59 protein-coding genes (1 of these 59 only partly in view) are annotated in these 55,563 nt (G+C 71.5%); 33 read left to right on the top strand and 26 right to left on the bottom strand.

Features of this window, described 5'->3' with window-relative positions:
- Positions 1-985 carry the 3' portion of a bifunctional proline dehydrogenase/L-glutamate gamma-semialdehyde dehydrogenase gene (locus B2W79_RS01835; protein ID WP_292786375.1) on the top strand. Its footprint begins 2,471 nt before the window's first position, so only the last 985 of its 3,456 coding nucleotides appear in the window; its start codon lies off the left edge, out of view; it ends in the stop codon at positions 983-985.
- Positions 986-1,069: 84 nt separating this feature from the next.
- On the opposite strand, the gene B2W79_RS01830 is transcribed toward B2W79_RS01835, so the two are convergent.
- The 5 genes from B2W79_RS01830 to B2W79_RS01810 form a co-directional block, all read right to left on the bottom strand.
- Positions 1,070-2,152, bottom strand: a complete 1,083-nt coding sequence (locus tag B2W79_RS01830) for an ABC transporter permease (protein ID WP_292786372.1) — start codon at positions 2,150-2,152, stop codon at positions 1,070-1,072.
- Positions 2,149-3,033 carry an ABC transporter ATP-binding protein gene (locus B2W79_RS01825; RefSeq protein WP_292786502.1) on the bottom strand — a complete coding sequence of 295 codons (885 nt, stop codon included), beginning with the start codon at positions 3,031-3,033 and terminating at the stop codon, positions 2,149-2,151. The genes B2W79_RS01830 and B2W79_RS01825 overlap by 4 nt, the downstream gene beginning before the upstream one ends.
- Before the next feature lie 106 nt (positions 3,034-3,139).
- Positions 3,140-4,318 carry a benzoate/H(+) symporter BenE family transporter gene (locus tag B2W79_RS01820; RefSeq protein ID WP_292786369.1) on the bottom strand — a complete coding sequence of 393 codons (1,179 nt, stop codon included), beginning with the start codon at positions 4,316-4,318 and terminating at the stop codon, positions 3,140-3,142.
- 38 nt (positions 4,319-4,356) lie between these two features.
- A complete protein-coding gene (locus tag B2W79_RS01815; protein ID WP_292786366.1) occupies positions 4,357-5,046 on the bottom strand; it encodes a response regulator in 690 nt (229 codons plus the stop codon).
- Positions 5,043-6,296, bottom strand: coding sequence for a sensor histidine kinase (locus tag B2W79_RS01810; protein WP_071329256.1), 1,254 nt, complete (start codon positions 6,294-6,296; stop codon positions 5,043-5,045). Before B2W79_RS01810 ends, B2W79_RS01815 begins: the two co-directional genes overlap by 4 nt.
- Before the next feature lie 79 nt (positions 6,297-6,375).
- On the opposite strand from B2W79_RS01810, the gene B2W79_RS01805 reads away from it, so the two are divergent.
- The gene (locus tag B2W79_RS01805; RefSeq protein ID WP_071329255.1) at positions 6,376-7,563 is read left to right on the top strand and encodes an MFS transporter; all 1,188 of its coding nucleotides are present in this window, start codon (positions 6,376-6,378) and stop codon (positions 7,561-7,563) included.
- Between the two features lie 15 nt (positions 7,564-7,578).
- Here B2W79_RS01805 and B2W79_RS01800 read toward each other — a convergent pair whose 3' ends face one another.
- Together B2W79_RS01800 and B2W79_RS01795 are read right to left on the bottom strand one after the other, a co-directional pair.
- Positions 7,579-8,385 (bottom strand): Cof-type HAD-IIB family hydrolase, encoded by an 807-nt coding sequence (locus B2W79_RS01800; RefSeq protein WP_292786361.1) that lies wholly within the window; start codon positions 8,383-8,385, stop codon positions 7,579-7,581.
- Positions 8,386-8,413: 28 nt separating this feature from the next.
- Positions 8,414-9,259, bottom strand: coding sequence for an exodeoxyribonuclease III (locus tag B2W79_RS01795; RefSeq protein WP_292786359.1), 846 nt, complete (start codon positions 9,257-9,259; stop codon positions 8,414-8,416).
- A gap of 37 nt (positions 9,260-9,296) precedes the next feature.
- Between B2W79_RS01795 and pyrE the strand changes: the two genes are divergently transcribed.
- Positions 9,297-9,857 (top strand): orotate phosphoribosyltransferase, encoded by a 561-nt coding sequence (pyrE, locus tag B2W79_RS01790; protein WP_292786356.1) that lies wholly within the window; start codon positions 9,297-9,299, stop codon positions 9,855-9,857.
- Complete coding sequence (locus B2W79_RS01785) at positions 9,854-10,756, top strand: ROK family protein (protein ID WP_292786353.1); 903 nt, start codon at positions 9,854-9,856, stop codon at positions 10,754-10,756. The genes pyrE and B2W79_RS01785 overlap by 4 nt, the downstream gene beginning before the upstream one ends.
- An 8-nt stretch (positions 10,757-10,764) precedes the next feature.
- Here B2W79_RS01785 and B2W79_RS01780 read toward each other — a convergent pair whose 3' ends face one another.
- The 3 genes from B2W79_RS01780 to B2W79_RS01770 all read right to left on the bottom strand — a co-directional run bounded on the left by B2W79_RS01780 (position 10,765) and on the right by B2W79_RS01770 (position 13,335).
- Positions 10,765-11,166, bottom strand: coding sequence for a hypothetical protein (locus B2W79_RS01780; protein WP_292786350.1), 402 nt, complete (start codon positions 11,164-11,166; stop codon positions 10,765-10,767).
- 122 nt (positions 11,167-11,288) lie between these two features.
- Positions 11,289-12,431, bottom strand: coding sequence for an MFS transporter (locus B2W79_RS01775; RefSeq protein ID WP_292786347.1), 1,143 nt, complete (start codon positions 12,429-12,431; stop codon positions 11,289-11,291).
- 1 nt (position 12,432) lies between these two features.
- A complete protein-coding gene (locus B2W79_RS01770; protein WP_292786343.1) occupies positions 12,433-13,335 on the bottom strand; it encodes a MurR/RpiR family transcriptional regulator in 903 nt (300 codons plus the stop codon).
- Between the two features lie 165 nt (positions 13,336-13,500).
- Between B2W79_RS01770 and B2W79_RS01765 the strand changes: the two genes are divergently transcribed.
- The 8 genes from B2W79_RS01765 (at position 13,501) to B2W79_RS01730 (ending at position 22,897) form a co-directional block, all read left to right on the top strand.
- Entirely contained in the window at positions 13,501-15,051 is a 1,551-nt protein-coding gene (locus B2W79_RS01765; protein WP_071329248.1) for an ABC transporter substrate-binding protein, read from the top strand.
- Between the two features lie 67 nt (positions 15,052-15,118).
- Positions 15,119-16,090 (top strand): ABC transporter permease, encoded by a 972-nt coding sequence (locus tag B2W79_RS01760; protein WP_071329247.1) that lies wholly within the window; start codon positions 15,119-15,121, stop codon positions 16,088-16,090.
- Positions 16,087-16,974: an ABC transporter permease gene (locus tag B2W79_RS01755; RefSeq protein WP_071329246.1), complete on the top strand. Its 888-nt coding sequence runs from the start codon at positions 16,087-16,089 to the stop codon at positions 16,972-16,974. The genes B2W79_RS01760 and B2W79_RS01755 overlap by 4 nt, the downstream gene beginning before the upstream one ends.
- Entirely contained in the window at positions 16,971-17,876 is a 906-nt protein-coding gene (gene murQ, locus B2W79_RS01750) for an N-acetylmuramic acid 6-phosphate etherase (RefSeq protein ID WP_292786335.1), read from the top strand. The genes B2W79_RS01755 and murQ overlap by 4 nt, the downstream gene beginning before the upstream one ends.
- Positions 17,876-19,066, top strand: a complete 1,191-nt coding sequence (locus tag B2W79_RS01745; RefSeq protein ID WP_292786332.1) for an anhydro-N-acetylmuramic acid kinase — start codon at positions 17,876-17,878, stop codon at positions 19,064-19,066. Before murQ ends, B2W79_RS01745 begins: the two co-directional genes overlap by 1 nt.
- Entirely contained in the window at positions 19,063-20,190 is a 1,128-nt protein-coding gene (locus B2W79_RS01740) for an enolase C-terminal domain-like protein (RefSeq protein WP_292786329.1), read from the top strand. Before B2W79_RS01745 ends, B2W79_RS01740 begins: the two co-directional genes overlap by 4 nt.
- The gene (locus tag B2W79_RS01735; protein WP_071329243.1) at positions 20,187-21,269 is read left to right on the top strand and encodes a serine hydrolase domain-containing protein; all 1,083 of its coding nucleotides are present in this window, start codon (positions 20,187-20,189) and stop codon (positions 21,267-21,269) included. Before B2W79_RS01740 ends, B2W79_RS01735 begins: the two co-directional genes overlap by 4 nt.
- Positions 21,266-22,897 carry an ABC transporter ATP-binding protein gene (locus B2W79_RS01730; protein ID WP_292786324.1) on the top strand — a complete coding sequence of 544 codons (1,632 nt, stop codon included), beginning with the start codon at positions 21,266-21,268 and terminating at the stop codon, positions 22,895-22,897. The genes B2W79_RS01735 and B2W79_RS01730 overlap by 4 nt, the downstream gene beginning before the upstream one ends.
- Positions 22,898-22,921: 24 nt before the next feature.
- Here the strand turns inward: B2W79_RS01730 and B2W79_RS01725 are convergent, their stop codons facing one another.
- From B2W79_RS01725 to B2W79_RS01700, 6 genes are all read right to left on the bottom strand, one after another.
- On the bottom strand, positions 22,922-23,086 hold the full coding sequence (locus B2W79_RS01725; protein ID WP_292786321.1) for a hypothetical protein: 165 nt from the start codon (positions 23,084-23,086) through the stop codon (positions 22,922-22,924).
- A complete protein-coding gene (locus B2W79_RS01720; protein ID WP_071329241.1) occupies positions 23,083-23,652 on the bottom strand; it encodes a YdeI/OmpD-associated family protein in 570 nt (189 codons plus the stop codon). Before B2W79_RS01720 ends, B2W79_RS01725 begins: the two co-directional genes overlap by 4 nt.
- Before the next feature lies 1 nt (position 23,653).
- On the bottom strand, positions 23,654-24,463 hold the full coding sequence (locus tag B2W79_RS01715; protein ID WP_025104898.1) for an HAD-IIA family hydrolase: 810 nt from the start codon (positions 24,461-24,463) through the stop codon (positions 23,654-23,656).
- A gap of 96 nt (positions 24,464-24,559) precedes the next feature.
- Positions 24,560-25,192 (bottom strand): metal-dependent transcriptional regulator, encoded by a 633-nt coding sequence (locus tag B2W79_RS01710; RefSeq protein ID WP_292786312.1) that lies wholly within the window; start codon positions 25,190-25,192, stop codon positions 24,560-24,562.
- Positions 25,193-25,236: 44 nt separating this feature from the next.
- Positions 25,237-25,536 carry a hypothetical protein gene (locus B2W79_RS01705; RefSeq protein WP_292786309.1) on the bottom strand — a complete coding sequence of 100 codons (300 nt, stop codon included), beginning with the start codon at positions 25,534-25,536 and terminating at the stop codon, positions 25,237-25,239.
- Between the two features lie 20 nt (positions 25,537-25,556).
- Positions 25,557-26,843: an Nramp family divalent metal transporter gene (locus B2W79_RS01700; RefSeq protein ID WP_396654754.1), complete on the bottom strand. Its 1,287-nt coding sequence runs from the start codon at positions 26,841-26,843 to the stop codon at positions 25,557-25,559.
- Between the two features lie 103 nt (positions 26,844-26,946).
- Between B2W79_RS01700 and B2W79_RS01695 the strand changes: the two genes are divergently transcribed.
- The gene (locus B2W79_RS01695; RefSeq protein WP_071329238.1) at positions 26,947-27,612 is read left to right on the top strand and encodes a TrmH family RNA methyltransferase; all 666 of its coding nucleotides are present in this window, start codon (positions 26,947-26,949) and stop codon (positions 27,610-27,612) included.
- A 27-nt stretch (positions 27,613-27,639) separates the two neighbouring features.
- On the opposite strand, the gene B2W79_RS01690 is transcribed toward B2W79_RS01695, so the two are convergent.
- On the bottom strand, positions 27,640-27,978 hold the full coding sequence (locus B2W79_RS01690; protein ID WP_071329417.1) for a hypothetical protein: 339 nt from the start codon (positions 27,976-27,978) through the stop codon (positions 27,640-27,642).
- 119 nt (positions 27,979-28,097) lie between these two features.
- Positions 28,098-29,420 carry an MATE family efflux transporter gene (locus tag B2W79_RS01685; protein ID WP_071329237.1) on the bottom strand — a complete coding sequence of 441 codons (1,323 nt, stop codon included), beginning with the start codon at positions 29,418-29,420 and terminating at the stop codon, positions 28,098-28,100.
- Between the two features lie 95 nt (positions 29,421-29,515).
- On the opposite strand from B2W79_RS01685, the gene B2W79_RS01680 reads away from it, so the two are divergent.
- Positions 29,516-30,064 (top strand): DUF1992 domain-containing protein, encoded by a 549-nt coding sequence (locus B2W79_RS01680; RefSeq protein WP_292786301.1) that lies wholly within the window; start codon positions 29,516-29,518, stop codon positions 30,062-30,064.
- 1 nt (position 30,065) lies between these two features.
- Here B2W79_RS01680 and B2W79_RS01675 read toward each other — a convergent pair whose 3' ends face one another.
- Together B2W79_RS01675 and B2W79_RS01670 are read right to left on the bottom strand one after the other, a co-directional pair.
- The gene (locus B2W79_RS01675; RefSeq protein ID WP_292786298.1) at positions 30,066-30,542 is read right to left on the bottom strand and encodes a DoxX family membrane protein; all 477 of its coding nucleotides are present in this window, start codon (positions 30,540-30,542) and stop codon (positions 30,066-30,068) included.
- On the bottom strand, positions 30,539-30,991 hold the full coding sequence (locus B2W79_RS01670) for a DM13 domain-containing protein (RefSeq protein ID WP_292786295.1): 453 nt from the start codon (positions 30,989-30,991) through the stop codon (positions 30,539-30,541). The genes B2W79_RS01675 and B2W79_RS01670 overlap by 4 nt, the downstream gene beginning before the upstream one ends.
- 154 nt (positions 30,992-31,145) lie before the next feature.
- Here B2W79_RS01670 and B2W79_RS01665 point away from each other — a divergent pair, with 154 nt between their 5' ends.
- The 5 genes from B2W79_RS01665 (at position 31,146) to B2W79_RS01645 (ending at position 36,771) form a co-directional block, all read left to right on the top strand.
- Positions 31,146-31,841 (top strand): response regulator transcription factor, encoded by a 696-nt coding sequence (locus tag B2W79_RS01665; RefSeq protein ID WP_071329416.1) that lies wholly within the window; start codon positions 31,146-31,148, stop codon positions 31,839-31,841.
- The gene (locus B2W79_RS01660) at positions 31,841-33,001 is read left to right on the top strand and encodes a sensor histidine kinase (protein ID WP_292786291.1); all 1,161 of its coding nucleotides are present in this window, start codon (positions 31,841-31,843) and stop codon (positions 32,999-33,001) included. The genes B2W79_RS01665 and B2W79_RS01660 overlap by 1 nt, the downstream gene beginning before the upstream one ends.
- Before the next feature lie 45 nt (positions 33,002-33,046).
- On the top strand, positions 33,047-35,032 hold the full coding sequence (locus tag B2W79_RS01655; protein ID WP_292786288.1) for a M13 family metallopeptidase: 1,986 nt from the start codon (positions 33,047-33,049) through the stop codon (positions 35,030-35,032).
- Positions 35,033-35,143: 111 nt separating this feature from the next.
- Positions 35,144-36,109, top strand: coding sequence for a serine hydrolase (locus B2W79_RS01650; RefSeq protein ID WP_025104889.1), 966 nt, complete (start codon positions 35,144-35,146; stop codon positions 36,107-36,109).
- Between the two features lie 263 nt (positions 36,110-36,372).
- Positions 36,373-36,771: a hypothetical protein gene (locus B2W79_RS01645; RefSeq protein WP_071329232.1), complete on the top strand. Its 399-nt coding sequence runs from the start codon at positions 36,373-36,375 to the stop codon at positions 36,769-36,771.
- 121 nt (positions 36,772-36,892) lie between these two features.
- On the opposite strand, the gene B2W79_RS01640 is transcribed toward B2W79_RS01645, so the two are convergent.
- Positions 36,893-38,335, bottom strand: coding sequence for an MFS transporter (locus B2W79_RS01640; protein WP_292786277.1), 1,443 nt, complete (start codon positions 38,333-38,335; stop codon positions 36,893-36,895).
- Between the two features lie 56 nt (positions 38,336-38,391).
- Between B2W79_RS01640 and B2W79_RS01635 the strand changes: the two genes are divergently transcribed.
- Both B2W79_RS01635 and B2W79_RS01630 read left to right on the top strand, forming a co-directional pair.
- Positions 38,392-39,012, top strand: a complete 621-nt coding sequence (locus tag B2W79_RS01635; RefSeq protein ID WP_292786274.1) for a hypothetical protein — start codon at positions 38,392-38,394, stop codon at positions 39,010-39,012.
- A 48-nt stretch (positions 39,013-39,060) separates the two neighbouring features.
- Positions 39,061-39,750, top strand: coding sequence for a GNAT family N-acetyltransferase (locus B2W79_RS01630; RefSeq protein ID WP_292786271.1), 690 nt, complete (start codon positions 39,061-39,063; stop codon positions 39,748-39,750).
- 12 nt (positions 39,751-39,762) lie between these two features.
- Here the strand turns inward: B2W79_RS01630 and B2W79_RS01625 are convergent, their stop codons facing one another.
- On the bottom strand, positions 39,763-41,232 hold the full coding sequence (locus B2W79_RS01625) for a peptide MFS transporter (RefSeq protein ID WP_292786268.1): 1,470 nt from the start codon (positions 41,230-41,232) through the stop codon (positions 39,763-39,765).
- 116 nt (positions 41,233-41,348) lie between these two features.
- Here B2W79_RS01625 and B2W79_RS01620 point away from each other — a divergent pair, with 116 nt between their 5' ends.
- From B2W79_RS01620 to B2W79_RS01610, 3 genes are all read left to right on the top strand, one after another.
- A complete protein-coding gene (locus B2W79_RS01620; RefSeq protein WP_292786266.1) occupies positions 41,349-42,734 on the top strand; it encodes a glycine--tRNA ligase in 1,386 nt (461 codons plus the stop codon).
- Between the two features lies 1 nt (position 42,735).
- Positions 42,736-43,461, top strand: coding sequence for a hypothetical protein (locus B2W79_RS01615; protein WP_292786263.1), 726 nt, complete (start codon positions 42,736-42,738; stop codon positions 43,459-43,461).
- A 278-nt stretch (positions 43,462-43,739) separates the two neighbouring features.
- The gene (locus B2W79_RS01610) at positions 43,740-45,419 is read left to right on the top strand and encodes an ABC-F family ATP-binding cassette domain-containing protein (RefSeq protein WP_292786260.1); all 1,680 of its coding nucleotides are present in this window, start codon (positions 43,740-43,742) and stop codon (positions 45,417-45,419) included.
- A 76-nt stretch (positions 45,420-45,495) separates the two neighbouring features.
- Here B2W79_RS01610 and B2W79_RS01605 read toward each other — a convergent pair whose 3' ends face one another.
- Genes B2W79_RS01605 through B2W79_RS01595 form a run of 3 tightly spaced genes read right to left on the bottom strand, consistent with a single transcriptional unit; the run spans position 45,496 to position 47,853 of the window.
- Positions 45,496-45,921, bottom strand: a complete 426-nt coding sequence (locus B2W79_RS01605) for a DUF1801 domain-containing protein (protein ID WP_071329225.1) — start codon at positions 45,919-45,921, stop codon at positions 45,496-45,498.
- Positions 45,921-46,511, bottom strand: coding sequence for an HhH-GPD-type base excision DNA repair protein (locus B2W79_RS01600; protein ID WP_071329224.1), 591 nt, complete (start codon positions 46,509-46,511; stop codon positions 45,921-45,923). Before B2W79_RS01600 ends, B2W79_RS01605 begins: the two co-directional genes overlap by 1 nt.
- Before the next feature lie 25 nt (positions 46,512-46,536).
- The gene (locus B2W79_RS01595) at positions 46,537-47,853 is read right to left on the bottom strand and encodes a glutamyl-tRNA reductase (RefSeq protein ID WP_071329413.1); all 1,317 of its coding nucleotides are present in this window, start codon (positions 47,851-47,853) and stop codon (positions 46,537-46,539) included.
- Between the two features lie 72 nt (positions 47,854-47,925).
- On the opposite strand from B2W79_RS01595, the gene hemE reads away from it, so the two are divergent.
- Positions 47,926-48,948, top strand: a complete 1,023-nt coding sequence (gene hemE, locus B2W79_RS01590) for a uroporphyrinogen decarboxylase (RefSeq protein WP_085605597.1) — start codon at positions 47,926-47,928, stop codon at positions 48,946-48,948.
- Between the two features lie 51 nt (positions 48,949-48,999).
- Here the strand turns inward: hemE and B2W79_RS01585 are convergent, their stop codons facing one another.
- On the bottom strand, positions 49,000-49,893 hold the full coding sequence (locus tag B2W79_RS01585; RefSeq protein ID WP_292786244.1) for an NAD(P)H-binding protein: 894 nt from the start codon (positions 49,891-49,893) through the stop codon (positions 49,000-49,002).
- A gap of 66 nt (positions 49,894-49,959) precedes the next feature.
- Here B2W79_RS01585 and B2W79_RS01580 point away from each other — a divergent pair, with 66 nt between their 5' ends.
- From B2W79_RS01580 to B2W79_RS01545, 8 genes are all read left to right on the top strand, one after another.
- A complete protein-coding gene (locus tag B2W79_RS01580) occupies positions 49,960-50,271 on the top strand; it encodes a metalloregulator ArsR/SmtB family transcription factor (protein ID WP_071329221.1) in 312 nt (103 codons plus the stop codon).
- A 92-nt stretch (positions 50,272-50,363) separates the two neighbouring features.
- Positions 50,364-51,863, top strand: a complete 1,500-nt coding sequence (locus B2W79_RS01575) for a protoporphyrinogen/coproporphyrinogen oxidase (protein WP_292786241.1) — start codon at positions 50,364-50,366, stop codon at positions 51,861-51,863.
- A 165-nt stretch (positions 51,864-52,028) separates the two neighbouring features.
- The gene (locus B2W79_RS01570; RefSeq protein ID WP_292786238.1) at positions 52,029-52,442 is read left to right on the top strand and encodes a hypothetical protein; all 414 of its coding nucleotides are present in this window, start codon (positions 52,029-52,031) and stop codon (positions 52,440-52,442) included.
- 1 nt (position 52,443) lies between these two features.
- Positions 52,444-52,851 (top strand): phage holin family protein, encoded by a 408-nt coding sequence (locus tag B2W79_RS01565; RefSeq protein WP_071329218.1) that lies wholly within the window; start codon positions 52,444-52,446, stop codon positions 52,849-52,851.
- On the top strand, positions 52,838-53,110 hold the full coding sequence (locus B2W79_RS01560) for a hypothetical protein (RefSeq protein WP_071329217.1): 273 nt from the start codon (positions 52,838-52,840) through the stop codon (positions 53,108-53,110). Before B2W79_RS01565 ends, B2W79_RS01560 begins: the two co-directional genes overlap by 14 nt.
- Positions 53,111-53,189: 79 nt before the next feature.
- On the top strand, positions 53,190-53,867 hold the full coding sequence (gene hemQ, locus B2W79_RS01555; protein WP_256209451.1) for a hydrogen peroxide-dependent heme synthase: 678 nt from the start codon (positions 53,190-53,192) through the stop codon (positions 53,865-53,867).
- Between the two features lie 5 nt (positions 53,868-53,872).
- The gene (hemC, locus tag B2W79_RS01550; RefSeq protein ID WP_292786227.1) at positions 53,873-54,874 is read left to right on the top strand and encodes a hydroxymethylbilane synthase; all 1,002 of its coding nucleotides are present in this window, start codon (positions 53,873-53,875) and stop codon (positions 54,872-54,874) included.
- Positions 54,871-55,563, top strand: a 693-nt coding sequence (locus B2W79_RS01545; protein WP_292786224.1) for a uroporphyrinogen-III synthase, incomplete at its 3' end; no start/stop codon positions are given. The genes hemC and B2W79_RS01545, both read left to right, overlap by 4 nt.

Genomic DNA, 55,563 nt, shown 5'->3' with positions numbered 1-55,563 from the left:
CGACGCCGAGGGGAAGCAGTGGACGCCGGGGGTGAAGACCGGCGTGCGCGAGGGCTCGTACTTCCACCTGACCGAGTTCTTCGGACCCGTGCTCGGCATCATGCACGCGAAGGACCTCGACGAAGCCATCCGGCTGCAGAACGCCGTCGACTACGGCCTCACCGCGGGGCTGCACTCGCTGGACTCCGCCGAGGTCGCCACCTGGCTTGACCGTGTCGAGGCCGGCAACCTGTACGTGAACCGGGGCATCACCGGCGCCATCGTGCAGCGTCAGCCGTTCGGCGGGTGGAAGCGCTCGGCCGTGGGCGCCGGAGCCAAGGCCGGCGGCCCGAACTACCTCTTCGGTCTCGGCGAGTGGCGTGCGGGTGAGCTGCCCGCCGCGGCTCCGGGGGCGGCGGTGACCCCCGCCGTGACCGGGCTGCTGGAGGCGGCTGCTCCCGAGCTCGACCCCGTGGGCATCGAGTGGCTGCACCGCGCCGCGGCCGCCGATGAGCGCGCGTGGATCGACGAGTTCGGCGCCGTGAGCGACAAGTCCGGACTCGGCGTCGAGCGCAACGTGTTCCGGTACCGTCCGGTGGCCGTCGATGTGCGCATCGCCGAGGACGCGCCGTTGGCCGAGGGGGTCCGGGTGCTCGCCGCCGCCCTGCGCAGCGGCAGTCCGTTCACCCTGTCGGCCGCGTCGCTGCCGTCCCGCGTGGAGAAGGCGCTCAAGGCCCAGGGCGTGAGCGTGAAGACCGAGTCCGATGCCGCGTGGACCAAGCGCTACGCGAAGGGCGCCCGGTCGTGGCAGCGGGTGCGGCTCGTCGGTGGGGATGCCGCCGCGCTGCACACGGCCCTCGACGGCAGCCCCGACGTCGCGGTGTGGTCGCACGCCGTGACCGGAGCGGGCCGGGTCGAGATGCTCCCGTTCCTGCATGAGCAGGCCGTGTCGATCACCAACCACCGCTTCGGCAACCCCACCACCCTCTCCGACGGCCTCCTCTGACGCCGAGACCCCGGGTACGCGTCGAGACCCCCTGCTGCACACGCGTGCAGCAGGGGGTCTCGGCGCGAAAGCGGGGTCTCGGGATCAGCCGCGCAGAGCCTCCACGAGCTTCACGCGCGAGCCCATCCGGAGCAGGGAGTTCTCGTAGATCTTTGCGCCGATGACGATCGCCGCGACGCAGCTCGCCAGGAGGATCGCGAGGCTCAGGAGCGGCTCCCACCACTGCGCCTCCCCGACGAAGAGACGCATGGGCATGCCGACCGGAGCCGAGAACGGCACGTAGGACATGATGGTCAGCACCAGCGGGTTGTCGTTGAACACGATCACCAGCACGTACGGCGCCATGATCAGCATCGTGATGGGGGTCGTCGTCGCGCCGATGTCCTCCTGCCGGGAGACCATGGAGGCCGCCGCCGCGAACATCGCCGCGAGCAGGATGAATCCGAACAGGAAGAACACCGCGAACCAGATGATGGGGGCGCCGAGGGTGGTCAGCACCTCCCGCTGACCCGTCACGATGAGGCCGATCGTGGCGACGGCCGCGAGGGCGAGGATCTGTCCCATCGCGAGCACCGTGTTGCCGATCACCTTGCCGGCGAGCAGCGTGCGCGCCGGGATCGCCGACAGCAGCACCTCCACGACCCGGGTCTGCTTCTCCTCGACCACACTCTGCGCGATGGTGCCGCCGAAGGTCGCTGCGGCCATCATGAAGACGAGCCCGAAGGCGATCGCGATGAAGTAGCGCAGCAGTGGGTTGGTGGTGACCGGTTCGAGGATCACAACCGCGGGCGAGACCGACAGCGCGGACACGAGCGATGAGGGCGCATCCTCCAGGGCGACGATCGTGTATCCGGCGGGGTTGTCGCCCGGGAGCACCGCCGCGTCGACGTCGCCGTCGCGGACCAGCTCCTCGGCTTCGGCGCGGGAGGCGACCTCGGTCACCTCGACGTCGGGCAGCGCGGACACGGCGCCTGTGGTCTCCGCGGTCACCGCGACGGGCATGGCGTCGGTGTTCTGACTCGCGAAGCCGCCGAACAGCACGCCGGCGAGGGCGAGGACGAGCAGGATGCCGGTCGAGATCAGGAACGCCTTGCTACGGAGCTTGGAGCCGATCTCCCGCTCGGCGACCAGCCAGATCCCGTTCCGCGCGGGGGTCGAGGCGTTCACTGGATGACCTCCTTGAAGATCTGGGCGAGGGAGGGGTGCTTGGGCGCGAAGCTCGCGACGTCGCCGCGCGCGACCGCCGACTGCAGCACGCGCTGGGCGGTATCGGGGCCGTCCGCATCGAAGAGCGCGTAGCCGCCCTCGAAGTCGATGACCGTGACCCCGGGTTCGGTGCGCAGCCACCCGGCGTCGCCCGCGGAGATGAGCTCGTACCGGTCGCGGGCGTGCTCGGCGCGGAGCCCGTCCCGGGATCCGGCGGCACGGATGGTGCCCCCGGCGAGGATGACGAGGTCGTCGCAGAGGCGCTCGACCACGTCGAGCTGGTGGGAGGAGAAGAGGATCGAGGCCCCGCGGGCCGCGCTGGCCTGCAGGACCCCGGCGACGACGTCCACCGCGAGGGGGTCCAGGCCTGAGAAGGGCTCGTCGAGGATCAGCACCTCGGGGTCGTGCACGAGCGACGCGGCGATCTGCGCCCGCTGCTGGTTGCCCAGCGACAGCGACTCGATCGTGTCGTCGAGGCGCTCGCCGAGTCCCAGCTCCGTGAGCAGCGCGGTCGCCCGCTCCGTCGCGTCCGGCTTGCCGAACCCGTGGAGGCGCGCGAGGTAGACGATCTGCTCCAGGACCTTCATCTTCGGGTACAGGCCGCGCTCCTCGGGCATGTAGCCGAAGCGACGGCGGTCGGCGGTGGTGAGGGGCGCCCCGTCGAGGTCGACTCGTCCGCCGTCCGACGACAGCAGCCCGAGGATGATGCGCATGGTCGTGGTCTTGCCGGCGCCGTTGCCGCCGACGAAGCCGGTGAGCCGGCCCGGCGCGACCGTGAACGACACGTCGTCCAGCACCCGGCGGCTGCCGTAGCTCTTGGTGATGCCGGAGAGTTCCAGCAGTCCGGTGGTCATGTCGTGGTGCTCCGTCCGAAGGTGATCCGCATGACCTTCACGCTATTGAGCACGGGCGGGGCAGGGCATCCCCCGCAGGGGGGACGGCCACGGATCAGCCGCGGGGCGGACGGCCGGCGTGCAGCACCGTGCGCACGAGCAGGCCGGCGACCAGCGCCCAGAATGCCGCGCTCACCCCGAGAACGGCGATGCCGGAGGCGGCGACGAGGAACGTGACGACCGCGGGGAGGCGCTCGCCGGGGTCGTCGATCGCCTGCTGGACGGCCGCGCCGAAGGCGCCGAACAGCGCGAGTCCCGCGACCGCCGGGATGACCGCCGTCGGGGCGAGCACGACGAGGGTCGCGAAGGCGGCGGAGAACGCCCCCAGCACGAGATAGGACGCCCCCGTGGAGACCCCGGCGAGCCAGCGCCGGTCGGGGTCGGGATCGGCGTCGGGGGACGCGGCGAGGGCCGCACTGATGGCGGCGAGGTTGATCGCGTGCCCGCCGGCCGGAGCGCCGAGGGCCGTGCCCAGACCGGTCACGAGCATCGCCGGACGCCACGGGACCTCGTAACCGAAGCTGCGCATGATCGCGATACCCGGCACGTTCTGCGACGCCATGGTCACGATGAACAGCGGCAGGGCGATGCCGACCAGGGCCCCGACCGTGAAGGCCGGCATCGTCAGCTCGAACCGCGGCAGGAGGACGGCCGGGTCGACCCGGGTCCCCGCGGAGACCAGCGACACGGCGACGACCGCGGCCGCGGCGACGAACGCCAGCGGCACGGCCCACCGGGGAGCCAGTCGGGCGAAGACCAGCCAGGTCAGCACCACCGGGACCACGCCCCACGGGTTTGCGACGACCCCCGTGATCGGCGCGAGGCAGAGCGGCAGCAGCACCCCCGCCAGCATGGCCTGCGCGATCGACGGAGGGATCCGGGCGATCAAAGCTCCGAGCGCGGGCCAGAGCGCCGTGAGGAGGATGAGGGCCGCGGTCACGAGGAAGGCCCCGACCGCGGCGGGCCAGCCGCCCTCGACGCTGCCGGTCGCCACGAGCAGGGCGGCGCCAGGAGTGGACCACGCGGCCGTGATCGGCATCCGGTAGCGCCAGGCCAGCACGATGCAGGCGAGCCCCATCGCGAGGCTCACGGCGAGGAGTCCGCTGGCCGCCTGCGCCGCCGACGCGCCGACGGCATCGAGACCCGTGAGCACCACCGCGAACGAGCTCGTGAACCCCACGAGCGCCGTGACGATCCCGGCGACGATTGGACGGGACACGGGGGCGGCGGGCATGGCTCCGAGAGTATCGCGGGGGAGCGGTCCGCCTCCGGTCAGGCCAGCCCCATCCGATGCGCGAGCACGACGGCCTGCACGCGGTCCCTGGCACCGAGCTTCTGCAGGATGCGGGAGACGTGGGTCTTCACGGTAGCCTCCCCGATGAACAGGGCGCGGGCGATCTCGGCGTTGCTGCGGGCGTCGGCGAGCAGGGTCAGCACCTCGGACTCGCGCTCGGTCAGCGGCTCGGCGAGGACGCGGGCCGTGGGCGCCTCCGCCACCGCGCGAGCGGGAGCGGCGCCGGTCTCCGGAGTCGTGCCGGCGAAGCGGGTGAGGACCCGGCGCGTCACCTCGGGCGCCAGCATGCCGTCCCCGGCCGCGAGCGCGCGCACCGCGGAGATGAGATCCTCGGCACCCGCGTTCTTGAGGAGGAATCCGCTCGCGCCGGCTTCGAGCGCCTGATAGAGGTAGTCGTCGCGATCGAACGTCGTCACGATCGCGATCGCGGCGCTCACCGCGGGGTCGGCCACGAGACGTCGCGTCGCCTCGATCCCGTCTATGTCGGGCATCTGCACGTCCATCGTGATGACGTCAGGGCGCAGGGCGGCGGCCTGTGCGACGGCCTCCGCCCCGGTCGAGGCCTCGCCGACGACGGTGATGTCGGGCTGGGTGTCGAGGATCGTGCGGAAACCGGCGCGGAGGAGGGCGTGGTCGTCGACGAGGAGGACCCGGATCGGCGCGGTCACCGGGCGTCCTCCGGCACGGGCGCGCCGAGTGGCACCCGCGCTCGCACCCGCACCCCGCCGGGCGCGCGGGGAGCGATCTCGAACGTGCCGCCAGAGGCCGCCGCGCGCTCCCGCATACCGAGCTGGCCGAGGCCGGGACGCAGCTGGGCGATGGCACGGCCGGTGTTCACGACCTCGACTTCCACGCCGTCGTCGTCGTAGCGCACGCGCACGTCCGCGGTCGCCCCTGGCCCGGCGTGCCGACGGGCGTTGGTCAGCGACTCCTGCGCGATCCGGTACAGGTTCACCGCGACGAGCGAGGGCACCGGCACCGGATCGCCGATAACGGTGTACGCGGTGGGGAGGCCGGCCTCGGTCGATGCCTCCGCGAGGGCGGCGATGTCGTCGAGGGAGACGGTCGACGCCGGCTCGGTCGTGTCGCCGCCGGGAGTCCGCAGCGTCTCCAGCAGTTGGCGCAGCTCCTGAATCGCGTCCCGCGCGGAGGACTCGATCCCGGAGAGGATGCGCGCCGACTGGGCCGGATCGCTCTCGAGCACGAGGCGCGCGGCGCCCGCCTGCACCCCCATCACCGACACGTGGTGGGCGACGACGTCGTGCAGCTCCCGGGCGATCCGCACCCGGTCGAGTGCCACCGCCTGCGCCGCCGTGACCTCGCGCTCGCGCTCCAGTTCGCGGGTGCGCTCCTCCAGCACGGTGCGCTGCTCCGCCGCCGCCCAGGAGCGCTCGCCGAAGTAGTAAGCCCCTCCGAAGTACAAGACGTTGAGGAGGATCTGGATGAGCATGAAGGCCACATAGGGCGACATGGCACCGGCGACGACGTCCGCCTTGTCCGCCTCGCTGATGGCGTCGCGGTACATGGTGATGAGGAGCCACACGAACATGCCGACGATGATCGCGACACGGACGACCAGGGCCTTCCGGCGGTCGTTCATCCAGGCGCCGACCGTGTAGAGCGCGATGAACATCGCGATGTTGCCGACGTAGATCTCCGGTACCCGGACCGTCACCGCCGTGAAGTACGCCAGCGACACCACGACGGCCACGGTGCCGGGCCAGCGCCGACGGAACCCGAGCGGCGCCGCCACCACGACGGCGTAGACGAGGGCGGTCCACAGCGGAGCCTGTTCGTCGCCGTAGACCTGGGCGATGGAGGAGAGCGCCGCGCTGAGGATCGCGCCGACGAAGAGGACGAGCGCGAGGAGGAGGTCGCCGCGCTGGTCGCGCAGGGTCGGCGTCCGGGTGAAAGCCATCCCTCCACCGTAGGGCGGGGGTCGTCGCACGGCATCCCCCGCGCGACGGAGGCGGAGGGTGCGTCTGCCAGGATCAGGTGTGACCTCCTCGACGCGCCCGCGCCTGGCACCGCTCTACCTCGCCGGCTTCACCACCGCGTTCGGCGCGCACGGCATCGCAGCCGCCCTGGGCGCCGAGACCGAGGACATCGGCTGGACGCTGCTGGCGTTCGGCTTCACGCTCGCGCTGTACGACCTCGCCGAGGTGCTGCTGAAGCCGCTCTTCGGGGCGCTCAGCGACCGGGTCGGAGTGCGCCCGGTGGTCGTCGGCGGCCTGCTGGCCTTCGCGGCGTTCTCGGCGGTCGGATCCCTGGCCCCGGGCATGATCGGCCTCGTGATCGCGCGCTTCGGCCAGGGGGCGGCGGCCTCGGCGTTCTCCCCGGCGTCGTCCGCTGCGGTGGCGCGGCTGACGGACGAGGCGTCGCGTGGCCGGTACTTCGGCCGCTACGGCTCCTGGAAGAGTCTCGGATATGCGCTCGGCCCCCTGCTCGGTGCGGTGCTCGTGGTGGCGGGCGGGATCCCGGCGCTGTTCTGGGCCCTCGCCGTGCTCGGGCTGGCCGCGGCCGGATGGGTGCTGATCGCCGTCCCGGCCGTGCCCGTGCTGCCCCGGAAACGGGTGACCCTCGTCGACCTCGGACGTGAGCTCCTCGCCCCGGGGTTCCTCGTCCCGACCCTCGTGCTGGCGGCCACGACCGGCGCGCTCGCCGTGGCCGTCGGATTCCTGCCCCTGCTCGGCCGGGAGACCGGACTCGGCACGGTGGGCAGCATGGCGATCGTCACGGTGCTGGCGGTCGTGTCGAGCATCGTGCAGCCGCTGGTCGGATCGGCGCACGACCGCGGCCGGCTCTCGGTCCGCCTCGGCGCGGTCGGCGGGCTGCTTCTCATCGGCGTGGGCATAGGCCTCTCGGCCCTCTGGGTGACGCCTGTCGTCCTGGGCCTCACGGGCGTGCTGGTCGGCGCCGGGGTGGGGCTGGCTACGCCGGTGGCGTTCTCGCACCTCGCGGCATCGACGCCCGCGGAGCGCATGGGACGCACGATGGGCAGCGCGGAGCTGGGCCGGGAACTGGGCGACGCGGGTGGCCCGCTCGTCGCGGGGGCCGTGGCGACGGCGACGGTGCCGGCGGTCGGGATCGGCGTCATCGCGGTGCTCACGGCGGGGGCAGGCGCCCTGGCTCTCCTCGGGCTGCGACCGCCGCGTGCCGAGGCGCGTCCGAACGGGGCCGACTGACCGCGGTGGCCCGGTTCAGGGGCTGAGCAGGCGCTCGATCACGCGGGCCACGCCGTCCTCGTCGTTGGTCGCGGTGGTCTCGTCGGCGGCCTCCTGCACGACGGGTTCCGCGTGCGCCATGGCCACGCCGTGACCGGCCCAGCGGAGCATCTCGACGTCGTTGAGGGCGTCTCCGAACGCCACGACGTCGGAGCGATCGATGCCGAGGTGCGTGCAGAGGCGCGCGAGACCCGTCGCCTTCGTGACGCCCTGCGCCATGACCTCGACGAACGGGGCGCCGGACAGCGTGGCCTCGAACCCGGTGAGCCCGAGGGACCGCAGGGTCGCGAAGAGTGCGGCGGGGGCGAGCTCCGGGTGTCGGATCACGAGCTTGAGCGTCGGCGCGGCCAGCACCTCGTCCAGGGGCACGCCGCCCATGGTCGCGGGGTCGCGCTTGTGATCGGACAGCTGCGCGATCGCCGCATAGCCGTGCTGCGCCACGAACGTCTCGCCGCCCTCCCGCACGCTCGCGAAGAGCAGACCGGGGACGCTGGCGCGCAGCGCGTCGGCGAGAGTGCGGAGGGTGGCGGGCGGCAGCTCCTCGGCGAACAGCATGCGGCCCTCGGTGAGGTGCGTCGCGTACGCGCCGTTGCCGCACAGCGCCCACCCGTCGAAGCCGGCGTCGGCGGCGATCACGCGCAGGCCGATCGGCTGGCGGGCGGTGACGGGCACCACCGCGACGCCCGCATCCCGCGCGGCATCGAGCGCCGCACGGGTGCGCGGAGACACCGCGGACGAGCTGTCGAGCAGCGTGCCGTCGAGGTCGGTCGCGATCAGCCGCACGGGGTAGGTCCCTGAGCCTGTCGAAGAGTCAGGAGAAGATCATCGGCAGGTCGTCGTCGGCGTCGTCGCCGCCGAAGTCCAGATCGACCACCACGGGCACGTGGTCGCTGGGCTGCTCGCCCTTGCGCTCGTTGCGGTGGATCGAGGCGCCGGTGACGGCATCGGCGAACGTCTTCGAGCCGAGGATGAAGTCGATGCGGATGCCCTCGTTGCGTGGGAACTTCAACCGCTGATAGTCCCAGTAGGTGTAGCCCTCGGGGAGCAGCGGCCGCACGACGTCGGTCACGCCCGCGTCGGTCAGCGCGAAGAACGCGTCACGCTCGGCGGGGGAGACGTGGGTGGAGCGGCCGACCACGATGTCGGGATCGCCGTTGTCGTGGTCGAACGGGATGATGTTGAAGTCGCCGACGAGGGCGAGCGGAAGGTCGGGATTCGCCGACAGCTCGGCGGCGGTGGACTGCTTGAGCTGCTCGAGCCAGTGCAGCTTGTAGGCGTAGTGCGGGTCGTCGAGCGAGCGGCCGTTGGGCACGTACAGGCTCCAGACGCGCACGCCGTCGACCATGACACCCAGAGCGCGCGCCTCCTGCGGGGCGTCGGGGCCCTCGTGGCCCTTCGCGAACCCGGGCATGCCGTCGAAGGCGGTGCGCACGTCGGTGACGGGCAACCGGCTGGCGATGGCGACGCCGTTCCACTGATTCAGGCCGTGCACCTCGACGTGATAGCCGGCCTCCTCGAACGGTGCATACGGGAACTGCTCCGGCTTGCACTTCACCTCCTGCATCGCGAGCACGTCGATGTCTTCACGGACGGCGAACTCGACGGTGCGGGTGACGCGGGTGCGGATGGAGTTGACGTTCCAGGTGGCCAAGCGCATGCGTCCAGCCTAGGGTGTGCCTCCTACACTGGATGCCGTGACCGCACTCGACGCAGACCGCCAGACCCTCCTCGCTCTCATCACGGAGGAGGCGGTGTTCCACGGCGATTTCACCCTCTCCAGCGGCAAGAAGGCGACGTACTACGTCGACATGCGCAAGCTCACCCTCGACCACCGCGCCGCCCCGGCCATCGGCCGCATCATGCTCGACCTGATCGCCGATCTCGACGTCGTCGCCGTCGGCGGTCTGACGCTCGGCGCCGACCCGATCGCGAACGCCGTCCTGCATGCCTCGGTCGGCACCGATCGTCCGCTGGACGCGTTCGTGGTGCGCAAGGAGCCGAAGGACCACGGTCGCGGTCGCCAGATCGAGGGCGCCGACGTGAAGGGCAAGCGCGTGGTCGTGCTGGAGGACACCTCGACCACCGGGCAGTCCGCGCTCAAGGCGGTCGAGGCGCTGCGCAAAGAAGGCGCGGAGGTCGTCGCGGTCGCGGTGATCGTCGACCGCAAGACCGGCGCGCAGGCCGCCATCGAGGCCGAGGGCCTGGAGTGGCGCGCGGCCTTCGACCTCGACGACCTCGGACTCGACCCGCAGTGACCCGCTACGCGCTGGCCGTCGACGTGGGCGGCACGAAGATGGAGGCCGCCCTCGTCGCCGACGACGGCACGCTCGTCCCCGGCAGCCGCAGCCGGCAGCCCACCGGCCGTGAGGCGACGTCCGCGTCGTTGACGGCGGCGGTCGACGCGATCGTGCGGCATGCGCTCGCGGTCCTTCCCGCCGACGCGGAGCTCGTCGGCGCCGGGATCGGCAGCGCGGGTCCCGTGGATCGGACCCGCGGTGAGATCCTGCCGGTGAACATGCCCCTCGCGCGGGGGTTCGGCCTCGTCGACGCGGTCGCCCGTGCGGCCTCGACCGCACTCGGCCGGGACGTCCCGGCGGTCCTGGGTCACGACGGCGGCGCGCTCGCGCTCGCGGAGTCGTGGCTGGGGGCGACGCAGCAGGCGGGAGCCTCCCTGTCGATCGTCGTCTCCACCGGCGTCGGCGGCGGTTTCGTCGTGGGAGGTGCGTATGTGCCCGGGGCGAGCGGCAACGCCGGGCACCTCGGCCAGGTGCGCCGCGAGGGCGGGCTCACTCTCGAGGAGATCGCCTCCGGACCTGCCAGTGCCGCCTGGGCGCGGGAGCAGGGCTGGTCAGGCGCGACCGGGGAGGACCTGGCCCGGGATGCCGCGGCCGGTGTCGCCGTCGCCCGTGCGGCGATCGAGCGCTCGGCCCGCGCCGTCGGCGAGGCGCTGGCCGATGCCGCCACCCTCGTCGACCTCGACGTCGTCGCCATCGGCGGCGGCTTCTCGCGGGTGTCGGCGGACTACATCGACCTCGTCCAGCAGGCTCTCACCGCCAGCGCCGTGCACGAGTACTCCCGTCGCACCCGCGTCGTCCGCTCGGGCCTGGGCGACGAGGGGCCGTTGATCGGCGCCGCCGCCCTCGTCCTGCGCTGACGGGAGGCTCAGCTCCCTGATACGAGCAGGTGTCGCGGGGGCCCCTCGAGCCGGGCGACGGCGATCTTCAGATCCGTGACGTCCGCCGCCACCGCATCGATGCGTGTGGTGAGCTTCTCTTCGACGGAGTCGATGCGTGTGGTGAGCTTCTCTTCGACGGAGTCGATGCGTGTGGTGAGCTTATCTTCGACCGAGTCGATGCGTGTGGTGAGCTTCTCTTCGACGGAGCCGATGCGTGCGGCGAGCTTCTCTTCGACCGTGTCGATGCCTGTGGAGAGCCGGTGGTCGACGGTGCCGAGACGCTCATCGATGCGACGGATCATCCACGCCCCTGCCGCGAACAGACTCGCGCCGAGGGTGAGCACGACGCCGATCGCGCTGACGATGATCGTGAGGGTGTCCGCGGACACGGTGCTCCCTTCCTCGGTGCGGGTGTGGCTTCGACGATACGGGGTCGCCGTGCGGGCGCCGCTCGGAATTCCGGCATCTGTGAAGAGGTCGTGTGCAGGCCCGATGGGGGAGGAAGAGTGCGTCACCGCAGCGCCGGGACGGCGCGCCCGGAGCGCGACGCCACGAGCATGAGCACGGGGATGACCGCGCACAACACGGCGGACACGAGGAACGCGACGCTCGACGCCGGGTCGCGCCCGATCAGCAGGACGAGCGTCGGAACGAACGTGCCGCCGACCGCGCCGCAGGCCACGAGCGCCCCGGTGACCGCGGCGCTGCGGGCCGGATCGAGTCGGTCGAGCGCGAGTCCGAGGATGAGGCCGTAGCTCGGGGCCAGCAGGACCACCACGACGGCCAGGATGAGCAGCGCCGCGACCGGCTGCTCGCCGAGGAGCGCACCGGCGAGCACCAGGAGGACGGCGGCAACCCCCGTCGCGGTCGCCAGCAGGGTGAGCGGCGGAACCGCCGCGCGCCGGAGAGCGGCGACGCCGAAGCGGCCGGCGGCCATCAGCGCCCAGAAGGCGGAGGTGCCAAGCGCGGCGGTGGCGGGTTCGATCGCGAGCGCCCGCGCCGGGATCACGGCCGACCAGCCCGACAGGACGGTCTCCACGCCGACGTAGAGCGGCAGCGCCAGCGCGAAGGGGAGGAGGGCGAGCAGGGAGCGTGCGTCCCGTCGTGCCGGGGCCTCGGCCGGACGGGCGAGAGTGGTGGCGCCGGCGAGCACCGCGGCGGTCGCCAGGGGTACGGTCGCGAGCAGCGTCAGGGCCGGACGGGCGCCGGCCCCGAGCGCCACCACGAGTGGTGTGACGGCGGCGCACACGGCGACCGTGCCCATCAGGGCGCTCAGCATCCCGGTCGCGCTCGCCGCGCTGGCGGCCTTGGCCGCCACGGAGCCCGCTGCCTCGACGAGACCGAACCCGAGCCCCGCGAGCGCGGCGGCCGCGAGGAAGACGCCCGGATTCGTCGCGAGGGCGACACCGACGATGGCGGCCGCCTGCAGGAGGCTGCCCAGCACGAGCGTCGTCCGGGGTGGGCGGCGCACCAGGAGCGGACCCGACAGCAGCACGCCCACGAGGAGTCCCGCGAAGAGGACGGGCACGGCGGCACTCAGGTCGGCGTCCGTCGCGTGCTCCGCGGAGGGAAGGACGGCCGGGACGAACGCCGCGGTCACGCCGAGGCCGCCGAACGCCGTGAACAGCCCGACGCGGAGTCGGCGCGCGCTCATCTCAGGCACCGCCCGCGCGCACGTGATGTACGGCGGCGAAGGTGTCGCGGAGGGCCTCCATCGATCGGTCGTAGTTGGACTGCGCGACCCCGATGAAGATGCAGTCGACGACCATGAGCTGGGCGATCCGGCTGCCCAGGGCTCCGGAGCGGAAGCCCGTCTCGCGCGCGGCGGTGGTCAGCACGATGTCGGCCTGACCGGCGAGCGGGGAGCCGGCGTGGTTGGTGATGGCGATGGCCGTCGCGCCCGCCTGCCGGGCGAGCAGGAGGAACTCGATGGTGTCTGTCGTGGCGCCCGTGTGCGAGACGGCGATCGCGACGTTCCCCGGTCCGAGGGTGGCAGCGGAGGTCCAGGCGGCGTGCGGGTCGGACCATTCCAACGCCGTCCGCCCGATCCGGGTGAGCTTGCGCTGGAGGTCGAGCCCGACGATGGAGCTCGCCCCCACGCCGAAGATGTCCACCCGGGTGGAGGAGGTGATCGCCTCGACCGTGGCGCGGAGCGCGTCGGTGTCGAGCACCTTGGCGGTATCGGCGAGGGAGAGCGTCTCGGCGAGCGACACCTTCGCGACGATGTCGGCGAGGGTGTCGTTGCGGTCGATGTCGCCGGACACCGCGGGGAGCGCGGCGGTGTCGAACGTCTCGCGCTCGACCTCCCGCAGCACATGGTTGCGCAGCTCGCGCACATGGTCGTACCCGAGTCGCTTGCAGAACCGCACGACGGACGTGGTCGAGGTGTCGCAGCGGTGCGCGAGCTCGGCGACGGAGAGCCCGGCGGTCCCGGCGGGGTCGGCGAGGAACAGGTCGGCGATGCGCTGCTCGCTCGGACGGAGTTCGGGGCGCAGGGCGCGCATCCGCACGAGCACGAGGTGGGTGCCGGCGTCGTCGCGAGCGGCATCGTGGGGCATGGGGTCTCCGATCGGTGTTCATAACACTAGAGGAACTTCTGTTACACGCGTAGGTACTTTCGTGTACTTTTGGTACTTACCCAGACCGACGATGTTCGCGGGGCATCAGGCAGCACCGCCTGATCCGAGCCAGGGCGACGCGGTCCCAGCCAGGAGGAAACAGCAATGAGCACAGCACGGTGGGCGTCTCTCGGCGCCCTCACCGCCACCGGCCTCGCCGCGGCGCTCGTCATCACCGGGTGTTCCGCGCCGGCGTCGAACCCGTCCGATACCGGATCCGGAGCCGCCGGCGGCGACCTGGTCATCGGCGTCACGAGCGATCCCGACACCCTCTTCCCGTGGAAGGCCACCCAGTTCCAGGCGGTCAACGTCCTGCAGAACCTGTACGGCACCCTGACCGAGTTCGACGAGGAGCTCAACGTCGTCCCCGGTCTCGCCGAGTCGTGGGACGTCTCCGAGGACGGCCTCACGGTCACCCTCCACCTCCGCGAGGGCGTCACGTTCGCGGACGGCAGCGCCTTCGACTCCGCCGACGTGAAGTACTCGCTGGACGCGATCGCCGATGAGGCGACCGCCGCCGTGGCCGCGAGCTCGCTCGCCTCGGTCGCCGCCGTCGAGGCCACCGACGAGAGCACCGTCACCCTCACCCTCAGTGCCCCGGACGCCGCCCTCCCCGCGAACCTCGCCGTCATCAACATGGCGATGCTCTCGTCGGACGACACCGAGGAGGCGCTCAACACCACCCCGAACGGCACCGGCCCGTTCGTGCTGGAGGACCGGAAGGCGAGCCAGTCGCTCACCCTCGCCAAGAACGAGGACTACTGGGGCGACACCGCGCTGCTCGACACCGTCGAGTTCCGCGTGATCCCCGACGAGTCGTCCATCGTCTCGGCGATGCAGTCCGGCAACGTGCAGCTGGCCGTGTTCGACGACCCGCTCGTCGCGCAGACGGCCGAGGGCGCGAACGTCGAGGTCGCCACCACCCCGCAGCTCAGCTACCACGCCCTGCAGCTGAATGCGCAGCGCGGCGACCTCGCCGACGTGAACGTGCGCCTCGCGATGCAGTGCGCGATCGACCGTCAGGAGGTGCTCGACACCGCCGCGCTCGGCGAGGGCGAGGTCACCGGTCCGATCACCTCTCCGGCGTTCAAGTCCGACCCGGACGCGCGCCCGTGCCCCGAGCGCGACCTCGACAAGGCGGCCGAGTACCTGAAGAAGGCCGGCAAGGAGGACGGCGTCACCGTCAAGACGATCGTGTCCCAGGGCGAGTACGCCACCTCCGTCAACGAGGCGCAGAACCTCAAGGCGCAGCTCGCCGACGCGAACATCACGCTCGACCTCGAGGTGCTCGAGTCCGGCGCGTTCGTGGACCGCTGGATCGCGGCCGACTTCGACGCCGCGGTCGCCCTCAACGGCGGACGCCCGGACCCGGACGGCATGTACGGCCGTTACTTCACCAGCACCGGCAACCTGAACCAGGTCGCGGGGTACTCCTCGCCCGAGCTCGACGCGCTCTTCGCCGAGGGACGCGAGACGGCCGACCCCGAGAAGCGCAAGGACATCTACGCGCAGGTCTCCGAGAACCTCGAGGACAACGCCGCCTGGATCTGGCTGTTCACCAGCTACACCTACACGGCGACGGCCTCGACCGTCGACGGCTTCACCCCGATGGCGAACGGCTCGCTGCAGTACCTGCGGACCACCTCCATCCAGTAGTGGAACGAGGGGGCGCGGACGTCCGCGCCCCCTCGGCTCCCCGACGACAGGCATCTCTCCCACGCGCATGTTCAGACAGCTCCTCCGCAACAGCGTGCTGCGACGCATCCTCGCAGCCCTCGGCACCCTCTTCGGCGTCGCCGTCTTCGTCTTCCTGATGCTGCGCGCCATCCCCGGCGACCAGATCAGCTCCGGTCTCGGTACCGAGGCGGCGGCCCTCACACCGGCGCAGCGCGCCGCCCTCGAGGCGTACTACGGTCTCGACCAGCCGCTCGTCGTGCAGTTCTTCTCGTGGCTCGGCAACATCTTCACCGGCAACCTCGGCTTCTCCTCCCGGGCGCAGACGAGCGTCCTCGACCTCACCGCCGCCGCTCTTCCCGTGACTTTCGAGCTCGCGATCATCTCCATCGTGATCGCGCTGGCCATCGGCATCCCGCTCGGCATGCTGTCCGCCTCGAAGCCCGACTCGTTCCGTGACGGCGTCGGTCAGGTCGTCGGCCTCGCCGGGCTCTCGATCCCTGCCTTCCTGCTCGGCACGGCACTGCTCGCGATCCTCGCCCAGTCGTTCGGATTCAACCCCAACGGCCAGGCGTACGCCACGCTCTTCGAGAACCCGCTGCTGAACCTCCAGCAGATGCTGCTGCCCTCGATCGTGCTCGGCTTCGGCATCGCCGCACCGATCATGCGCACGACCCGCACGGCGGTGCTCGAGATCCGCTCCAACGACTTCATCCGCACCGCCAGGGCGAAGGGCGTGCCCCCGCGTCGGCTGCAGGTGCGTCACGTGCTCGGCAACGCCCTGGTGCCCATCGTCACGATGACCGGTCTGCAGTTCGGCTACCTCCTCGGCGGTGCCGTCGTGGTGGAGCAGATCTTCTCGCTCCCCGGCATCGGGCGCCAGGTGCTGCTCGGCATCCAGCAGAAGGAGTACGCGCTCGTGCAGAGCACCGTGCTCGTGATCGCGCTCGCCTTCGTCATCGTCAACCTGCTCACCGACCTGCTCTACCGGGTCATCGATCCTCGGGTGCGTGCCGCATGACCGACATCTCTCAGACCCCGACCCTCGCCCCCGGCGGCGGACGCACCATGGAGCGCGTGCGTCTCCTGCTGCGCAGCCGCAGCGGTCTCTCCGGCCTCATCATCGTCGCGCTGCTCGCGGTGCTCAGCCTCGTCTCGGCGTTCGGCCTGCTGCCGTTCGACCCGCTCGCGCAGGACCCGCCGTCCCGGCTGCAGCCGCCGTCCGCGGTGCACTGGTTCGGCACCGACCAGTTCGGCCGCGACGTGTTCTCGCGGGTAGCAGCCGGTGTCGCCAACTCGGCGCTCATCTCCGTGGTCGCCGTGGCGTTCGCGACCGTGGTCGGCACGGTCTGCGGACTCATCGCCGGTTTCTACCGCGGCTTCTCCGACGGTGCGATCACGGCGGTCACCAACGTGCTGTTCGCGTTCCCGCCGCTGCTGCTCGCCCTGTCGCTCGCCTCGGTGTTCGACCGCAACTGGTTCACGATCGCCGTGGCCATCGCGATCGTCTACGTGCCGATCTTCATCCGCGTGACCCGCGGCCCCGTGCTGTCGCTGCGCGAGGTGGAGTACGTCAAGGCGGCCAAGAGCACGGGGCAGAGCCGCATGGCGACCATGTTCCGCCACGTCCTGCCGAACATCACCTCGATCATCATCGTGCAGGTCACGCTCTCCCTCTCGTGGGCGGTGCTCACGGAGGCGTCGCTGAGCTTCCTCGGACTCGGGACTCCGCCGCCCGCGCCCTCGCTCGGCTCCATGATCTTCGAGGCGCGGACCCTCGTGACCATCGCCCCGTGGACGATGATCGCCCCCGGCGTGGTCGTCGTGCTCCTCGTCGTCGGCCTGAACCTGCTGGGCGACGGGCTGCGCGACAGCCTCGACCCGCGGAATAGGGGCAAGCGATGATCGCGGAAGACCTCGGCGCCCTCGCCACCGAGGCGAGCGACCCCCGGTACGCCCGCCTCGACCAGATGAGCGTGGCCGAGCTCGCGCAGACCATGAACGAGGCCGACGCCACCGTGCCCGCGGCCGTGCAGCGCGCTCTCCCGCAGATCGTCCCGGCGATCGAGCAGACGGCCGCGCGCATGGCGCAGGGCGGACGCCTGGTCTACGTCGGCGCAGGCACCCCCGGACGCATCGGCGTGCTCGACGCCTCGGAGTGCCCGCCCACGTTCAGCACCCCGCCGGAGCTGGTGTTCGCGATCATGGCCGGCGGTCCCGGTGCGATCGTGAACCCCGTCGAAGGCGCGGAGGACGACGCGGAGGCCGGGGCTGCGGCCATCGACTCCGCGGGCATCGGCCCGCTCGACACCGTGATCGGCATCGCGTCCAGCGGCCGCACGCCGTACGTGGTCGCCGCCGTCCGGCGGGCGCGGGAGCGCGGGGCGCTCGGCGTCGGCCTGTCGTGCAACACCGGCACCGCGCTGAGCGCGGTCGCCGAGCACGGCATCGAGGTCGAGGTCGGCCCCGAGGTGCTCGCCGGCTCCACGCGCCTCAAGTCCGGCACGGCCCAGAAACTGGTCCTGAACATGTTCTCGACCATCGCGATGGTCCGGAACGGCAAGGCCTACGGCAACCTGATGGTCGACGTGAAGGCCACGAACCACAAGCTCCGCGAGCGCGCGATCCGCATGGTGCGGACGATCGCCGACGTCGATCGCGACACGGCGGCCGCCGCGCTGGAGAGCGCAGGGTGGGACGTGAAGCTCGCCACCATCATGATCCGCCGCGGGGAGGACCTCGCCGCGGCCACCGACCGACTCGCGGCGGCCGGCGGCCGTCTGCGCACCGCACTGGAGGAGAACTGATGCGCGTCCTGGGACTGATCTCCGGCACCTCGCACGACGGGATCGACGCCGCCGTCGTCGACTTCGCCACCAACGGGGGCTTCACGGCGCACGGCGTCGACCTCCGGGGCACGGTGCTCGCGTCCACGAGCGTCCCCTATGACCCCGAGCTGCGGGCACGACTCATCGCCGCGCTCCCTCCGGCGCAGACCACCCTGGCCGAGGTGGCCGAGCTCGACACCCTCATCGGGCAGGCATTCGCCGAGGTCGCGGCCGAGGTCGCGGCCGAGGTCGGCGGTGTCGACGCGGTGTGCTCGCACGGCCAGACCGTGTACCACTGGGTCGACGGCGCCCACGCGCTCGGCACCCTCCAGATCGGGCAGCCGGCCTGGATCGCCGAGAAGACCGGGGTGCCCGTCGTCTCCGACATCCGCATCCGCGACATCACCGCGGGCGGCCACGGCGCTCCGCTCGTGTCGTTCCTCGACGAGCTGCTGCTCCGTGGCCGCGCCGGCATCTCGGCGGCGCTGAACCTCGGCGGCATCTCGAACATGACCGTCGTCCGCCCCGACGGCCTCGTCGCCTACGACATCGGCCCCGCGAACGCCCTGGTCGACGCGGTCATCGTCGCGCACGACCTCAACCCGCTCGGCTATGACGACGATGCGGCGATCGCTCGGACCGGACGGGTCGACGAGGCGCTGCTGGACGCGATGCTCGCAGACCCCTACTACGCGCTCACCCCGCCGAAGAGCACGGGCAAGGAGCACTTCCACCTCGCCTACGTGCAGGAGCACCTCGCGGCGCAGGGACGCGAGATCGCGGTCGCCGACGTCGTGCGCACGCTCACCGAGCTCACGGTCCGCACGGTCGCCCGCGACGTCGAGGCCGCCGGGATCGGCTTCCTCGCGGTGTCCGGCGGCGGCTGCCGCAACCCGCTGATCCTCGACGGGCTGCGGACCGCGCTGCCGCAGACGGAGGTCGTCCTGGCCGACGAGCTCGGCGCCCCCGCCGACAGCAAGGAGGCCATCCTCCTCGCGCTCATCGGCTGGGCGACCCTGCACGGCGTCCCCGCCATCGTCCCCGGAGGGACGGGGGCGCGCGAGCCGCGCATCCTCGGCACGATCACGCCCGGCGCCGGTCCGCTGCAGATGCCCGAGCCGGTCGCGGCCGTCGATTCCCTCACCCTCACGGAGGCGGCGGGATCGTGACCGTCGTCGAGCGGATGCGCGTGCTGCGGGTGCCTTCGCCCCTGGCGCGTCCCTTCGTCACGGCCGTCCGTCGTACGGACCACCTCGACGTCGTGCTCGTGGAAGTGACCGACGCCGACGGCCGTCGCGGGTACGGGGAGGCCGCGACGAGCTGGCGCGTCACCGGGGAGAGCCCCGAGAGCGTGACGGCCGTGGTCGCCGGTCCCTTCGCCGACGCCGTGCTCGGGCGCTCCGTCGACGATCCCGGGCTGCCGGACGCCCTCGCTGCGGCCGCCTGGGGAAACGCCGCCGCCCGCAGCGCGGTGGCCTGCGCGCTCGCCGACCTCGCCGCGCAGCACCGGGATGAGCCGCTCGCACCGACGCTCGCCCCGCACGCAGACGCGCCCCCGCGCATCCGCACCGACATGACGCTGTCCGTGGCGAGGCCGGCCGCGCTGGCCGCGACCGCCGTCGAGCACGCGGCGGCGGGATTCCGCTGTCTCAAGATCAAGGCGTCCCGCGAACACGACACGGTCGCGGGTCTCCTGGCCGTCCGCGCCGCCGTCGGCGCCGACATCACGCTGCGCGTGGACGCGAACCAGGCGTGGGACGCCGAGACCGCGATCCGCGTCATCCAAGCGGCGGAGGACGCCGGTCTCGGGCTCGAGTTCGTCGAGCAGCCCGTCGCCGCGCGCGACCTGGATGCGCTGGCCGCGGTGACCGCCGCCGTCGACACCCGGATCATGGCGGACGAATCGGTCCGCACCGCGCAGGATGTCCGCGACATCGCCGTGCGCGGAGCTGCCGGGCTCGTGAACGTCAAGCTCGCCAAGACCGGCGGGCTCCGCGAGGCGCTCGCCTGCGTGCAGGCCGCCCGCTCCGCCGGACTCGGCATCATCGTCGGCTGCATGATGGAGTCGCACGTCGGGGTGGCCGCCGCGGCGCACCTCGCCGCCGCGGTCGCTCCGGACGTCGTGCACGACCTCGACGCGGCGTCGTGGCTGCGCCGGTCGCCGGTGACCGGAGGGCTCACCGCCGACGCGGAGTGGCTCACCCTCGCCCCGGCCGCAGGACTGGGGATCACCGGGATCGCCCCCGACGCCGAGGTGCTGCTCGACCGCTCCCGCACAGGAGCTCTCGTATGAGCGCCGCCGAGGCGATCGCCGCGGTCCTCACCGGGCCGACCGCGCCGCGGGGAGCCGTCGCCGGTGTCGCCACCCGCACGAGCCGGGACACGGCCGCCGGCGGCTTCGCCGACCTCGCGGGGACGCCGGTCACGACGGAGACGGCGTTCGACCTCGCCTCGGTCACCAAGGTCGCCGCGACCACCACCGCGCTCCTCGGGCTGGCCTCCCGGGGGGACCTCCGGTTCGACGATCCGGTGGACCGCTTCGTCTCCGGAACCGCCTGCGCCCCAGGGACGACCGTGCGGCACCTGCTCCTGCACCGGGCGGGGCTCTGGGAGTGGCAGCCGCTCTACCTCGACGGCACGCATGTCGACGGCGCGGCCGCCGCCGACACGCTCCCGCTCCGCTACGGCGTGGACGACGGGCGGCACTACTCCGACCTGGGCTTCCTGATCCTCGGACGGATCATCGCCGCCGTGACCGGCCTCTCCCTGGACGCCGCCGTGCGCGAGCTCGTGACCGGGCCCCTCGGCCTCACGCGCACGGGCTACGGGCCCGTCCCCGGGCCGGTCGCGTCGTCCACGGGCGACGGCGATGCCGCCGAGCGACGGATGGTCGCCACCGGCACGCCCTACCCGATCCTCACCTCTCGCCGGCACTTCCCCTGGCGCGAGGGCGAGATCACCGGCGTCGTCAACGACGGCAACTGCTTCCACGCCCTGCACGGCGTCTCGGGGCACGCCGGCCTGTTCGGCACGGTCGACGAGCTGCTGACCCTCGGCGTCGCGCTCGCCGACCCCGAGGTGCCCCACGACCTCTGGGACCCGGCGCTCGTGGCCGAGCTGTTCCGCGACGGCCCGGACCCCGGTCAGGCCCTCGGCTGGCGCAGCGACACCGTGACGGCGGACGGACGCCCGACCCGGATGCTCTGGCATCCCGGCTACACGGGGTGCGCGCTCGGCGTGGTCCCCGCCACCGGGACCGCCGTCGTCCTGCTCGCCAACCGGCTGTTCGCCGACGAGATCGCCCCCACCGAGACCCTGTGGCGCGCAGCGCTGCCCGCACTCCTCGACCCCGAAGGAACGAGTACCCCATGAGCACCACCCCGCCCGTGCTGAGCATCGACGGCCTCGCGGTCGCCTTCCGGACCGGCTCCGAGCTGGTCACCGCGATCAGCGACATCACGATCGACATCGCCGCCGGCGAGACGGTCGCCGTGGTCGGCGAATCCGGCTCCGGGAAGTCCACCACCGCGGCCGCGGTCAACCGTCTGCTGCCCGAGAACGGCGTCATCACCGCGGGGAGCATCCGCTTCGAGGGCCGCGAGCTCACCGACCTCCCCGAGAACGCGATGGTGTCCCTCCGCGGAGCCGGAATCGGCCTCGTGCCGCAGGACCCGATGTCGAACCTCAACCCCCTCATGCGCGTCGGCGAGCAGATCGGCGAGGCCCTCGAAGTGCACGGGTACACCAGCGGCGACGGGACGAAGGCCCGCGTCGTCGAGCTGCTGGAGATGGTCGGGATCCCCGATGCCGCCCGCCGGGCGACCCAGTACCCGCACGAGTTCTCCGGAGGCATGCGGCAGCGTGCGCTCATCGCGATGGGGCTCGCCTGCAAGCCGCGGCTGCTCATCGCCGACGAGCCCACCTCGGCGCTCGACGTCACCGTGCAGCGGCGGATCCTCGACCAGCTCGACCAGCTGACCGACGAGCTGGGCACCGCGGTGTTCCTCATCACCCACGACCTCGCCCTCGCCGCCGAGCGCGCCGACCGCATCGTCGTGATGTTCCGTGGCCGTGTCGTGGAGGAGGGCACGTCGGCGGACGTCCTCGGCAACCCGCAGCACGAGTACACCCGGCAGCTGCTCGCGGCCGCGCCGAGCCTCGCGTCCCGCCGCGACGCCCTCCCGACGCGCGAGGTCACCACCGACGCCGTGCCGTTCGTCGAGATCCGGGACCTGCGCAAGGAGTTCCCGCTCCGGAATGCGAAGGCCGGGGAGCCGCAGACCTTCACGGCGGTCGACGGCGTGAGCTTCTCGATCCGTCGCGGAACGACCGTGTCCATCGTGGGCGAGTCGGGCTCGGGCAAGTCCACGACGGCAAACATGGTGCTGGGATTGGAGGACGCGACCTCCGGGGCCATCCTCTTCGACGGCACCGACCTCACGGCCCTCCGCCGCACGGAGCTCTTCGCGCTGCGCCGCCGTGTGCAGCCCGTCTTCCAGAACCCCTACGCCTCGCTCGACCCCCGCTACACCGTGGAGCAGTCGATCGCCGAGCCGCTGCGCGTGCACCGGATCGGCACCGCCGCTTCCCGGCACGCCCGCGTCCTGGAGCTCCTGGAGCAGGTCGCGCTGCCCGCGGCCATGGCCGAGCGACTGCCGCACGAGCTCTCCGGCGGACAGCGGCAGCGGGTCGCGATCGCCCGCGCCCTGGCCCTGGAGCCCGAGCTCGTCGTGCTGGACGAGGCGGTCTCCGCGCTCGACGTGCTGGTGCAGGCGCAGATCCTCGAGCTCCTCGCCGACCTGCAGAAGAACCTCGGGCTCAGCTACCTCTTCATCAGCCACGACCTCGCGGTCGTGCGCATGATCTCGGACGAGGTGCACGTGATGCAGCGCGGCGTCGTGGTCGAGAGCGGCACCCCGGAGAGCATCTTCGACACGCCGCAGCATCCGTACACCCGGGAGCTGCTCGCCGCGATCCCCGGAGCGTCGCTCGCCTCCTGAGGCCTCGGGACGGCGACCGTCGGCTCAGCGCCGGCGGTCGTCGTCGTCCCAGGGACCCTCCCACCAGCCGGCGCGGTCGTCATCCTCGCCGCCGCGGCGGCGGGAGCGCACGAACTGCACGACGAAGACCGTCAGCGACGTGAGCGTGATGAGGATCAGGACGAGGAACAGCAGGTCGCTCTGGTTCATGGGCGCTTCCCCTCCGCGGCATCCGCCACGATCTTCGCGATGCGGGCGGCCTTGGTCTCCGGACGCTTGGCCATCGCGATGTGCGTGAGGCCGAACTTCTTCACCGACTTCGGGAACGCATCCCAGCTCGCCCTCGCCGCCGGTACTGCGTCGAGGGCGGCCGTGAGCTCCGGCGGCTCGATGCCGGCCTCGGGGCCGTCGAGCAGGGTCCACGAACCGTTCGCCTTCGCCGTCTCCAGCGCCCGGATGCCGGCGGGGGCGAGGAGCCCCGCGGCCTCCAGCTCCGCGATACGGGCCTTGTTCGTCGCCGCCCAGCCGCTGCCAGGGCGTCGAGGGGAGAACCACTGGCCGCCGGTCTCGTCGTCGAACGTGCGCACCGGGCCGTCGATCCACCCGAAGCACAGCGCCTGACGGACGGCGTCCTCGTAGCCGACGCCGAGGGCGGATCGGCCGCGCACGCTCAGCAGCCACACCCCGGCCGTGCGTTCGTGGTTCGCCTCGAGCCAGGCGCGCCAGGCCGCGGCGTCCGCCGCCGTGACCCGCTCGCCGTCGTCGAGGGCGCCCACGTCAGTCCTCGTCGAGGGTGGGGATCGAGTCGGTGATGGTCGGCAGCAGGTCGGCGACCGAGTCGACGATCTCGTCCGGTCGGAAGGGGTACTGCTCGATGATCCGCTGGTCGCTGATGCCGGTGAGGACGAGCACCGTGTGCAGACCCGCCTCGATGCCGGCGACGATGTCCGTGTCCATCCGGTCGCCGATCATGCCGGTCTTCTTCGAGTGCGCGCCGATCTTGTTCAGGGCCGAACGGAACATCATCGGATTGGGCTTGCCGACGACGTAGGGCTCCTTGCCGGTGGCCTTGGTGATGAGGGCGGCGATCGCTCCCGTGGCCGGCAGCACCCCGTCGGCGCTCGGGCCGGTGGCGTCCGGGTTGGTCACGATGAAGCGCGACCCGTTGATGATGTGGCGGATGGCCTTGGTGATGGCCTCGAACGAGTAGTTGCGGGTCTCGCCGACGACGACGAAATCGGGGTTCGTCTCGGTCATGATGAAGCCGGCCTCGTGCAGCGCGGTGAGGATGCCGGCCTCGCCGATGACGAACGCGGAGCCGCCGGGGAGCTGCTGCGCGAGGAAGTCGGCGGTCGCGAGCGCTGACGTCCAGATGCGCTCTTCCGGCACGATCAGGCCGCTCGCACGGAGGCGGGCGGAGAGGTCGCGGGCGGTGAAGATCGAGTTGTTCGTGAGCACGAGGTAGGGGATCTCGTTGCGCTCCCATCCGGCGAGGAGTTCGGAGGCCCCGGGGATGGCGTCGTTCTCATGGACGAGCACGCCGTCCATGTCGGTGAGCCAGCATTCGATGTCGTCACGGTGTGCCATGTGCTCAGCCTAGAGGCCCCACCTTTCCTTTCGAATCGCCTGATTGGCCCCATCCCCGGCCGATCTGCCGCAAAGTGCGCGATTCGAAGCCGGGGGTCAGGCCGACAACCACACCACGTCGCGGGCGGCGGGGGGCAGCGGAGGCTCGGTGCCGTCGAGGGTGATGCCGGTCGGGGTCACGGTCACGGTCGTCCCCACGACGACCCCGTGGGAGTCGAGGGTCCGCAGGAGCTCCGGGTCGCGGTCGTCGACGCGGAGCACGCGGCCGGTGTGTCCGTCCGGGGCATCCGCGAGCAGGACGAAGGGCTCCCGTTCGATGCGGCCCTCCGCGTCCGGGATGGCGTCTCCGTGCGGGTCGAAGCGCGGGCGGCCCAGGCGCTCGTCGATGCCCTCGAGCAGCCGGTCGCTGATGGTGTGCTCCAGCACCTCGGCCTCGTCGTGCACCTCATCCCACCCGTACCCGAACTCCTGCACGAGCCAGGTCTCGATGAGGCGGTGGCGGCGGACCATCGCGAGGGCCCGGGTGACCCCCGCGTCCGTCAGCCGGACCGCTCCATACGGCACGTGCGACACGAGTCCCGCCGCGGCGAGCTTCTTCACCATCTCCGTGACCGACGACGGCGCGATGCCGAGCTTGGCCGCCAGGACCGAGGGGGTGATCGGCGCATCCTGCCACTCGGTGTGCGCGTAGACGGTCTTCAGATAGTCGTCAGCTGCCGGGGATGCCACCCCACCACCTTACGTGTCCGGGTCGGCCGGCCTCGCGGCCTGAGTCAGGCGCTCGCGGAGCCGAGCAGGATCACGGCCGCCTGCCCCGCGAAGAAGAGCACGAGGAACCCCAGGAGGGCGGCGGCGAGCGACAGGCGCCCGTCGAAGCCCTCCACCTCGGCGATGCCCACCTTGCGGGCACGGAAGGCGAAGATCAGGGTGGCGACGCCGAGGGCGAGCTGCACCCACGGGCTGGCGGGGCCGATGACCTTCGGGAAAGCGATGAGCAGACCGCCGATGACGCCGGTCGCGAAGCCGCTCCAGGTGAGGAGGCGGACGGTGCGACGGGCGGAGGTGGCAGACATGATGTCGAGCCTATCCGGCGTCATGCCCCGGTCAGCACCAGCCAGAGCAGGGCGCCGTTCAGGGCGATGAGGAGCACGGAGGCCGCGATGCCGGCGACCGTCGTCCACACCCGGTTGACCCAGACGCCGAGCGTGCGGCGCTGTGCGGTGAGGGCGACGAGCGGGATCAGCGCGAACGGGATGCCGAACGACAGCACGACCTGGCTGAGGACGAGGGCGAGCGTCGGGTCCACCCCGATGCCGAGGATCACCAGCGCGGGGATGAGCGTCACCAGGCGCCGGGCCAGCAGGGGGATGCGCACGTGCAGCAGGCCGTGCATGATCTCGGCGCCCGCGTACGCGCCGACGGAGGTCGAGGCGAGACCGGAGGCGAGCAGTCCCACGGCGAAGAAGGTCGCCACGGCCGGACCGAGGCCCGCGGCGAGGGCGGCGTGTGCGCCCTCCAGGGAGTCGGTCCCCGCGACGCCCGCGAGGTTCGCCGCCGCGAGGAGCAGGATGCCGAGGTTCACGGAGCCCGCGATGACCATCGCGATCGTCACATCCCACCGTGTCGCCGTGAGCAGGCGGCGGATTCGCGAGGTCTCGACCCGGGCGGCCTCCTCGGTCGTCTCGGCGCTCGTCGCACCGAACCGATCGCGGGCCAGGGAGGAGTGCGCGTAGATCGCGTGCGGCATGATCGTCGCGCCGAGGATCGAGGCGGCGAGGAGTACGGACCCCGTGTCCTCGAAGCGCGGCACGAGGCCGCTCACCACGCCGGCCGGGTCGGGTGGCGCGAGGAACAGGCCGGCCATGAAGCCGATCGTGATCACGAGCATGAGTCCGATGATCACGAACTCGAAGGGACGGGCGCCGCGACGGTTCTGCACCGCGAGCAGGGCCATCGACACGGCCCCGGTGATGAGTCCGCCCCACAGCAGCGGGACGCCGAAGAGCAGGTTCAGGGCGACGGCGCCGCCGATGACCTCGGCGAGGTCGGTCGCCATCGCGACCAGCTCCGCCTGCAGCCAGTACGCGCGGCGGGCCCAGGGACGGTGCAGCCGCCGGCCCAGCACCTCCGGGAGGCTCTGGCCGGTGACGACGCCGAGCTTCGCGGACAGGTATTGGATCAGCCAGGCCATCACGTTGCCGGCGACGACCACCCACACGAGCAGGTAGCCGTACTGCGCCCCCGCGGTCATGTTGCTGGCGACGTTGCCCGGGTCGAGGTAGGCGACACCCGCCACCAGCGCCGGTCCCAGCAGCCACAGCAGGCGCGGCGAAGCGGTGCGAGCGGGGATCAGGAGAGAGGCGGTGGGATTTTTAGGCACACCGAAACCGTAGCGTATTTTTCGGTATACCTAAATATTCTCGGCCGGTGTGCGGCCCCTCCGCCGGACGGCGGCCGGGCCGACGCGGCGATAGCCTGGCGGGATGGATGCGCAGCGCCCCGAGAGCCCGGAACCGACCGCCTCCGGGGGGTCCTCGGCGCAGCCCGGATACGGCGTCGGCCCGTGGCCCGGAGGGCCGTCGGCCTGGCCCGAGGGAGAGCAGTACGATCCCGAGCTCCTCGCGCACGGCGACACGCGGAACGTCATCGACCGCTATCGCTACTGGCGCATGGAGGCGATCGTCGCCGACCTCGATACGCGGCGTCATCCGTTCCACGTCGCGATCGAGAACTGGCAGCACGACATGAACATCGGTTCCATCGTGCGCAGCGCCAACGCGTTCCTCGCCGACACGGTGCACATCATCGGCCGCCGTCGCTGGAACAAGCGCGGCGCCATGGTGACCGACCGCTACCAGCACGTCGTGCACCATGAGGACATCGCGACCTTCGCCGCCTGGGCTGCCGCGGAGGGCCTGCCCGTCATCGCGATCGACAACGTCGACGGGGCCGTGCCGGTGGACCGCGCCGACCTGCCGCGCTCGTGCGTGCTCCTGTTCGGGCAGGAAGGGCCTGGGCTGTCGCCGGAGGCGCTGACCGCCGCTTCGGGTCACATCGAGATCACGCAGTACGGCTCGACCCGCTCGATCAACGCGAGTGCCGCCGCCGCCGTCATCATGTACGAGTGGTGCCGTCGCCACGCGGAGTGACCACGAGGAGCGGTCGCGCCTGCTCCGTCAGGCCGGATCGATCCCGAACAGGTGTCGCGAGATCGCGCTGACGTCGCGGTCGAGACCGTCCATGCGCCGGCTCAGGCCATGCACCTCCTTCCGGAGATCTCCGATCTCGGCTTTCACGCCGACGATCTCGCCCTTGATCCCGACGATCTCGCCCTTGATCCCACCGATCTCGCCCTTGATCCCGCCGATCTCCGTGTGGATCCCGCCGATCTCCGTGCGGACCGTGCCGATCTCCGTCTTGATGATCCTCACGAACATCGTCGCCATGAGCGTGATCGTGGCGTACATGCCCGAGGCGAGAACCCCGATCGTCGTCCATACCTGTGCGTCGTTCATCCCCAGCATCCCTTCAGTGTCGCTCCATGCTGCACCGGAGGGCGAGAGGGGCGAGGCGCTGTATTCCGCTCTGCCCGGCGACAGGGGATAAGTCGTTCTCTCAGTCGACTGTGGAGGACTTATGCCGACGCGGCGAGCCAGCGCCCGGAGCGCACTCGCCACCCCAGCGTCGCCAGCCGTGCGAGCAGGTACACCCCGAAGAACGCGACGGCGAGCCACACGAGGCCGGCGGTGCCGTCGACCCCCGTCGCGGCGATGATCGCCAGCGTGGGCAGGAACGGCACAAGGTTCAGACCGCCCGCGATCGCCAGGTACCGGGCGTCGTCGGCCCCCATGAGCACGCCGTCGAGCACGAACACCACGCCTGCGATCGGCTGCGCCACCGCGAGCACGAGCAGGGCCGGCTGCACCACCTCCGCCACGGCCCGGTCGCCGGTGAAGACGATGCCGAGCACCCCGGAGAGGGCGGCGATGACGCCGCCGACCACGACGCCGAACCACGCCCCCCAGGCGACAGTCCGCCCCAGCACCCGGCGCACCTGAGCCTCATCCCCGGCGCCGAGCTCTTTGCCGATCAGTGCCTGCGCCGCGATCGCGAGCGCGTCGAGGGCGAAGGCCGCCGCCGAGAAGATGGTGAACACGATCTGCCACCCGGCGAGCTCCTCGGTGCCGATCCCGGTCGCCACCGCCACGGTCGCGAGCAGGGCGACGCGCAGGCTCACGGTGCGGAGGAACAGCCAGCCGCCCGACGTCGCGGTGTGGCGCAGACCGTCCCGTTGGGCACGCAACGAGGCGCTGTGCCGGGTCGCGAGGCGCCGGACCACGAGCGCGTACGCCGCCACCATGCCCCACTGCGCCGTCACGGTGCCCGCCGCGGAGCCGGCGATGCCCCAGCCGAGTCCATAGATGAAGAGCCAGTTCAGCAGGGCGTTCGCCGCGAAGCCGAGTCCCGCGATCCACAGTGGCGTCATGGTGTCCTGCATCCCGCGCAGGAGACCGGTGGCCGCGAACACGATGAGCATCGCGGGGAGGCCCCACATCGAGATCACGAGGTATTCGTTGGCCTGTGCCGCGACCTCGGCGCTCGCGCCGAACAGGGACACGAGCCAGGGGGACGAGACGGCGCCGACGACGGCGAGCACGGCACCCAGGCCGAGCGCGAGCCACATGCCGTTGATCCCGACCGAGACCGCCTCCCCCGGACGCCCGGCCCCGAACCGTCGCGCGACCGCGGGGGTCGTGGAGTACGCGAGGAACACCATGAGGCCGACGATCGTCTGCAGCACGGCTCCGGCGATGCCGAGCCCGGCGAGGGGGACGGTGCCGAGGTGGCCGACGAGGGCGGCATCGACGATGAGGAACGCCGGCTCCGCGATAAGCGCACCGAGCGCGGGGACGGCCAGGCGCAGGATCTCGCGGTTCAGAGAGGTGCGGGCGGCCATCCTCCGAGCCTATGACCTGTCGTCGACACCCGAGACCTCCGGCCTCGACCGGACGTAGGGTGAGAGGAGGAGCTCCGAGCGGACGGAGGCGCATCATGACGGATCCCCGGGAGGCGGCCGCGCGCTATCGGGCCCGACAGCAGCAGGGCGATGATGTCGCCGACGACGCGGACACCGCCGCACCTCCCGGTGCCGCTGCCGCGGTGGACCGCGCCGCCTTCGTGGAATCCGCCATCCAGGTCGCCATCCGCCGTGGCGACTTCGATGACCTTCCGGGAGCAGGCAAGCCGCTCGAAGGGCTCGGCGACCACCACGACCCGGACTGGTGGATCCGTCGCAAGATCGAGACCGAGGGCCTGACCGGGCTCGGTCCTCCCGCCATCCTCCTGCGCACGGAGGACCGCGAGCTCGACGGACAGCTCTACCTCCTCGGTCGCGAGTCCGATGTGCGCGAGGTGCTCGAGGACTTCAATCGGCGTGTGCGCGAGGCCCGACGCCAGCTCCAGGGCGGACCCCCGGTCGTGACGCCGTTGCGCGACGTCGACGCCGAGGTCGTCGCGTGGGCGCAGCGCCGGGCGACGCGGCCCGCCCCGTCCGAGACGCCATCCCGGCGCCGACGTTTCGGTCGTCGACGCCGGGGATGACTCAGGCCTCCGGTCCCTCCACCGGACGCGCCCGCCGCGCCCGCACCCAGCCGTCCACCCCGAGCCGCCCGGCGGCGACGATCGCCAGCACCATCGCGGACAGCACCGCCATCACGGGGTACTGCGCGATCAGCTGGTCCGCGCTCCAGTAGAGCGCCAGGGTCCCGACCGAGACGAACGCGGCCGTTCGGGTGAGCAGCCCCGACACGAGGAGGACGCCCAATCCGACCTCCAGTGCCGGGATCGCGACCCCGAAGAACGCCGGTGCCGAGGCCATCGCCGCCCCGAGCGGGTCGAAGAAGTCCGGCACCCTCGTGTTCCCCTGCGCGCTCTGCGCCACGAGTTCGATGTCGGCCGCCCCGAATCCCGCCCGATACTTCAGCGTCCCCTCGATGAGCCACAGCACCCCGATCGCCACCCGAGCGGCCGCTCCCAGCAGCGAGCCGATCAGAAGACGAGTGGATCGTGGCGCGGTCATGACAGCTCGGCTGCCCCGAACACGGCCTTCGCCTTGTCGCAGTAGATGACGACGTGGGAGTAGTCCTCCGCGTCGACGCCGTCCAGGGTGAAGGTCTGCGTCGCGGTGTCGTACGAGACCGCGTCGACGAGCATGCCGGAGGCGATCGCCGCCTCGTCCGTGCCGTCCGTCAGGTAGACGTGCAGATCGGGGCCCTCGTCCGAGGAGAACTCCGACAGCATCACCTCCGTGTCGGAGACGGAGACCATGCCGGCGACCTTCTTGCCGTTCAGGCCCGCGAACTCCCCGCTCTTCGCGGTCGTGTCCGCGGTGGTGGCGTCGCTCTCTGCGGTGCTCTGCGAGGCCGAGGAGGAAGGGGCCGACGTGTCGGCCGCGTCCTGCGGGCTGCAGGCTGCGAGCGTCAGGGCGAGCCCGAGGGCGGCGGTGGTGGCGAGAAGGGTCTTGCGCATGATGGTCTCCTGTTCGATGGAACGCCGTCGTGGCGGATGCCGCGGCGGAGGTGCTGCACAGCACGCTAGGAAGCGGAAGCGGGCCGTGGGGAAGACCTTTCGGAACCGTAAGGATCCGTCGGTGCGTTGTCGCGTGGGGGTTACCCTCGACGGCATGGAAGGGGTCATCAGAGTCGCCGTCGTGGAGGACGATCCCACGGTGCGCGAGGCCGTGGGGGCGTACCTTCAGGCCCACGGCTATGCGGTGTCGAGCTTCGGGGACGGCGTCTCCGCACGGACTGCGCTGCGGGAGGCCGTCCCGGATGTGGTGATCGTCGACCGGATGCTGCCCGGCCTCAGCGGCGACGAGCTCTGCCGCGAGCTGCGCGCCGTCTCCGACGTGCCCATCATGGTGCTCACTGCCCTGGGGGAGGTGGAGGATCGCATCGACGGCTTCGCGTTCGGTGTCGACGACTATCTCGCCAAGCCGTTCTCGATGAGGGAGCTGTCGATGCGCGTCGCGGCACTGGTCCGTCGGTCCCAGGTCGCGCAGACGTCGTCCGGGGAGCTCCGGAGGGGCGCGTTCGTGATCGACCTGCTGCGGCGCCGCGCCTGGGTGCGCGGAGAGGAGATGGTGTTGACGGGCAGGGAGTACGACCTGCTCCTCTTCCTCGTCCGCAACGACGGCCGCGCGCTGGGTCGCGAGGAGATCCTTCGCGAGGTGTGGGGGTGGACCGTCGGCGAGCGTTCGACGGTCACCGTGCACGTGCGGCGTCTGCGGGAGAAGATCGAGGAGGACCCGCAGGACCCTCGCCATCTGCTCACCGAGTGGGGCGTCGGCTATCGCTTCCTGTCGAGAGGGATCGGCTGATGACGATGATCTCCGGTGGGGTGATCCTGCAGATCGTCCTCACGAGCCTGGCGGTGGCGATCATCGTCGCCGTCGTCGCGGTGCTGCTCCTGCGAGCTCTCCGGCGTCGCGGGCTCCGCACCCAGCTGATGGTCGTCGCCAGCGCGGGCACCATCGCGATGGCAGGGTCCGTGGTGGCCATCGGACTCGAGATGTACCTCTCCGCCCACGACCTGACCATCCTCCTCACCGTGATCGCTGTGTCGCTCGTCCTCGGTCTGGGCATGGCATGGTGCATGGCGCGCACGGTGCGCGCCTGGGTCGAGGGGTTCTCGGTGTCGCTGGGCAGGATCGGTCGGACGGACGACGCGGTGGCAGACGCAGCGGCCTCTCGGGAGCTCGCCGGCCTCTCGACACAGCTCGCGGTGGTCTCGGCCGAGGTGGACGCGGCGAGGGCCGAGCTGGTGCGGCTGGACTCCGCCCGTCGGCGCTTCTTCGCCTGGATCTCGCACGACCTGCGCACGCCGCTCACCGCTCTCCGCGTGCTCGCCGAAGCGGTGGAGGACGGCACGGCGGCCGCCCCGGAGCGTTTCGCCGGCCAGGTGCGGGGGCAGGTCGAGACGATGAGTCGGATGGTGGACGACCTCTTCGAGCTCTCTCGCCTCACCTCCGGCGCTGTGCAGCTGCAGACGGAGCAGGTGATTCTCCGTGATGTCGTGTCCGATGCGGTCGCCGATGTCGCGGCGGCCGCGGCGACGCGTGATGTCCGGATCGTGGAGCGGGGGATCGCCGGTCCGGTGCTGTGGGCCGATCCGCATCAGCTCGGGCGGATCGTGGTGAACCTGCTCACGAACGCCGTCCGGCATGCGCCTGCGGGCACGGAGGTCGTGCTGTCCGCGTCTATGGTCGACCGGGATCGCCTCGTGCTCGGCGTGCTGGACCAGGGGGCGGGCGTGGCGGTGGAGGATCTGGATCGGATGTTCGACGTCGGCTGGCGTGAGGATCCGGCCCGGCCCGCGGCCGGTGGCGACGACGGCGTCGCCTCCGGGGCCGGCCTCGGGCTGTCGATCGCGCGCGGGCTCGCACGAGCGCACGGCGGCGACGTCTTCGCGGAGCGCACCGACGCGGGCTTCCGCATGAACGTGTCCCTCCCGGTGGGGGTGCCTGGACCCGCGGAGTGACCTGGTCTGGACACCGTGGGGGACCCCGGCCATAGGCTGGAGCGCATGACCGACGTGCTTCCCGCGGGCCTCGCGCTCGACGACCTCAGCCCCGACATCCGCCCGCAGGACGACCTGTACCGCCATGTGAACGGCGCCTGGATCGCTCGCACCGAGATCCCGGGGGACAAGGCGCGCTGGGGCTCCTTCCATCTGCTGGCCGAGCAGGCCGAGAAGGACGTCCGCGCGATCGTCGAGGAGTCGCAGGAGGCGGAGGAGGGCACCCTCGCCCGCAAGATCGGCGACCTCTTCGCGAGCTTCATGGACACCGACCGCATCGCCGCGGCCGGCGTGACCCCGCTGGCCGAGACGTTCGCCGAGATCGACGCGATCGACGGCATCCCGGCCTTCCTGCGCACCGTGGGCGCCTACGACCGGGAGGGCCGGGCGGCGGTGATCGGCCTCTACGTCGACGGCGACCCCGGAAACCCGGAGCGCTACCTCCCGGTGCTCGTGCAGGCCGGGCTCTCGCTGCCGGACGAGAGCTACTTCCGTCTCGACACCTTCGCGGAGACCCGCGCGGCGTACCGGGAGCACCTGGAGCGCCTGCTCGCTCTCGCCGGCGTGACCGATGCCGCGGCGCAGGCCGAGCGCTCCATCGCGCTGGAGACCGAGCTCGCCGGACACCACTGGGACAACGTGCGCAGCCGTGACGCGGTGGCGACCTACAACCTCAAGACGTGGGACGAGCTGCAGGAGCTCGCCGGCGTCGACCTCAGTCCGTGGCGCGAAGCCGTGACGCCGACGAACCCGCAGGCGTTCGACGAGGTCGTCGTCGCGCAGCCGAGCTTCTTCGAGGGGCTGGGCGCTCTGCTCACTCCCGAGCGGCTGGACGACTGGAAGGCCTGGCTGCGTGCGAAGGTCGTGCACGCGGCGGCGCCCTACCTCACCGACGAGCTCGTGCAGGAGAACTTCTCGTTCTACGGCACCCAGCTCACCGGCGTCCCCACGATCCGCGAGCGCTGGAAGCGCGGCGTCTCCGTCACCGAAGGGGCCCTGGGCGAGGCGATCGGCAAGGTCTACGTCGAGCGGCACTACCCGCCGACGGCGAAGGCGGCCATGGACGAGCTCGTCGCGAACCTCGTCGAGGCCTATCGGCAGAGCATCGAGACCCTGGAGTGGATGACCGCGGAGACCCGGCAGCGGGCGCTGGCGAAGCTGGACGCGTTCACCCCGAAGATCGGGCACCCCGAGGTGTGGCGTGACTACTCGGCCCTCGTGATCGACCGGACCGATCTCCTCGGCAACGTGCGCCGCGCGGCGATCTTCGAGCACGACCGCAACATCGACAAGGTCGGGAAGCCGATCGACCGCACCGAGTGGCACATGCCGCCGCAGATGGTCAACGCCTACTACAACCCCTCGATGAACGAGATCGTCTTCCCCGCGGCCATCCTCCAGTACCCGTTCTTCGACGCCGGACGGGACGCGGCCGCGAACTACGGCGGGATCGGCGCGGTGATCGGGCATGAGATCGGCCACGGTTTCGACGATCAGGGCAGCCGATACGACGGCGAGGGGCGCCTGCAGGACTGGTGGACCGACGCGGATCGCGCGGCCTTCGAGGAGCGCACGAAGGCGCTCATCGCGCAGTACGACGCCCTCGTGCCGGAGGGACTGGACGCCGAGCATCACGTGAACGGCGCCCTCACCATCGGTGAGAACATCGGCGATCTCGGCGGCCTCGGGATCGCGCTGAAGGCGTACGAGCTGTCGCTGCGGGCCGATCCGTCGGTGCCGGAGCCCGTCGAAGGGCCGGTCATCGACGGCTACACCGGTGTGCAGCGGCTGCTCCTGTCCTGGGCGCAGGTCTGGCAGCAGAAGAGCCGCGAGGCCGAGACGCTGCGCCTGCTGACGATCGACCCGCACTCGCCCAACGAGTTCCGGTGCAACCAGATCGTCCGCAACATCGATGCGTTCTACGACGCCTTCGGCGTCACCGAGAAGGATGCCCTCTGGCTGCCGGAGTCGTCCCGGGTGACCATCTGGTGACGAACCTCCGGACTCTGTGAGGCACGCTCCGGCGGTGGGGTTACGATAGCCCTGCCGCCGGGCGCCCCTTCCCGGATGTGCAGTATCCCTCCCCCTCCTGAAGGACCACGCGTGGGTGCGACCGACCCTGGTGACGCGTTCCGGAACCCCTCGGCTCCCGGAGCGTCCGGGAGCGCGCCCGAGTCGTCCAGCGGTCGCCGTTCGCAGCGGCCGGGAGCCCGTCGGCTGCCCCGCCGCGTGGCCGTCGGCCGGCGGTCATTCACGTCGACGCTGAAGGCCCTCGAAGGCCTCGCGAACTCCGGGGCGCAGGTGTCGGTGCACGTGGTCGACCTCGACTCCCATGTGCACGTGCTGGCGGGAGACGACCACGTGACTATGCCCGTCGCCGGCCTCGGGGTGGTCCCGCTGCTCATCGAGGTGGCCGCGGCGTTCGAGTCCGGTGCCCTCGACCCTCTCGAGATCGTGGAGCGCACGAGCGTCGAGGCCGTGGAGAGCTCCGGGCTGTGGCGGCACCTGCGGGCCCCGGCGCTGCCGCTGGAAGACCTCGCCGTGCTCGCCGCGACGGCCGGCGACCCGATCGCCGTGAACATCCTGCTGGAGAAGGTGGGGCACGACCGGGTGCGGGAGCGCATCGAGGGGCTGGGGCTGCGTCGCACCGCCCTGCTCGACCGGTTCCGCGACCGCCGTGGTCCGGACGACGCCCCGCAGGTCGCCGTGGGGTCGGCACGCGAGCTGGCCGGACTGTTCTCCGCGCTCGTGAACTCCCAGGTCGTGGATGCCGCCGTCAGCGCGCAGGTCTCGGAGTGGCTCAGCCTCAACCAGGACCTCAGCCTCGTGGCCGCCTCGACCGGACTCGACCCCTTCGCACACGAGCACGACGCGCACGGCCTGCTGTTCGTGAACAAGACCGGCCGCGACCGGGGAGTGCGCGCCGAGGCGGGGGTGCTCGCGGGGCCGCGGGCCGGTGTCGCCTACTCGATGATCGTGTGCTTCGACGACCTGTCGATCAGCCACCGTCTCCGCGCGCACGACGCCTTCCGCGTGCTCGGCGTCGAGCTCATGGAATACACGCACTGACCCCCTGACCCCGCGCGAACGCAGGCATCCGCGCGGCATCAGGCGTCCGGGGGAGCAACGAGCCTGAACTCCCGCGGTTGCCTGGAGTCGCGCGTTCTCCTGTCTCCGCGTCCGCTGGGTCCCGCGTGTGAACGCAGGCATCCGCGTGGCATCAGGCGCTCAGGGGTGCAGCCAGCCTGATGTCGCGTGCTTGCCTGATGTCGTGCGAGAGCCTGAGGTGGCGTGCTCGCCTGATCGCGCGACGCACGGGCTAGCATCGGGACATGCCCTCTGCCTGGACCCCGCATCGCCGCGACGACGGCGAGCTGCTCGGCTGGATCCATCCGGAGGGCGAGGAGTGGATCGCCGTCGATGTCCTCGGGCGCCGGGTCTCCGGCCCGGGCGAGTGGCTCGACGCGGAGGCCGCACTGGAGGAGCACGGCATCGCCTGGCTCGCTGATCCGTGGATGCTCGAGGGAGAGGACGACCGCCCGCTGCGGGTGCGCATCCTCGAGGTGACGCCGGACGAAGAGGGCGCGCCGGGGCGCATCGTCGTGAAGGTCGACGACTTCGGGGACATGACCCGACCCGCGACCGCACGGTTCACTCTGCCGTGGCCGCTGCCCGCCCGGCTGCGGCCGCCGCACGCCGACGACCCGGACCCGCGCACGATCTCCCGCTGACCCTCCGCCGCACGTCGCAGATCCGCCGCACGTCGCACGTCTTACGGGAATCCTTGCGACCTCGCGCGATTTTCGACCTCGCGTGAATCCCGGACCCGCGCGGATCCCGGACCGGCGCGAGTCAGCCTGGGAGTGACGGGTGCTGCTCCTCGGCGCGCCGCCGCGGGATGAACAGGGACAGGACCACGGCCACGATGCCGGCGGCGATCGCGAGCCAGAAGCACACCTCGAACGCGGTCCTCGTCGGCACGGCCACCCCGCCGACGTCGACGCTCATCGCCGCGAGCACGCCGCCCATCACGGCCGAGGCCGTCGAGGTGCCCACGGAGCGGAACAGCGCGTTGAGGCCGTTCGACGCCCCGGTCTCGTTCGCGGGCACGGAGCGCATGATGATCATGGGCATCGCGGCGAAGGTGAACCCGATGCCGACGCCGATGAAGATGTTGGCGACGAAGATGTGCCATACCTCGGTCGACCACAGCAGCACGAAGACGTAGGCAAGGACGATCGCGCCGGCCCCGACGGTGAAGAGCGGACGCGGCCCCACGGTGCGCTCCAGCCACCCGGACAGCGGGGAGATCACCATCATGACCAGACCCGCCGGCATGATCACGAGGGAGGCGGCCACCATGTCGAGCCCGAAGCCGGCGCCGCTCACCGCCGGCATCTCCAGCATCTGCGGGAACGTGACGTTCGAGGCGAACAGGGCGAAGCCCATGCCGATGGCGGCGATGTTGGTGAAGAGGACGGCGGGCCGGGCCGCGACCCGGAGGTCGAGCAGCGGATCGTCCGTGCGCAGCTGGTACCAGCCCCACAGCAGCAGCATGGCGACGCCGCCGATCACGCAGACGAGGGTGAGCGGTGCCGTCCAGCCCCACTCGGCGCCGCGGGAGACGAACAGCAGCAGGCCCGTGAGGCCGATCGCGAGTCCGATGGCCCCGAGCACGTCGAGGCGTCCGGGGGAGCGGAGCACGTCCTCCGGCACCACGGCGAGCACCAGGAGCAGCCCGAGGACTCCGAGGGCGGCGGCGAGCCAGAACAGCATGTGCCAGTCGGCGTTCTCGGCGAGCAGCGCGGCGACGGGCATGCCGATCGCCCCGCCGACGCCCATGGTGGCGCTCATCAGGGCCACCGCGGTGCCGAGGCGTTCGGGCGGCAGCACGTCGCGCATGATCGCGATGCCGAGGGGGACGACGCCGGTCACGGCCCCCTGGAGGGCGCGGCCGATGATGACGCCGACGATGGATCCGGAGAGCGCGGCGATGACCGACCCCAGGATGAGGATCGCGAGGAGCACGATGACGACGCGGCGCTTGCCGTACATGTCGCCCAGACGGCCGGAGATCGGGGTCGCGACGGCGGCCACGAGCAGGGTGATCGTGACCACCCAGGTGGTGTCCTCGCGGGAGGAGTTCAGCAGCTGCGGCAGCTCGGCCTGCAGCGGCACGACGAGGGTGAACATGAACGAGGAGCACAGGCCCGCGAACGCCAGCACCGCGATGATCGCCCACCGCGGAGGGGTACGGGAGAGGCGTTTCCTGGCTCTGTCGTCGTTCGCACCCACCGGCTCAGGCTATCGGCGTTCCCGGAGGGGAGGGGCCGATGTGGTTGCATGGCCGGATGACCGACGACACCGCGCCCGCGCAGCACCCCGCCGACACCGCATACCACCGCCGGCTCCCGATCGGCGAGGTGCTCGACGCCTCGGCGCTCGCGGAGGGGCTGCCCTGGGCGTTCGAGAGTGTCACGATGCGGCCGCTCGAGCCGATGCTCGTGCCGGAGAAGCCCCGCGCCGGCGAGCACGACCCGGCCGCGTGCGGCCACTGCGGTCCGAGCGTGCACACCATCTGGCACGACGACCTCTGGCAGGTGCGTGCCGGGTGGGACGTCGGCGGACTGCCCTTCATCGGCGGGGTCGCGCCGCGCGAGCACTGGCTCCTGGAGAACGCGCCGCACGACGTGCTCGCCGCCCTCGGACCGCTGATGCAGCGCGTGTCGGAGGCGGTGAAGAGCATCCCCGGCGTCGCCCGCTGCCACTTCGGGCGCTGGAACGACGGCTCCGCGCACATGCACATGTGGGCGCTGGGCCGTCCGGCCGGGATGATGCAGGGACGCGGTGCGGTGCTCGCGTTCTGGGACGGGATCCTGCCGCCGCTGCCGGCGGAGATGGCCGAGGACCACCTGCGCATCGTCGCGGAGGCGCTCGCCGCGGGCGGGGGCGAGGCCTTCCCGTACCGGTGAGCCGGAGTCGGTTTCCGCGAACGGGCGGAGGAGGGGCAGACTGGGATCGTGCGAACCATCCGCGATCTCGACACCGTTGAACTCATCCTCGACGCCCAGAGCCTGCTCGACTCCATCCGGGGCCCGCAGCGCGTGGTGGACGCCGGGACCCTCCGTGCCCTGCAGCAGTCGGGCAACTACGTCGTCGGCTTCTTCGACGGCGAGGGCGACGAGGAGCGCATGGTCGGCGCCTCGATCGCCTTCTTCGGCGAACCGGCCCGCCGTGCCATGCACTCGCATATCACGGCTCTGCTGCCCGAGTACCGGGGGCGCGGCTGGGGCCGTGAGCTCAAGGAGCACCAGCGGCAATGGGCGTTCTCCCGCGACGTCGGCCGCATCACCTGGACCTTCGACCCGCTGGTCGCCCGGAACGCGCACTTCTTCCTCACCGTCCTCGGCGCGCGCGCCACGGGCTACTCGGTGAACCGGTACGGCATCTTCGGCGGCGGCGACGCGGGCGACGAGAGCGACCGCCTCGACGTCGAGTGGGCGCTCGCGGACATCGCCAAGCCCCCGGCGGAGGACGCCGTCGTGGAGACGCTGGAGATCCCGGACGACATCGAGGGCCTGCGGGAGTCCGACCCCGCGGCCGCGCACGAGTGGCGGCTGCGGCTGCGCGCGCAGATGGAGGGCCTGCTCGGCAGCGGCCTCCACATCGCGGGCTTCGAGACCGGCCGCGGCTACCTCTTCACCGCGTGATCGCCGGGGCCGTCAGCGCACGCCCCGCATGAGCCGCAGCACCGGCTTCACGCTCAGCAGCAGTCCGATGCCGACGAGGATCGCGATGCCGCCGAGGATCGAGAAGTACGGCACCTCGTTCTCCGGATCGTAGAACTTCACGAGCTCGCCCGAGATGGCGGTGCCGAGGGCGATCGACAGGAAGAACAGCGCGACCATCTGCGTGTGGAAGACGGCGGGGGCGAGCTTCGTCGTCACCGACAGCCCGACGGGCGAGAGCAGCAGCTCGGCGACGGTGAACACGAAGAGGATGCCGACGATCGCGAGCAGCGGCGTCGAATTCGCACCGCCGCCGGAGAACGGCAGAAACAGCAGAAACGCGGAGCCCATGATGATGGCGGCCAGCCCGAACTTGACGGGGGTCGACGGCTGATGCGTCCCCAGCTTCGTCCAGATGGCCGCGAAGACCCCGGACAGGATGATGATGAACACCGGGTTGATCGACTGCACCCACGACACCGGCATCTCCCACCCGAACAGGTCGCGGTCGAGCCGCTTGTCGGAGTAGATCGTCAGCACCGTGAACTGCTGCTGGTACAGCGACCAGAACGCGACGCTCGTGAGGAACAGCGGCAGGAACCCCCAGACCCGCGAGCGTTCGGTGGCGTCGATGCGGCGGCTGCCGAGGATCACCGCGAAGTAGGCGACGGCGGCGACCACCGTGACCACGATCACGATGGTGGCGAGGTTGTCGGCCTGGATGACCCCGGTCAGCACGAGCACCGCGATCACGACGACTGCGCCGACCGCGATGCCGGCGACCAGCGGGTAGCGCGAGCGGGGGAGCGGGTTCGGCACTTCACGCGCGGAGGCGGGCAGGCCGCGGCGGCCGAACGAGTACTGCACGAGGCCCAGGGTCATGCCGAGGGCGGCGAGGCCGAACCCCCAGTGGAAGCCGAGGGTCGACTGCAGCAGTCCGGTGAGGATCGGACCGAGGAAGGCGCCCAGGTTGATGCCGAGGTAGAACAGCGAGAACCCGGCGTCGCGCCGCACGTCGTCCGGACGGTACAGCGTCCCCACGACCGAGGTGGCGTTCGCCTTCAGGCCTCCCGAGCCCAGGGCCACGAGCACCAGGCCGACCCCCACGCCGACGAACCCCGGCAGGAGGGCGAGGGCGAGGTGGCCGGCGACGATGACGATGGCGCTGACGAACAGCACCCGCTCGGAGCCGAACAGCCGATCGGCGAGCCAGGCCCCGAGGATGGTCGACAGGTACACCGAGCCGCCGTACGCGCCGACGATCCCGCCCGCCACCGCCTCCGGGAGGCCGAGGCCGCCATCGGCTACCGAGAAGTACAGGTAGATGAGCAGGATGCCCTGCATGCCGTAGAAGCTGAAGCGCTCCCACATCTCCACGCCGAAGATGTGCACGAGCGACCACGGCTGTCCGAAGAAGCGGGTGTCCTCGTCGCGGGAGGCGGGTGGCTGCGCGGTGGTGCTCATGCGTGGGACGGTACTCCTCCCGCGGGTCCCGCGGCCAGGGGTTGCGCTCCGGCCCCGGATAGAATGGGGGTGCCCGTGCTCACGGGCATTCTCCGCATCCGACCATTGGAGCCACCGTGGCCGAACAGTCCCGCCTCGACAAGGTCATCGCCCTCGCCCGCCACCGCGGTTTCGTGTTCCAGGCGGGTGAGATCTACGGCGGTTCCCGGTCGGCCTGGGACTACGGACCCCTCGGCACCGAGCTGAAGGAGAACATCCGGCGGCAGTGGTGGCAGACGTTCGTGCGTGGCCGCGGCGACATGGTCGGCCTCGACTCCAGCATCATCCTGCCGAAGCGCGTGTGGGAGGCCTCGGGTCACGTCGCGACCTTCACCGACCCGCTCGTCGAGTGCCTGCAGTGCCACAAGCGCTTCCGTGCCGACAACCTCATCGAGGACTTCGAGGCGCGCAAGGGTCGCAAGGCCGAGAACGGTCTGGCCGACATCCCCTGCCCGAACTGCGGCACCAAGGGGCAGTACACCGAGCCGAAGGCCTTCTCCGGCCTGGTGAAGACGTACCTCGGCGTCGTCGACGACGAGTCCGGCCTCTACTATCTGCGCCCCGAGACCGCGCAGGGCATCTTCGTGAACTTCTCGAACGTGCTCACCGCCAGCCGCAAGAAGCCGCCGTTCGGCATCGGCCAGGTCGGCAAGGCGTTCCGCAACGAGATCACCCCCGGCAACTTCATCTTCCGCACCCGCGAGTTCGAGCAGATGGAGATCGAGTTCTTCACGCCGCCCGCCGAGGCGCCGCAGTGGTTCGACCACTGGGTCGAGGCATGCTGGAACTGGTTCATCGACCTCGGCATCGACCCGGAGAACATGCGTCAGTTCGACGTGCCGGAAGACGACCGCGCGCACTACTCGGCCGGCACCATCGACGTCGAGTACCGCTTCGGCTTCGCGGGCAAGGAGTGGGGCGAGCTCATGGGCGTCGCCAACCGCACCGACTACGACCTCTCCAGCCACAGCGAGGCTTCCGGCCAGAGCCTGACCTACTTCGACCAGGCCACGGGCGAGCGCTACACGCCGTATGTGATCGAGCCGTCCTTCGGCCTCACCCGCGCGATGATGGCCTTCCTCGTCGACGCGTACGTCGAGGAGCAGGTGCCCAACGCCAAGGGCGGCACCGACACCCGCACCGTGCTCAAGCTCGACCCGCGCCTGGCTCCGGTCAAGGCGGCGGTGCTCCCGCTGTCGCGCAACGAGAACCTGTCGCCGCTCGCCCGCGAGGTGGCCGACACACTCCGCGGTTCGTGGGCCGTCGACTTCGACGACGCCGGTGCGATCGGTCGTCGCTACCGCCGTCAGGACGAGATCGGCACGCCGTTCTGCGTCACGGTCGACTTCGACTCGCTCGACGACCGTGCCGTGACCGTGCGCGACCGCGACACGATGGCGCAGGAGCGCGTCCCGATCGACGAGCTGCACGCCTACCTGGCGGAGCGCCTCCGCGGCGCCTGACGTGACGGCGCCGGGGGGAGCCGGCGCACGGGGAGAGGCCTCGCCCGTGCGTCCGGTCGCGGCCATCGTGCTCGGCGCGCTCGCCGTGTCGTGGATGATCCTCACGGTGCTCGACCTGCGCGAGAACGACGGCGCGGGGCCCATCATCGCGATGTTCGGCATCCCCGCGCTCGCCGCCGCGGTTATCATCCAGATCGTGATGGCGCGGCTGGGGGAGCGCAAGCGCGTGCCGAAGGCCGTGTTCTGGTGGGTGCTCGCGGTGCTGCCGCTCGGGACCCTGGCGGGCTTCGTCGTCGCGATCCTGCGTGACCCGGACTACTTCATCGCGGACGAAGGCCCCTGGATGCTCCTCTGGGTGCCGGTCTTCATCGTCGTGGGGCTGCTGCTCGGCGCCCTCGTCTGGTTCTTCTTCGTGTTCCCGCTCGTGTCGCTCGTGACGGCGATCCGCTTGATCGCGCGCGGGGAGGCGAAGCCTGGCGCCCTCATCATGCCGATCGTGCTGCTGAGCCTCGGTGTGCTGAGCATCGTGGGCGGACTCTCGATCGACACCGACAGCAGCGGCCGCGCGTCGTGGGGATCGATCATCGCCGCGTTCCTCGGCCTCCCGGGGAACTACGAGGTGCTCTGGGAGCCCGGCCTCTGGATCGTCCGCGGCATCGTCCTCGCGATCATCCTCCTCTTCGCCCTCCCCCGCCTCTCCTCCCGCCTCTCCCGCCCCCGCAATTGACGCCGAGACCCCGGGTTTCCGTCGAGACCCCGGGGTGCATGCGGGCACACGTCGGGGTCTCGCCGGGAAAGCGGGGTCTGGCGGGCGTTGAGTGACCCTGCTATGGTCGCTCCTCGTGGGTACTCTGATTCGCTAGATCGGGACGCCGCGTCGAGAACTCTTCTCCGCGGTGGGTCCTGAGCGACCGCGCCCGGCTCCGAGCGCGGTTGAGGTTCCTGTTCCCCGCGTCATCGACGCAGATCCCGGTGGTGCGCGTGCGCCGCTGGAGAGGACCCCTCATGTTCCCTGTACTCTCGACCCCTTCCGACTCCTCGGCCCGCGCTCATCGCGAGTGCGCGATCCGAGCTGCGTCCGTCCGGTTCGCCGACCGTCTCGTGCTGGACCGCATCGATCTCGCCGTCGGCCCCGCCGATCGCCTCGCGGTCATCGGCGACAACGGCGCCGGCAAGTCGACCCTGCTCGACCTGCTCGCCGGTGCTCTCCTGCCGACGGCGGGGGAAGTGCGGCTCGACCTCCCCGGCGGGGTCGCGCATGCCCGGCAGCACCCGGTGTTCGCAGACGGGGCGACGGTGGCCGATGCCGTCGACGATCTCCTCGGCGACCTCCGCGAGCTGGAGCGCGAACTCGGCCATGCCTACGACCTCCTCGCCGCTGCGACACCTTCGGAGCGCGAGTCGCAGATGGCTGCCGTGGCCCTGTTGCAGGACCGTTTCGAGTCCCGTGGCGGCTACGAGGTCGACCGTCGCATCGACACCGCCCTCGAACAGGTCGGGCTGGGTGGTCTGGACCGCGGGCGATCGGTGGCCGCGCTGTCGGGCGGAGAGCGGGCGCGGCTCGCTCTCGCGGTCGCCCTCTCTTCCGGAGCCGAGCTCCTGCTCCTCGACGAGCCCACGAACGACCTCGACGACCGGGCGCTGACCTGGCTCGAGGACCGTCTCGCGGCGCATCGGGGAGCGCTGGTGGTCGTGACGCACGACCGTGACTTCCTGGACCGTTTCGCGACGGCCGTCGTGCAGGTGGAGGACGGTCGGATCCGTCGCTACGGCGATGGTTACGCCGGGTTCCTGCGGGCGCGCGAGGCCGAACGCCGGGCTGCAGTCGCGCGCCACGAGGAGTGGAAGGCCGAGCTCTCCCGCGCCGAGTCCCTGCTCGCGGCCAACGCGTTCCGGCTGGAGGCGATCCCGCGGAAGCTCGAGCTCGACGGTTTCGGTCACGGCGCGTTCCGGGCGCGGAGCCGCGACCACGGTGCCGTCGGGCGCATCCGCATGGCGAAGGAGAGGTTGTCGCGGCTGCGGGAGAACCCGTGCCCGGCGCCGCCCGAGCCGCTGCGGTTCGTGGTCGCGGCAGAGGACCGGGCGCCGCTCGACGACCCGCTCCTGACCCTCGATGCCGTGTCCCTCCGCGAGCCGGGACGACGGCTCGACGTGTCGCACTGGACGATCGGGGCCGGTTCGCGGTGGCTCGTGACGGGGCCGAACGGGGCCGGGAAGACGACGCTCCTCCGACTCCTCGTCGGCGAGCTCCGCCCCGCATCCGGGGCGCTCCTCCGCGCCGACGGGCTGCGGATCGCGTTCCTCCGGCAGGAGGTCGACACGCGCCTGCGGGGTACCGCCGTCGCGGTCTTCGCGGCCCGGACCGGGACGCCGCCGGCGGAGGCGCACGACGCTCTCCTGGCTCATGGACTCTTCCGCGGGCCGGAGGCGGACCGCGACGTGCGGACCCTCTCCGTCGGGCAGCGCCGGCGGCTGGATCTCGCGGTCGCCTTGGCGACACCGTTCGATCTGCTGCTGCTCGATGAGCCGACGAACCATCTCGATCCTGAGCTCGTGGAGCAGCTCGAGCACGCCCTCGTCGACCATCCTGCCGCCGTCGTCACGGTGACGCACGACCGGCGGTGGCGGCGTCACGCGGCGGACGCACGGCGCGTGCAGGTTGACGAGGGGGTGGCCACCACCTGAGGCCCCGCCTTCCCGCCGAGACCCCGGGCTCCCAACGTCCGCCCCCCGGGGTTTCGGCGGGAACCCGGGGTCTCGGCTACGACGTGACGGTCAGCTGCATACGCGCGTCGCCGCCGGACTCGACCCAGGCGCGCGAACGCTCGAGGATCCCGCGCAGCACGTCGAGGTCGACCTCGTCGAGGTCCTTGAGGTAGAGGCAGCCCACCCCTGTCGTGTGCGGGCCGAGCGCGCCGAGAGCCTCCGCGTGGGCGTCCACCCCGTCGAGGAGGTAGATCGTGGTCGCGGCCTTCCGGGGGGCGAAGCTCAGAATGCCGCTGTCGCCCTCCGTCCCGGTGGGATAGCGGTAGTGGCAGGAGCCGAACCCGATGATCGCCCCCCACGTCTGCGGCTCGCGCCCGGTGATGTCCTGCAGGAGAGCGGTCAGCGTCTCCGCATCACGGCGACGCACGGCCGGGGAGGAGCGGGCGATCAGGCCCGCGACGTCGTCCCCGGTTGGCTGCACTACTTCGCCGCCTTCGCCGCGGCCTTCATCGCCTTCTTGTACTCGCGCACCTTCGTCAGCGACTCCGGCGACACGATGTCGGCGACGCTCCGGTACGAGCCGTCCTCGCCGTAGGGCGCCGAGGCCTCGCGCCACCCTTCGCCGGTGAATCCATACTGCTTGCCGAGGAGGGCGAGGAAGATCTTCGCCTTCTGCTCGCCGAAGCCGGGAAGGTCCTTGAGCCGTCTGAGCACCTCGGCGCCGCTCGGCTGGGTCCCTGAGCCTGCCGAAGGGCGCGTCCAGAGGGCGGCGGCGTCCCCGTCCCAGTCGTCGACGAGCGCCTGGCACAGCGTCTGCACCCGCGTCGCCATGGAGCCGGGGAACCGGTGCACCGCGGGGGTCTGGCGGAAGGCCTCCAGGAACTCCTCGGGTGCCATGCCCGCGATCGCCGCAGCATCCGCGGCTCCCGTCCGCTGCTCGATCTTGAGCGGTCCGGTGAACGCGGTCTCCATGGGGATCTGCTGGTCCAGCAGCATGCCGATCAGCAGAGCCGTCGGGTTCTCGGTCAGCAGGGCGTCGGCGGCGGTGTCTCCGGTGATGTGAAGGGCCATGCCTCCAGTCTCCCACCCCGCCGGGTCAGGCTGTGGCGGCGTCCTCGACGGCGTCCGCGGCAGGGGCGATCCCGTACAGCGTCGACAGTGCGGCGGCGAACTCGTCCGCGCGACCGGCGGCGGCGAGCTCATGAGCCCGCACGGTCGGCGTGTGCAGCAGCACGCCCGAGAGGTGCCGCAGGGCCTGCTCGACCTTGCCGTCTTCGTCGCCACGGGCACGGGCGCGGTCGATCTCGCGCTCCAGCAGCTCGAAGATGTGCGAGCGGAAGGCCACGACCGACGGGGTCACGCTCTGGCGCGCACCGACCACGTGGAAGGTCTCCGCGGCCTCGCGGACGACGCTCCGGGCGGCGTCCGTCGCCTGCAGCTCCTCCAGCGGAGCGTGCAGGCGGATGGTCTCCAGGTCGAGCAGCGCGACGCCCTCCAGCGCAGCCACGGCCGGGTCGACGTTCCGCGGCATGCCGAGGTCGACCACCAGCCGGCTCGGGACCCCGGTCGTACCGCTGGTCGCGACGACGGGGCAGCCCGCAGCGGCGAGGCCGACCGGCAGCTGCAGATGCTCCGGGCCCAGCACGGGCTCGGTCGCGGTGGTGCAGGTGATCAGCAGCGTGGAGTGCGCTGCCGTGCGGGCATACTCCTCGGCCGGCACCGGGCGGATGTCGTGCTTCGTCGCGAAGATCTCCGCGCGGCCGGAGGGGGAGTAGACGGAGATGTCGACGGCGCCGCGCTCGCGCAGGGTCGCGAGGGTGACCGCCGCGTAGGCGCCCGTGCCGACCAGCAGCACGCGTTCGGCGGACCAATCGGCGATGCGGCTGTCGGCGAGCTCCAGCGCGAGGCGCACGAGCGAGCGCCCGGCGCGGCCGAGGGCGGTGACGTTCTTGACCTTGCGCTGGGCCTGGCTCGCGCGCTGGAACAGCCGCTCGAGCTCCGGAGACGTGGTGCCGTCCTTCCGGGCGGACTTCAGCGCCCGACGGACCTGGCCGGCGATCTCACCCTCACCGGAGACGACGGACTCGAGGCCCGAGGCGACGGAGAACAGGTGCTCGGCGACGCGGCGGCCGGAGTGCACGGCATAGGCGCCGTCCAGATCGGCGGCCGGGATGCCTGTCGCGGACTCGACGGCCTCGATCACGGCTTCCACGCCGATGGCGCCGGCCGCGGTCACCGGCTCGTCCATCTCCACGTACGCCTCGAAGCGGTTGCACGTCGCCAGGACCACGGCACCCTGCACGCACGGCGCCATGCCCACGATGGTGGGAGCGACGTCGTCGGGGGTGCGGCTCAGGCGTTCGAGCAGTTCGAAGGAGGCGGTCTTGTGACTCGCCGTCACACACAGCAGCACCCTTCGATTGTACCCGAGCATCCGAAGCCGGGACTCGGCTGCTCCCTATACACCGGATGGGAGGATGGAGGCATGGCACTCTCCGACGCCCCGCTGCTGCGCGCCCTCACCGGCGACCGCCCCGCCACCGCTCCGGTCTGGTTCATGCGCCAGGCCGGCCGATCCCTGCCCGAGTACCGGGAGCTGCGGGTCGGCACGAGGATGCTCGACGCCTGCCTCACCCCTGACCTCGCCGCCGAGATCACTCTGCAGCCGGTGCGGCGGCACGGCGTGGACGCAGCCGTCTTCTTCAGCGACATCGTCATCCCGCTGCGTCTCGCCGGCGTGGAGGTCGAGATCGAGCCCGGTCGCGGCCCTGTCTTCGCGAACCCGGTGCGGACGGTCGCGGACGTCGACCGCATCACGGCCATCGACCCGGAGAGCCTGGACGGCAGCGCCATCGCGGAGGCCGTCGGCATCGTCGTCGCGGAGCTCGGCGACACCCCGGTCATCGGCTTCGCGGGAGCGCCCTTCACCCTCGCCGCGTACCTCGTCGAGGGCGGTCCGTCGAAGGAGCACCTGCGCGCCCGCGGCATGATGCACGCGGAGCCCGAGGCCTGGCACCGTCTCGCGGGCTGGCTGGCGCAGATCTCGCGGCGGTTCCTGGAGACGCAGCGCGATGCCGGCGCCGCGGTCGTGCAGCTCTTCGACAGCTGGGCGGGCTCCCTCAGCCCCGCCGACTACCGCACCTTCGTGGCGCCGCACTCCCGCACGGCTCTGGACGGCATCGGCGTCCCGACGATCCACTTCGGCGTCGGCACCGGCCCCTTCCTCGGCGACATGCGCCTCGACGGCATCGCGGACGGAGTGGGGGTCGACTGGCGGCTGCCCCTCGATGAGGCCGCCGCGATCCTCGGCCCCGACGTCTCGGTGCAGGGGAACATCGACCCCGCATTCCTCGGCGCGCCGTGGCCGGTGCTCGAAGCGCATGTGCGCGACGTGCTCGAGCGCGGTCGCGCGGCCCGCGGGCACATCCTCAACCTCGGCCACGGCGTGCCACCGGAGACCGACCCCGATCAGCTCACGCGCATCGTCGAGCTCGTGCACGCCGGCTGACCTCCGTTCGAATCGCCTGCTTTGCTGCATCTGCGGCCCAGATGCAGCCATTCACGCGATTCGAAGCGCCCGCGCCAGCCGCAGGTCAGACAGACCGAAGCGCCCGGTGGGCAGTGCCGCGCGGATGCTGTCGTCGTCGAACGGCCGCGAGGGGCGGATGCCCTCCGGTGGCTCCGGTGCCCACGGTGCCGGCTCGCTGACGCCCTCCGCCAGCATCCGCGCCTGTGCTTTCGCGACCAGGGGAACCACCATGGTCCACTCCGTGAGCTGCGCGAGCACCCGCACGACCCGGGTCGGCACCGGGAGGAAGGCGGGACGGCGTCCGGCGACGCGGGCGATCCGGCGGATGGCCTCCCCGAGCGTCACCTCGTCCGCGCCCATCACTGCGACCGTCGGTTCCGGGATCCGCCCCTCGAGCGCGGCCACCAGCACGTCCGCGGCATCCTCCACCGGGACAGGGCGGGCGGTGCGTTCGCGATACCCGACCGTCCAGAAGAAGGGGAGGGTGCGGACGGCGCGGGTCACGTGATCGACCATGTGATCGCCGGGGCCGTAGGTCATCCCGGATTTCAGGATCGTGTGCGGCAGCCCGGATCCGCGGACGATCTCTTCGGCCTCCCACTTCGACTCGTGGTAGCCGGAGCCGCAGTCGGGACGGGCACGGAGGAAGCTCACCATGACGAGGCGTCGGACACCGGCGCGGCGGGCGGCTTCGACGACGGCGGCCGTCCCCTCCACGTGCACGCGGCGGAAGGTCTGGTCGCCGATCTCCCGGTTGATCCCGGCGCAGTGGGCCACGGCGTCGCATCCGGCGAAGGCCGCGGTCAGCGCATCGACGTCCGTGATGTCCGTGCCGGAGCGTCGGGAGATCACCACGGGCTCCTCCAGGCGGTCGGCGAGGGCGCGGCCGACGAATCCACTGCCTCCGGTGATGGCGACCTTCATGGTGCTTCCCTTCGCTAATTAGCTATCTGGCGAAACTGTATCTAGCGAAGGTGCTATATTGCAAGCATGGCCGACAGCGCATCCGACATCTTCGCGGCGCTCGCCCACCCCACCCGGAGGCAGATCCTGCAGGACCTCAAGGAGGGGGAGCTCGCAGCCGGGGAGATCGCGTCGCGGTTCTCCGCGAGCGGGCCGACCATCTCCCGGCACCTGAGCGTGCTGCGGCAGGCGGGCCTCGTCTCCGAGCGCCGCGACGCCAACCGCATCCTCTACTCGCTCGTCGGCGAGCGCCTGGCCCTCTCCGTGGGCGACTTCCTCTCCACCGTCTGCCCCGAGCAGATCGTCCTCCGCGAGGTCCGCAAGCGCGGTCGGGCCTGACCTCCGTTCGAATCGCTCACCTGGCTGCATCCGCGGCGATTATCCGGCCAATCGGGCGATTCGAAGCACAGGGGCGGTGAAAGGATGGAGGCATGAGCCCTGAGCGCCCCGCACCCGCCGACCTGGCCGCCCGTGCCGCACGGAAGCACGTCGTCGTGGTGGGTGGCGGCGTCGGCGGACTGGTGGCCGCCCGCGAATGCGCGAAGGTCGGCATGCGGGTGACGCTGCTCGAGGGGTCAGAGGCCCTGGGCGGCGTGATCCGCCGGGTCGCCCTGGACGGGGTCGTCGTCGACGCCGGGGCGGAGAGCTACGCGACGAAGGGCGGGCACGTCCGCGCCCTCGTGGACGACCTCGGCCTCTCCGACCGCGTCGTGACGCCGCAGGCGGGAGGGGCGTGGCTCGCCGGACTCCCCGGCGGCGGCGCGGCTCCGCTTCCCGCCGGGGGCATCCTCGGTATCCCCGGCAACCCGTTCCAGGACGACGTCCGCCGCATCATCGGCTGGTCCGGCGCCTGGCGGGCCTATCTCGACCGGGTGCGCCCGCCGCTCACGATCGGGCATCAGCTCAGCCTCGGTCGCCTCGTCGCCTCGCGCATGGGGGAGAAGGTCCGCGACCGTCTCGTCGCCCCCGTCACGACGGGCGTCTACTCGGCATCCCCGGACGACGTGGACATCGATGTCGCCGCCCCCGGACTCAACGCCGCCCTGACGCGCGTCGGCTCCCTCTCCGGGGCCGTGCTGGCCCTCCGCGGTGAGGGCGTGTCGCGCGGCGCGAAGACCCCGGGCGCGGCCGTGGAGGGCCTCGTCGGCGGCATGAGCGTGCTCGTCGACGCCCTGGCGGCCGACCTCGAGGAGCTCGGCGCGACCGTGCGCACCCGCGTCCCTGCCCGTCGCCTCACCACTGATGGCACCACGTGGCGTGTGGTGGTCGAGGAGCCTGCCGCGGAGGAGCAGGTCGAGGGGGAGGAGACGACCCAGGAGGCGGAACTCGTGGCCGACGCAGTGATCGTCGCGACCTCCGAGCACACGGCGCGGGAACTGCTCGCGGGCGTCGTGCCCGCTCTCGCAGCGGCCGACGCCGCGCCCGCTCCCGAGATCGAGATCATCAGCCTGCTGCTGGATGCGCCCGCGCTGCGCACCCCACCGCGGGGCACCGGCGTGCTCACCGTGCCGCACAGCCACACGGCGAAGGCGCTCACGCACTCCACGGCGAAGTGGTCGTGGGTGCGCGAGGCTGCCGGCGACCGCGAGGTCGTGCGCGTCTCGTTCGGCGCCCAGGGGGAACCGGCGGCCACCGCGGCGCTGGACGACGACGCCGCGATCGACCTCGCCCGACGGGAGGCGTCGGCGCTCCTGGGGGTCCCCCTGACCGCCGATCAAGTCGTGGCGGGTCATCGTGGGCGCTTCGTGCAGGCGCAGCCCGCGTCGATCATCGGCTCGGGGGAGCGGCGTGCCGCAGCGCGTCAGGCCGTGCAGGCCGTGCCAGGACTGGCCGCAGTGGGCGCATGGCTCGCGGGCACCGGGCTCGCGCAGGTCGTCCCGGATGCGGCGGAGGAAGCGGAGCGCCTGCGCCACGCCCTCCTCTGGGACTGAGCACGCGTGGCGTTCGAGTGCGGTCGGACGCTCCGTGTCAACCCTCTGATCGATTGATGCCGAAATCGGCATACGGCGTTACGCTGGGTACCTGATCGCGGTGGAGACGCGGGCGATCGGCGTCCCCCGGGATGGACCACAGCCGGAACAACGTGAGGAGACCCCATGAAGGGGAAGATCGGACTCGGCGTCGGACTCGGCGTCGGCTATGTGCTCGGCACCCGCGCAGGACGCGAGCGCTACGAGCAGATCAAGACGCAGTGGCTGAAGGTCTGGAACACCGACCCGGTGCAGGAGCGCGTGGACAAGGTCAAGGGTTTCGTCGGCGACAAGGCCGCCGCGGTCCCGGGCGCCGTCTGGACCGGCGCCGTGAAGATCGTGAAGTCCGTCACGGGCGACGGCACGCCAGGGCAGAAGCTTGACGCGGTCATCGCCTCCGGCAAGGACGCCGCCGAGGAGATCTCGGACGCAGCGGAGGACGCTGTCGAGGAGGTCAAGGAGCGCGCCGCCGACGCCCAGAAGCCGGCCGCTTCGAAGCCGGCCGCGAAGAAGCCCGCCCCGCGGAAGTCCGACGACTGACATGCCCCGCGGATATCGGGATCGCGCCGACGACAGCCTCCTGACGCTGCTCGGCGACCTGCCGGAGCTTGTCACGAATCTGGTCAAGGCCGAGATCGACGCGGCCAAGGCATGGGTGTCGCGCACGGCGAAGGACGCGGGAGTCGGCTCGGTCTGGTTCCTCGTCGCGCTGTTCTTCCTGTTCTGGGCCGTGCCCGTGATCCTCGTCTTCGCGATCGCGGGACTGTCGTCGTGGTGGCCGGTGTGGCTCTCCGCACTGGCGGTCTTCGGCATCCTCATCGTCGCCGTGCTGCTGTTCGCACTGCTCGGCATCCTGAAGTTCCGCAAGGTGCTCCGCCGCCAGAACCCGGCACAGGCCGTGGCCGAAGACATCCGAATCGTGAAGGAGGCCGGCGATGAGCACCCCTGAGTCGCTGCCGCGCACCGCGGTCCCCGCGGGCATCGTCGACCCCGTCGCCTCTGCGCGCGCCGAGCTGAAGGCGGCCCTCGCCGCCATCGAGGTCAAGGGGAACATCCCGCGCCGCGTCGAGAAGGCGTCGGCGCGGGCCGCCGTGAAGGCGCGCGCGTTCGCGGACCGCAACCCCGCCGCGGCGATCGCCGCCACGGTCGGGGTCGCCGCCGCTGTCGGCGGGATCGTGTGGGCCATCGCCCGCGCCATCGCCCGCTGATCCACCCGGGCACCGCCCTCGCGTGCGGGCAGTATTCCCCTGATTAGCGGCTCCTCCGCAAAGGGGGCAGACTGGGATCATGTCCGACCTGCGCGAAGAGAACCCGTCCGGTTACACCCTCTGGGCCGTCTGGCGACGTAACCCCGACGCCCCCGTCACCGAGAACGATGCGACCGAGCTCGAGTCGATCGTCTCGCACGTCGAGGACTCCGGCGTCACCGTCCGCGGCTTCTACGACGTCTCCGGGCTCAAGGCCGACGCCGACCTCATGGTGTGGCTGCACGGCGCCACCGCCGAGGAGCTGCAGAAGGCCCTCCGCCGCCTGCGCCGCACCGAGATGCTGCGCTCGCTCCTTCCAGTGTGGAACGTCATGGGCGTCCACCGCGATGCGGAGTTCAACCGTGCGCACGTCCCCGGCTTCCTCCGCGGCATCGAGCCCAAGGACTGGCTCTGCCTCTACCCGTTCGTCCGCACGCCGGAGTGGTACCTCGCCCCGGAGAGCGATCGTCGTGCGATGCTCGCCGATCACGGGCGCAAGGGCGCGGCGTTCACCGGCGTCATCGCCAACACCGTGGCCTCTTTCGCCCTCGGTGACTACGAGTGGCTGCTGCCGCTCGAGGCCGACGAGTTGACCGATCTCGTCGACATGATGCGCGACCTCCGCTACACCGACGCCCGCATGTTCGTGAAGGAGGAGGTGCCCTTCTACACCGGGCGCCGCCTGCGCTTCGACGAGATCGCGGACGTGCTGCAGTAAGCGCCATGAGCATCCCCATCCGTCTCGGCACCCGTCGCAGCGCGCTCGCGCAGGCGCAGTCCGGTCACGTCGCCGCCGCGCTGGAGAAGGTCACCGGCCGCCGCGTCGAGCTCGTCCCGATCACCAGCGAAGGCGACACCAACCGCGCCTCGCTGTCAGAGATCGGCGGCCTCGGCATCTTCGCCACCCGGCTCCGTGAGGCCCTCCTCGCCGGCGAGTGCGACTTCCTCGTGCACTCGCTGAAGGACCTTCCGACCGCGGTGCCGGAGTCGCTCGTCATCGCGGCGACGCCCCGACGGGAAGACGCCCGTGATGTCGTGCTCACCCGCCACGGCATCCCCCTGCACGAGCTGCCCGAAGGGAGCGCCGTCGGCACCGGCTCCCCGCGACGCATCGCGCAGGTCCACCGTCGGGCGCCCCGTGCCCACGTCGTGGACATCCGCGGCAACGTCGACTCCCGCCTCGCGCGGGTGGCGTCCGGCGAGCTGGACGCCGTGATCCTCGCCGCCGCCGGACTCTCGCGGCTCGGCACGGACTCCCCGTTGCACCGCGAGGAGCTCGGCCTGGCGGAGTGGCCGACGGCGCCCGGCCAGGGGTCGCTCGCGGTCGAGACGCGGGCGGATGCGCCGGAGGAGCTGCGCGCGGCGCTGTCGGCGCTGGACCATCGGGAGACGCGGCTGGCGATCACGGTCGAGCGCGCCATCCTGGAGGGACTGGATGCCGGTTGTCAAGCCCCCATGGCGGCGCACGCGATCGTCCAGGGCTCCGAGATCCGCGTCAGGACGGTGGTCTACGCCCCGGACGGCGGTCGCCGGATCGGGCTGGACGTCACGGAAGCCCTGAACGGGGAGTATATTCATCGGAACGGCAGTGGCAATGGTGCGGATGCTGCCGATGGTGCAGACCCGATGCACGCAGCGCGTGAGTTCGGGCTCGCTGTTGCCCGTCGGCTGCTCGATCAAGGGGCGGCTGACCTCGTCCCTCAAGAGCACTCCGAATTGTCATGACCACTTCTGAAAGCAAGCAGGACCGACCGCTGGACGGCTGGCGCATCCTCGTGCCCCGTGGCGGCCCATGGGGTGACAGCGTCGCCGCGAGCCTCCGGGCCCTCGGCGCCGTTCCCGTCGTCGCCCCCCTCATCAACTTCGCTCCGACGACCGACCAGGCGACCCTCGATCGTGCGCTGGAGCAGCTCGCAGCCGGGGAGTTCGACTGGCTGACCGTCACGAGCGCGACCACGGTGGACGTCCTGTTCGCGCACCGCGCGGTCGTGCCCAAGACCACGAAGATCGCCGCGGTGGGCGAGACGACGGCCGCGGCGCTGCAGGCCGTGGGCTACGAGGTCGCCCTGGTCCCGGAGCAGGACAACTCCGCGCAGGGCATGGCGCAGCAGCTCATCGCCCTGGAGCACGAGCCGCGTCGCATCCTGGCCCTGCGCAGCGAGATCGCCAAGCCCGTCCTCAGCCTCCTCCTGTCCGACGCGGGGCACGACGTGCACGGCGTCGTCGCCTATCGCACGGTCGGTGTCCCGGTGACGGAGCGCATCCGCCGCGACGTCGAGAACGGCCGGATCAACGCGATCCTCATCACCAGCGGATCGGTGGCCGAGCAGGTTCGCGAGCAGTTCCCCGAGATCCCGGACGAGACGCTGCTCGCGGCCATCGGCCCGCGCACAGCCAAGGACGCCGAGCGTGCC

The sequence above is a fragment of the Microbacterium sp. UBA7513 genome, assembly GCF_002478345.1.
Lineage (GTDB): Bacteria > Actinomycetota > Actinomycetes > Actinomycetales > Microbacteriaceae > Microbacterium.
Note: the sequence above shows the minus strand (reverse complement) of the source record. Positions and strands in the feature narration are given on the sequence as shown.

Bases quoted from the DNA above. Each gene is read 5' to 3' on its own strand.
- B2W79_RS01690 (WP_071329417.1), bottom strand. From the start codon at position 27,978: ATGAACGACGCACAGGTATGGACGACGATCGGGGTTCTCGCCTCGGGC.
- B2W79_RS01645 (WP_071329232.1), top strand. From the start codon at position 36,373: ATGCCCTCTGCCTGGACCCCGCATCGCCGCGACGACGGCGAGCTGCTC.
- B2W79_RS01795 (WP_292786359.1), bottom strand. From the start codon at position 9,259: ATGCGCTTGGCCACCTGGAACGTCAACTCCATCCGCACCCGCGTCACC.
- B2W79_RS01765 (WP_071329248.1), top strand. From the start codon at position 13,501: ATGAGCACAGCACGGTGGGCGTCTCTCGGCGCCCTCACCGCCACCGGC.
- B2W79_RS01580 (WP_071329221.1), top strand. From the start codon at position 49,960: ATGGCCGACAGCGCATCCGACATCTTCGCGGCGCTCGCCCACCCCACC.
- B2W79_RS01570 (WP_292786238.1), top strand. From the start codon at position 52,029: ATGAAGGGGAAGATCGGACTCGGCGTCGGACTCGGCGTCGGCTATGTG.
- B2W79_RS01625 (WP_292786268.1), bottom strand. From the start codon at position 41,232: ATGAGCACCACCGCGCAGCCACCCGCCTCCCGCGACGAGGACACCCGC.
- B2W79_RS01655 (WP_292786288.1), top strand. From the start codon at position 33,047: ATGACCGACGTGCTTCCCGCGGGCCTCGCGCTCGACGACCTCAGCCCC.
- B2W79_RS01760 (WP_071329247.1), top strand. From the start codon at position 15,119: ATGTTCAGACAGCTCCTCCGCAACAGCGTGCTGCGACGCATCCTCGCA.
- hemQ (WP_256209451.1), top strand. From the start codon at position 53,190: ATGTCCGACCTGCGCGAAGAGAACCCGTCCGGTTACACCCTCTGGGCC.
- B2W79_RS01635 (WP_292786274.1), top strand. From the start codon at position 38,392: ATGACCGACGACACCGCGCCCGCGCAGCACCCCGCCGACACCGCATAC.
- B2W79_RS01610 (WP_292786260.1), top strand. From the start codon at position 43,740: ATGTTCCCTGTACTCTCGACCCCTTCCGACTCCTCGGCCCGCGCTCAT.
- B2W79_RS01575 (WP_292786241.1), top strand. From the start codon at position 50,364: ATGAGCCCTGAGCGCCCCGCACCCGCCGACCTGGCCGCCCGTGCCGCA.
- hemE (WP_085605597.1), top strand. From the start codon at position 47,926: ATGGCACTCTCCGACGCCCCGCTGCTGCGCGCCCTCACCGGCGACCGC.
- B2W79_RS01660 (WP_292786291.1), top strand. From the start codon at position 31,841: ATGACGATGATCTCCGGTGGGGTGATCCTGCAGATCGTCCTCACGAGC.
- B2W79_RS01745 (WP_292786332.1), top strand. From the start codon at position 17,876: ATGCGCGTCCTGGGACTGATCTCCGGCACCTCGCACGACGGGATCGAC.
- B2W79_RS01670 (WP_292786295.1), bottom strand. From the start codon at position 30,991: ATGCGCAAGACCCTTCTCGCCACCACCGCCGCCCTCGGGCTCGCCCTG.
- murQ (WP_292786335.1), top strand. From the start codon at position 16,971: ATGATCGCGGAAGACCTCGGCGCCCTCGCCACCGAGGCGAGCGACCCC.
- B2W79_RS01585 (WP_292786244.1), bottom strand. From the start codon at position 49,893: ATGAAGGTCGCCATCACCGGAGGCAGTGGATTCGTCGGCCGCGCCCTC.
- B2W79_RS01675 (WP_292786298.1), bottom strand. From the start codon at position 30,542: ATGACCGCGCCACGATCCACTCGTCTTCTGATCGGCTCGCTGCTGGGA.
- B2W79_RS01820 (WP_292786369.1), bottom strand. From the start codon at position 4,318: ATGCCCGCCGCCCCCGTGTCCCGTCCAATCGTCGCCGGGATCGTCACG.
- B2W79_RS01775 (WP_292786347.1), bottom strand. From the start codon at position 12,431: ATGAGCGCGCGCCGACTCCGCGTCGGGCTGTTCACGGCGTTCGGCGGC.
- B2W79_RS01600 (WP_071329224.1), bottom strand. From the start codon at position 46,511: ATGGCCCTTCACATCACCGGAGACACCGCCGCCGACGCCCTGCTGACC.
- B2W79_RS01755 (WP_071329246.1), top strand. From the start codon at position 16,087: ATGACCGACATCTCTCAGACCCCGACCCTCGCCCCCGGCGGCGGACGC.
- B2W79_RS01735 (WP_071329243.1), top strand. From the start codon at position 20,187: ATGAGCGCCGCCGAGGCGATCGCCGCGGTCCTCACCGGGCCGACCGCG.
- B2W79_RS01680 (WP_292786301.1), top strand. From the start codon at position 29,516: ATGACGGATCCCCGGGAGGCGGCCGCGCGCTATCGGGCCCGACAGCAG.
- B2W79_RS01770 (WP_292786343.1), bottom strand. From the start codon at position 13,335: ATGCCCCACGATGCCGCTCGCGACGACGCCGGCACCCACCTCGTGCTC.
- B2W79_RS01730 (WP_292786324.1), top strand. From the start codon at position 21,266: ATGAGCACCACCCCGCCCGTGCTGAGCATCGACGGCCTCGCGGTCGCC.
- B2W79_RS01560 (WP_071329217.1), top strand. From the start codon at position 52,838: ATGAGCACCCCTGAGTCGCTGCCGCGCACCGCGGTCCCCGCGGGCATC.
- B2W79_RS01725 (WP_292786321.1), bottom strand. From the start codon at position 23,086: ATGAACCAGAGCGACCTGCTGTTCCTCGTCCTGATCCTCATCACGCTC.
- B2W79_RS01565 (WP_071329218.1), top strand. From the start codon at position 52,444: ATGCCCCGCGGATATCGGGATCGCGCCGACGACAGCCTCCTGACGCTG.
- B2W79_RS01665 (WP_071329416.1), top strand. From the start codon at position 31,146: ATGGAAGGGGTCATCAGAGTCGCCGTCGTGGAGGACGATCCCACGGTG.
- hemC (WP_292786227.1), top strand. From the start codon at position 53,873: ATGAGCATCCCCATCCGTCTCGGCACCCGTCGCAGCGCGCTCGCGCAG.
- B2W79_RS01810 (WP_071329256.1), bottom strand. From the start codon at position 6,296: ATGGCTTTCACCCGGACGCCGACCCTGCGCGACCAGCGCGGCGACCTC.
- B2W79_RS01705 (WP_292786309.1), bottom strand. From the start codon at position 25,536: ATGTCTGCCACCTCCGCCCGTCGCACCGTCCGCCTCCTCACCTGGAGC.
- B2W79_RS01695 (WP_071329238.1), top strand. From the start codon at position 26,947: ATGGATGCGCAGCGCCCCGAGAGCCCGGAACCGACCGCCTCCGGGGGG.
- B2W79_RS01715 (WP_025104898.1), bottom strand. From the start codon at position 24,463: ATGGCACACCGTGACGACATCGAATGCTGGCTCACCGACATGGACGGC.
- B2W79_RS01685 (WP_071329237.1), bottom strand. From the start codon at position 29,420: ATGGCCGCCCGCACCTCTCTGAACCGCGAGATCCTGCGCCTGGCCGTC.